The sequence below is a fragment of the Pseudomonas sp. Pseusp9 genome, assembly GCF_059491265.1.
This window is the reverse complement of record NZ_CP168500.1, coordinates 6,447,345-6,504,077: the sequence shown is the minus strand read 5'-3', so window position 1 is coordinate 6,504,077 and position 56,733 is coordinate 6,447,345. Positions and strand designations below refer to the sequence as shown.

Below are 56,733 nucleotides of genomic sequence, written 5' to 3'. Positions count from 1 at the left end.
TTGAAGGCTATAAGCGACCTTAATCAGACTACCTCCTTAGTGCGCCATCGATTAATGAAAGTGCAAGCCCCCCATACCGGCCCTCAGTACAATCAATCCAGCCTGGAAAAAATACTCAAGGCATTCATTAGACTCCAATTGTTAACATGCACAACTGGAGTATGTGTGGGTCCCTACTGTTTTGTCGTTCAATCCAGGTAGCATCATTTCACGTTTCATTGACACCCCTCTCACAGGGCTTTGACCGTTCAGGACTGAAGCTGTACGCCAACATCTGCCTATTCCTGGACGGTCAACCAAGCATGTCCCTACCGCGCATTTTCCCTGCCATGTGCCTCTCACTGGTCGCACTTCTCAACCTGACACCCGTCTTCGCCGACGATGCGGCTTCGTCACGTCCGGCAGATTGGGCTCAACCGGTGGAGACGCAGTACAACCTTTTTCAAATGTCTCCCACTCTCTATCGCAGTGCATTACCCGACAAGGGGGCGCTGCCGCTTCTGGAAAAGCTCAAGGTCGGCACGGTGATCAACTTTCTGCCGGAGCCGGACTCGCGCTGGTTGTCTTCTCCTGGTATCGAACAGATACAACTGCCCTATCGCACCAACCATGTGGATGACGCAGACATAATCAAAGCCCTGCGCACCATTCAGACCGCCGAAGCCAAGGGTCCGGTGCTGATGCACTGCAAGCACGGTTCTGACCGGACCGGTTTGATCGCGGCAATGTATCGGGTAGTCGTGCAAGGCTGGAGCAAGGAAGATGCGCTGAACGAAATGACCAGGGGCGGCTTTGGCGATAGCTCCCACTTCAAGGACGGTATCCGCTACATGATGCAGGCCGATATCGACAAACTGCGCACGGCACTGGCCAACGGCGATTGCAGCACCAGCCCGTTCGCCGCGTGCTCGATGAAAAGCTGGTTCAAGTCCGCTCATATCGAATAAAAAGAGCCCCCGTTGTTTGGCGCAACGGGGGCTTTTTCACTCAGTGCTGTTCGTCGGGCTTTTTCTTCAGCTTTGGATTCGGGAAGAACTGAACTGCCTGCACCTTGGTGTCCGGGGCTTTGGGCACGGTGGTATTGACCCGCGTCCCCAGCTCCTTGGGCACCGACAGCCCCTGCTCATTGAGTGTGTCGGAGTAGCCGCAGGCCACGCACTCACGGTGCGGGACCTGGTCTTCATTCCACATCATCAACTTGTCCGGCTCGCTGCATGCCGGGCAGACCGCCCCGGCGATAAAGCGTTTTTTCGTAATCACAGGTCCCTCGCTCATGCTGCTGCGTCCTCACTCAGGCCGCTGTGGCGCAAGAGTGCGTCAATCGATGGCTCACGGCCACGGAAGTCGACGAACAGCACCATCGGCTCCTGGGAACCGCCGCGCGCCAGGATCGCTTCACGGAAGGCGCGACCGGTGTCGGCGTTGAGCACGCCTTCTTCTTCAAATTTCGAGAAGGCATCGGCCGACAGCACTTCTGCCCATTTGTAGCTGTAGTAACCCGCGGCATAACCGCCGGCGAAGATGTGCGCAAAGCTGTTGGGGAAGCGGTTGTAGGCCGGCGGACGCATCACCGAGACCTCGTCGCGCACGCCTTCGAGTACTTGCAGCACGCCGCGGCCATCACCGTGAGTGGCGTGCAGTTCAAAGTCGAACAGCGAGAACTCCAGTTGGCGAACCATCATCAGGCCGGACTGGAAATTTTTCGCCGCGAGCATTTTCCCGAGCAGGTCCTGAGGCAGCGGCTCGCCGGTTTCGTAATGACCGGAAATCAACGCCAGGCCTTCAGGCTCCCAGCACCAGTTTTCCATGAACTGACTTGGCAGTTCGACGGCATCCCAGGCCACGCCGTTGATGCCGGACACGCCAGCATGCTCAACGCGGGTCAGCAGGTGATGCAGGCCGTGACCGAACTCATGGAACAGGGTAGTGACTTCATCGTGGGTCAGCAGCGCCGGTTTACCGCTGTCAGCCGGGGTGAAGTTGCACACCAGGTTCGCCACCGGGCTTTGCAGCACGCCGCCAGCCGTGCGGCGACGGTCGCGGGCGCCATCCATCCAGGCCCCGCCACGCTTGTTGGCACGAGCGTAGAGATCGAAGAAGAAGCGGCCGATGTGCTGGCCGTTTTCCTTGATTTCAAACAGGCGGACATCCGGGTGCCAGCTGTCGAAGCCTTTGAGCTCGGCAATCTCGATGCCGTACAGACGCTGCACGATGGCGAACAGGCCGCCGAGCACCTTGTCGATAGGGAAGTAGGCGCGCAGGGCTTCCTGGGCCACGCTGTAACGTTGCTCACGAAGTTTTTCGCCGTAGAAACCGCTGTCCCAGCTTTGCAGGTCCGGGCAACCTTGCTCGGCAGCATAGGCCTTGAGCTGTTCCAAATCCTGGGCGGCGAACGGTTTGCTGCGCTTGGCCAGGTCACGCAGGAAGCCCAGCACCTGATCGCTGGATTCGGCCATTTTGGTCGCCAGGCTAAGTTCCGAGAAACTGCTGAAACCCAACAGTTTGGCCAGCTCCTGACGCAGGTCGAGGATTTCTTCCATGACCGGGCCGTTGTCGTTCTGGCCGGCATTCGGCCCCTGGTCCGACGCACGGGTGCAGTAAGCCGCGTAGACTTCTTCACGCAGTGCGCGGTCCTGGGCGTAGGTCATCACCGCGTAATAGCTCGGGAATTCCAGGGTGATCAGCCAGCCGTCCAGGCCCTTGGCCTCTGCCGCGGCGGCCATTTGCGCCTTGGCCGAATCGGTCAGGCCGGCGAGGGCGGCTTCATCGGTGATGTGCTTGGTCCACGCCTGGGTGGCATCGAGCAACTGGTTGGAGAAACGGCTGCCCAGTTCGGACAGCTTGCTCTGCACTTCGGCGTAACGCTTCTGTTCGGCTTCCGGCAGGTCGATACCCGACAGACGGAAGTCACGCAGGGAGTGTTCCAGGATAGTTTTCTGCGCCACGTCGAAACCGGCGGCCTCCGGGCTGCTGGCCAGGGCTTCGAAGGCCTGGAACAGTTCGCGGTTCTGGCCCAACTCGGTGGAGTAGGCGCTCAAGGCCGGCAGGCACGACTCGTAGGCTTCACGCAGTTCGGCGCTGTTGCACACGGCATTGAGGTGGCTGACCGGGCTCCAGGCGGCGCCCAGGCGGTCGTTGAGCTCGTCCATCGCCAGCACCAGGCCAGCCCACGTTGGCTGGGTGGCCTGGGACTTGAGGATCTCGACGATGGCAGCGCGGTTGTCAGCCAGGATCTTTTCAATGGCCGGTTGTACGTGTTCGGCGCGGATGGCGGAGAACGGTGGCAGGTCGTAGGACTGCAAAAGAGGGTTGTTCACGCTCACGGTTGATACCTTGGCTGGAGAAACATGCAGCCATCTTAATTACAATCGACACTCACCGCAGCTATCAGCGACAGAGAGAAACCCTATCGTGAACCTTCGCAAGTATCAGAACCACAAGCCGCGGCTCGGCAAAGGCGCTTTTGTCGACGGCTCGGCGGTGGTGATCGGCGATGTTGAAATCGGCGACGACAGCTCGGTCTGGCCGCTGACAGTGATCCGTGGCGACATGCACCGCATCCGCATCGGCGCGCGCACCAGTGTGCAGGATGGTTGTGTGTTGCACATCACCCACGCCGGGCCGTTCAATCCGGATGGCTTTCCATTGCTGATCGGCGATGACGTGACCATTGCCCACAAGGTCATGCTGCATGGCTGTTCGGTGGGCAGCCGGGTGTTGATCGGCATGGGCAGCATCGTCATGGACGGTGCGGTGGTCGACGATGAGGTGATCATCGGTGCCGGCAGCCTGGTGCCGCCGGGCAAGCATCTGCAAAGCGGCTTCCTGTATGTGGGCAGCCCGGTGAAGCAGATCCGCCCGCTGACTGACAAGGAGCGCGCCTTTTTCACCTACAGCGCGGCGAACTACGTGAAGCTCAAGGACCTGCATCTGGCCGAAGGCTACGACCAGCTTTGACCCGGCCCTCTTATTCAGGATTCAACATGCATTACCAAACCGTTTTATTCGACCTCGATGGCACCCTGACCGACCCGCGCGAAGGTATCACCCGTTCGATCCAGTTCGCCTTGGGCAAACTGGGTATCGACGAACCGGACCTGGCCAAACTCGAACATTTCATTGGTCCGCCACTGTTGCAGGCGTTCATGCAGTTCTATGACTTCGACGAAGCCAAGGCCTGGGAGGCGGTGAATTTCTACCGCGAGCGATTCAAGGTCACCGGCCTGTACGAAAACCGGGTGTTCGACGGCGTCACGCCGCTGCTGGAAACCCTTGGCGGGCAAGGTCGACAGCTGTACATCGCGACCTCGAAACCGTGGATGTACGCCCGGGAAATCGCCCGGCATTTCGATTTTGCCAAGCACTTCAAGGTGATCTACGGCAGCGAACTGGATGGCACCCGGACCAACAAGATCGAGCTGATCGCTCACCTGATGGCCGAAGAACACCTGGACCCGACGAACACCTTGATGATCGGCGACCGCAAGCACGACCTGATCGGCGCGCGCAGCAACGGCCTGGACGCGGCTGCCGTGGGTTACGGCTTCGGCAGCCACGAAGAACTGAGCGCTGAAGCACCGGCGTATCACTTTGAAACGCTGTCTGAGCTGCATCAGGCGTTTTTACAGCACTAATACGACTTACCCCTGTGGGAGCGAGCCTGCTCGCGAAAGCGGAGTGTCAGCTGAATCAACTTCGACTGAGGCGCCGTCTTCGCGAGCAGGCTCGCTCCCACAAGGGGTCACACAGACTTCAGGGTCTTGGCGGCGGGGCCAGCCGTTGCCCCTGCTCGACTGTCCAGTTCACCACCTGTGCGGTCAACTGATCGTTCGCCTGACCAAACCCCGCCACCACCGCCGGGACTTGCACGCTGTTCAACGGCTGACGCACTTCAAAACGGTGGCTGGCAAGGATGCGCTGGTCGTAACTGCGCACCAGCAATGCATCCAGACGCACCACCACGCCAGCATTCGTACCCTGGTATTCAGTCTGGAACGCCTGCAGGCTGCCGCCCAATTCAAGATCGGCCTGGAAAATACTGTCGTCGGTGCTCAACAACGGCACCCGCCCGTCATGCTGGAAACCTTCCAGCAAGCGATTGCGCACCAGCACCGGTACTGGGTCGCTCCAGCGCGAGCCCTTGTAGTGGCTGATCACATCGCCCTGAGGAATCACTGCAATGTTCGGACTGTTCAACGCTTCGCTGGACTGGAATTTGGTCAGGCGCAACGACCAGCGTTGCGGCGTGCCATGGCTGGCCGATGCATTCTGGGCCGAAGGTAATCGATAGACCTCGAAGGGCTCGGGCTTGGGCAGGATCGAGCACGAGCTGATCAGCGTGAAGCCAGCGAGGAGGGCGAACCGAAACAACTTCATGGCGTGAATTCCTTGGTCTTTTCACTGCCCAGCAGGTAACCGCTGGGGTTGGCCTCCAGACGTTTGGTAATAACGCGCAATGAAGACAGGGTTTCGCGCATCTCGCGCACGGCCGGGCCCAAGCCACTGAGGCCTTGCATGCCGCTGTTGAGCGAATCCTGATTAGCGCTGATCAGGGTATTGAGGGTAGCGCTGCTCTCCTGCAGCGACTTCATCGCCTGCTCGGCACTGCCGAGCACATCCTTGCCATGATCATTGAGCAACCCGTTGGCATTGCGCATCAGCACCGTGGTCTGCTCAAGCATGTTATTGGCCTGCTTGCCGACCGAGGCCAGTTGCTGCATGGCCTGGCGGATATCACCGCGTTGCTCGGCAATGGTTCCGGTGGTTTGCTCCAGGTGCTCCAGGGTTTTGCTGATGCGCTCGATGTTTTCCGTGGAGAACATCAGGTTGACGTTTTGCATCAGCGTGTTCACACCGGACATCAAGTCGTTGCTGTCATTGAGCAGGCGGGCGATGGGCGAGGGCGAGGCGACGATGGTCGGCAGGTTGCCATCCTTGCCCCTGAGCGTCGGGCTCTGTGGCGTACCGCCGCTGAGCTGGATGATCGAGGTCCCGGTGACGCCGGTCAGGGCCAGTTTGGCATTGGTGTCTTCCTTGACCGGGGTATCGCCGGCCAGGCGAATGCGCGCCAGCACTCGCCGCGGGTCTTTCGGGTCCAGCCGTAGCGAAATCACGTCGCCGACCTTGATCCCGCTGTACTGCACCGAACTGCCCTTGGACAAACCGCTGACCGCCTCGTTGAACACGACCTCGTAGTCCTTGAACTCGGTATCGACACTGGACTTGGCCAGCCACAGGCCGAACAGCAGCGCAGCCGTCACCACGATCACGGTGAACAGGCCGATCAATACATGATGGGCTCGGGTTTCCATGTCAGACCTCGTTGAGCTGTTGGGCGGCTGTCAATGCCGCGCGGCCGCGAGGGCCATGGAAGTATTCGTGAATCCACGCATCGTTGGTTTCCGACACCTTGTCGATGGCGTCCGCCACCAGCACCTTTTTCTGCGCCAGCACCGCCACCCGGTCGGTGATGGTGTAGAGCGTGTCGAGGTCGTGGGTCACCAGAAAGACACTCAGGCCCAGGGCATCGCGCAGGGTCAGGATCAATTGGTCGAACGCGGCGGCGCCAATCGGGTCGAGACCGGCGGTGGGCTCGTCGAGAAACAGGATGTCCGGGTCCAGTGCCAATGCGCGGGCCAGCGCGGCACGCTTGATCATGCCGCCGGACAGCGACGAGGGGTACTTCTCGGCCGCCGACAGCGGCAACCCGGCCAAGGCCATTTTCACCGCCGCCAGATGCTCGGCGTCGTTGCGGCTCAAGCCGGCGTGTTCGATCAGCGGCAGCGCGACGTTCTCGGTTACCGTCAGCGAAGAGAACAGCGCACCTTTCTGGAACAGCACGCCAAATCGCCGTTCCACCCGCGAGCGCTCGTCCTCGGACAAGGTTGGCAGGTTTTTCCCGAAGACTTTCACCACGCCTTCGCTGGGCTGGCGCAAACCGACAATGCTGCGCAGCAGCACCGATTTGCCGCTGCCGGAGCCACCGACCACGGCGAGGATCTCGCCCTTGTACAAATCCAGGTCGAGGTTCTCGTGCACGCTCTGGCGGCCAAAGCGGTTGCACAACCCACGCACTTCTATCACCGCCTCGGAGGGCGCTCGGGGGATACGACTCACCAGCCCATCTCCATGAAAAACATCGCGGCTATCGCATCGAACACGATCACCACGAAAATCGACTGCACCACACTCGACGTGGTGTGAGCGCCGACGGATTCGGCGCTGCCACTGACCTTGAAACCTTCGAGGCAGCCAATGGCAGCAATCAGGAAAGCGAACACCGGTGCTTTGACGATCCCCACCAGAAAGTGCTGAACACCGATGTCCGTTTGCAGTAGCGAGATGAACATCGCTGGCGAGATATCCAGCGCCACCGCGCAGACCACGCCACCGCCGATAATCCCCGACAGCATCGCCAGAAAGGTCAGCATCGGCAGGGCGATCAGCAGCGCCAGGACCCGCGGCACCACCAGCAACTCCACGGGATCGAGGCCCAGCGTGCGGATGGCGTCGATTTCTTCATTGGCCTTCATCGAACCGATTTGTGCCGTGAACGCACTGGCGGTGCGCCCGGCCATCAGAATCGCGGTCAGCAGCACACCGAATTCGCGCAGGAAGGCAAATCCCACCAGGTCCACGGTGAAGACAGTGGCGCCGAAAGTGGCCAGCACCGTCGACCCGAGAAACGCCACCACGGCGCCCACCAGGAAAGTCAGCAACGCAACGATGGGGGCGGCGTCGAGACCAGTCTGCTCGATATGGGCGATCATCGGCGTGACACGCCAGCGCTTGGGACGGAACAGGCCTCGGGCAATGGTTTCGATGATCAGGCCAACGAAACCCAGCAGTTGCAGGGTGTCCTGCCAGACGGTGTCCACCGCGCGGCCGATGCGGGTCAGTAACTGAACGCTAACGCTGACTTCCGGCTCCTTGAGCGGAACGCAGAAATCGGTCAGCGAGCAGTAGACCGTTTGCAGCAACGCGCGATCGGCGGAGGAGAGCGTGCAATCAGGATGTTCAGCGGAACGGCCGAGGCGTTCGGAGCCGAGCATTTCTACCAGCAGCGAGGCGCCAGCGGTGTCGAGGGCGCCGAGACCATTGAGGTCGATGGGGGTGTTGGCGTCGTACTGGCCGTGGAGCTTTTCGCACAACAGCTTCAGTTCAGCGTAATGGGCAAGCGTCCAGTCGCCCGTCACCCGCAACCGCGCAGGTGTGAGCGACGTGTCCAATCGGGCATTGCCGGCCATCGTGCTGCTGATCATAAGCTCCGTGCTTGTTCAGTGATTTCGCAGCTCTACGTAATAGCACGAACCGCGCTACTTTTCTTTGATCGCTGTGCTGTCCGTGACCACGAAACGCAGCACGCCGATGACCTGGCCATCTTCGGTCAGTACCCGAACCTGCCATTTGCCGGCCGCATTGCCCGGGAAGTTCTGCTTGTGGGTCCAGGCCCGGTAACCTTCCTTGCGCCCGCCGTGGATATCCAGTGGGATGCGGTCGACCTCTTTACCGTTGAACTGCCAGACGTGATAAATCCGCTCGTCCAGGCCACGCGGGGCGTTGATCGCGGTGTATGCGTAGAGCCCGCCATTGCGGATCTGCTCGGCGCTGACTTCGTCGAGGCTGGCGCCAGGTGTGCGGTCTTGCATTTGCGTGCTGATGGCCACGTCGGTCATCCACAGCGTCGCCGGCGGCACCCACGAGCGCAGTTCCCAACCGACGAAGCCAATGCCCAGGGTGATACTCAAAATCGCCAGCGCACTGCGCAGGGTACGAATCGGGAAGATCGATGCCAGGCTCGGGAACGACAGCAGCACCGAAATACCCAGTGCCCATTTGAAACTTTGCGCGGTGGTCAGGTGCATGATCACCGGCAATGCAGTGAGTAGCGCGGCGAACAGGGTCAGGGTGTGCAGGGCCAGAAACGCCCAGCGCCGTGGCGCCAGCCACTTGTAGTAGAGCGGGTCGACAATCGAAATCAGCGCCGCAACGCCCAGCAGTCCGGTAAAAACCAGCTGGCCGCTGTTCCACGTCGTGGTGATGAAGAAAAACGGCAGGACGAAAAACAGGCTTTCCTGGTGGATCATCTGCGTCGCGTAGCGCAGCAACGGTTCCGGGATTTCGCGCTTGAAAATGCGCGTGAACAGCTTGGTCAGGCTGTTTTCCAGCATCAGCCAGATCCAGCTGATCAGCATGATGGTGGTGATCCAACTCGCCAGGCCTTGCTGGCGGTCGACCAGAATGAAACTGCACACCCCGGAGATGAAACCACCGAGCGCAATGACCCCAGGGTAGCGCTTCATCAACTCGAGGATGCGCTGTACGAAAAGGGGCAGGTTTTGCATTCGGCGGGTTCACAGTCGTCGTAGGAAAAAACCTCGACAGGGTACCCGTGGGGGCGCCGCGTGGCGAGGGTAACCTGTAGGAGCAAGCCTGTTCGCGAAGCGGTGTAGCCGTCGACATCACTGCTGGATGGGCCAACCTCTTCGCGAGCAGGCTCGCTCCTACAGGGAATGTTTACTTTTCGCGATGAAAACGCCACGCCACAAGACTCAAGAGCAGCAAACCCGCCACTGCGACCACCAACCACATCACTTGGTCATAACTGAACAACGGTTTCTCGATCCGCAAATACCCCGGTTGCAACAGCAGTTCACGCACGGCCTTGTTCGCCTCCTCCAGCGTCACCCCTTGCAGCTCCCGGGCCGGGTCGGCGAAGCGGCCGTCCTCGTAATCACCGATGGCGCTCCAGTAGTAATCGGCCAACGCACTGTTGCCTTGCACGGCCCAGGCCTGGCGGGAAATCGCGGCCTGCTTCAGGCGATTGAAGGTGTCGACATTAAGGCCGTCCTTGAGCAATCCGGCCTTCAAGTCATTGAGCACTTGTTCGGCCTCTGGTACATCGTCGCGCTCAAGGTCGGCATTGAGGCTCATGAAACCCACGCCGCCGAACACCTCGCGTTCCGCCCACGGGCCGTAGGACAAGCCGTGAGCCAGGCGCAGCTGGCGATAAAGCGCCCAATCCAGATAATCCTTGAGCAAATCGAAGGTTTGGTCGTGCCCGTCTTCCAGCACCGGTTCCGGCACCAGCCAGTGCAACTTGGCGCCGTTGCCGACCAGGCCGTGGGTCAGGGTGCGCTCATGGGCGGCGCTGGCCTGGATTTGCGGCAGTGGCGGATGCTCGCCGGGAGTAATGGCCTCCAGCGCGCCATACGCCCGCTCCAGATAGGCCGGCAGCAACTTGTCGAGGTCACCGACTACGATCAGGGTCATGTTGTTCGGCGCATACCAGTCCTTGCGCACCCGCTCCAGCTGCTCACGGGTCAGGTCATCGACTTGCGCCCGTTCCGGGCATTTGAGGCCCAGTTCCACGGCCAGCTGGTTGCTGGCCGTGTGGCCCAGGTCCTGACGATCGAGCCAGCGTTGCAGGTGCGAGTAGTGACCACCGTCTTCGCGTTCGACCACTTGCTTGGCCGCGTTGATGGCGTTGTCGTCGAAGTGGGTCTGGGTCAGCAATGCCAGCAACAGATCGAGCACTTTGCGCTGGTTCTTCGCCGGGGCTTCAATGACGAAGGTCGTATCGGCATTGCTGGTGAACGCGTTCCAATCACCGCCCAGGGCCTGCATGCGTTCTTCCAGGCCGCCTTCGCCGCTGGCGTCGATGCCACTGAACAGCAGGTGTTCCAGCAGATGCGGCAATTCCTTTTCTTCGCACTTGAAATCGTCCAGGCCAACGCCGACCACCAGCCGGATCGCCACATGCCCACGGTCGGTACCGGGTTTGAGCAGCAACTGCAAACCGTTGCGCAGGGTGTAGCCCTCGACCTGGAAGCGATCCAGGGCGAATGACGGGAATGAACCCAGCAACAGGCAGGCGAACAACAGACAACGCATAACGGGCTTCCGTACGGCTAGCGCAAGTTCAACAGACTTCAGGCAACTGTGGACGTTCAGGGTGAATGCGTAATGTCAGTCAAATCGTCGACCACCAGTGCGCCAGTGTCGGATGTTTCCAGCACCACGTAGGCACTGCTGCAAAACAGCGAATTCAGACGTTTCATGTCGGCGATCAGCTCCAGGTGCAACGAACTGGTTTCGATACTTTGCACGATTTTACGTTGCAAGCGGCTGACATGAGCATGGGCCATACGCCGTTCCTGTGCACGGAATCGACGTTTCTCACGTACCAGCTGCCGGGCGCTTTCCGGGTCGGCGCTGAGAAACACTGACATCCCGAGCCGCAGGTTGGAAATCAACTGAGTATGCAGCCCGGTCAATTCGTCCAGCCCGACTTCGGAAAACGACCGGCGCTGCGAGGTTTTCTGCTGCTGGACCTTGCGCAGCATGCGTTCGATCAAGTCGCTGGCGAGTTTGAGGTTGATCGCCAGTTCGATGATTTCCGCCCAACGTCGGCTGTCCTGATCACTGAGGTCTTCCCGGGGCATTTGCGCCAGATACAGTTTTATCGCGCTGTACAGCGCTTCGACATCATCGGTCAGGCGCCGCATTTCCTGGGTGACGGCGGTTTGCTTGCCACGCAGAACGTCGAGCATGGCTTCGAGCATGCTGTCGATCAGGTCGCCCATGCGCAGGGTTTCCCGGGCCGCGTTGGCCAGCGCCAAACCGGGGGTGTCCAATGCCGTGGGGTCAAGGTGCCGGGGTTTGGCCATGCCGTTGGCCTGCGGGCGCTCTGGCAGCACCCAGGCACAAAACCTGGCCATCGGCCCGACGCTGGGCAACAGGATCAGGCAACGCACCGTGTTGTAGAGCAAGTGAAAGCCAATGACCATTTCCTGAGGGCTGAAATCGAGGCTATCGAGCCAGTGCACCAGCGGATCGAGCACCGGAATGATCAATAAAAGACCAATCAGTTTGTACAGCAGGCTGCCCAACGCCACTTGGCGCCCGGCGGCGTTCTGCATGCTGGTGCTGAGGAAAGCGAGTATGCCGCTGCCGATATTGGCGCCGATCACCAGCCCGATGGCCACCGGCAGGCTGATCACTTTGGCACCTGCCAGGGTCGCGGTCAGCAGAACAGCGGCCAGGCTGGAATAGGACATCATCGCGAACAGCGCACCAACCAGGGCGTCGAGCAGGATGTCACCGGTGAGCGAGGCGAAAATCACCTTCACCCCTTTGGCATGGGTAATCGGGTGCGCCGCTTCGACAATCAGTTGCAGCGCCAGAATGATCAAGCCCAGGCCAATGGCGACACGGCCCATCTGCCCGAGCCGGGTCTGCTTGCGTGACAGGAAGAAAATCACCCCGACAAAGATCAACAGCGGCGACAGCCACGACAGGTCGAACGTCAGCACCCGCGCCATCAGCGCCGTACCGACATCGGCACCGAGCATGGTGACCAGCGCTGGCGTCAGCGCCATCAGGCCCTGGCCAACAAAGGAAGTGACAAGCATGGCGGTGGCGTTGCTGCTCTGGACCATCGCCGTCACGGCGATCCCGGAGACGAAAGCCAGCCAGCGGTTGGACATGTTATGGCCGATGACATGGCGCAGATTGGTGCCGTAGACCCGCAGGATGCCGGTTCGGACGATGTGCGTGCCCCAGATCAGCAGGGCCACGGCGGAAAGCAGATTGAGCAGGGTGAGCATACCGGCCCCCTGTGGTGTAGCGCCCCAAAGGAGCAAGTTGACGGTGCCGCGTCGTTCTACGTTCTGTACATAAGCTGTAGTTGGCTAACGGCCTGCGCGCCAGCATCGCATAGCCAAAGAAGGGAATGAAACAAAACTGTCATGAAATCCGGTTCATGCAACCCGCCAAAAACAAAGTGGGAGCGAGCCTGCTCGCGATGAGGCCATCAGCTTCAACATCGATGTTGACTGACAGGCCGCCATCGCGAGCAGGCTCGCTCCCACAGGTTTAGCGTTTTCGGGTTACTGGCCTGGAATGTCCTTGCGCAGCTTTACCGGATCCTGCTGTGCCTTCTTTTTCGCAATGGCTGTGCGCATCCTGATGTTGATCGCTTCCACTGCCAGCGAGAACGCCATGGCGAAGTAGACGTAGCCTTTTGGCACGTGCACGTCGAAGGCCTCGGCAATCAGCACCGTACCGACGATCAACAGGAACGACAGGGCCAGCATCTTCAGCGACGGGTGCTTGTCGATGAACTCACTGATGGTGCCGGATGCCCACATCATCACCAGCACGGCCACGATGATTGCCGCGACCATGACCGGCACGTGGGAAACCATGCCGACCGCGGTGATCACCGAGTCCAGGGAGAACACGATGTCGATGATCGCGATCTGGATGATGGTGTAGAGGAAGTTGCCGCCCTTGCCCGAAGGTTCGTCGTTGCTTTCATCTTCACCCTCCAGCGCGTGGTACATCTCCTGGGAGCTTTTCCACAGCAGGAACAGACCACCGAAGAACAGGATCAGGTCGCGCCCGGAAATGCCCTGGCCGAACAGTTCGAACAGGTCCGCCGTCAGGCGCATGACCCAGGTGATCGACAGCAGCAACAGGATTCGCGTGACCATGGCCAGCGCCAGCCCGAAAATCCGGGTGCGCGCCTGCATGTGTTTGGGCATGCGGCTGACCAGGATCGAAATCATGATGATGTTATCGATGCCCAGAACAATTTCCAGAGCGGTCAGGGTAAAGAAGGCAACCCAGATTTCAGGGTTGGTCAGCCAATCCATGTGTATTCCTTTGAGCGAGTGTTAAACCACAAAGGGCCCGGGCTTCATGCAACGAAGCCTGGACCCGAAGTGGTGAGTCTTGGACTTATAGAGTGCTGAACACCGGGAAAGTCCCCAATAGCAATGCAGCAATCAGTATGCAGATACAAACCAGCACGGCCCATTTGAGCGTGAAGCGCTGGTGGTCACCGAAATCGATGCCGGCCAGGGCCACCAACAGATAAGTCGATGGTACCAGCGGGCTCAACAGGTGGACGGGCTGACCGACGATCGAGGCACGTGCCATTTCCACCGCGGTTATACCGTAATGGCTGGCGGCTTCGGCAAGTACCGGTAACACGCCGTAATAAAATGCATCGTTCGACATGAAAAAGGTGAACGGCATGCTCACCAGCGCCGTGATCACGGCCAGGTACGGGCCGAGGAAATCCGGAATCACCGCCAGCAGGCTTTTCGACATCGCGTCGACCATGCCGGTGCCGGTCAGGATACCGGTGAAGATACCGGCCGCAAAGATCAGCCCGACCACAGCCAGCACGCTACCGGCGTGAGCCGCGATGCGATCCTTCTGCTGTTGCAGGCAAGGATAGTTGACGATCATGGCGATACTGAACGCCACCATGAACAGCACTGGCAACGGCAACAGGCCGGCAATCAGGGTGCACATCAGGGCCAGGGTCAGGGCGCCGTTGAACCAGATCAGATTCGGACGACGGGCATCCGGGAACTGCGAAACGGTGATCTCACTGTGGTCGATTTCATCGCCCACCAGGTGCAGTTCACCCAGGCGTGCACGCTCACGTTTGCCGTAGAAGTAGGCAATGACCAGGATCGCCACCACACCGGCCAGCATCGCAGGAATCATCGGTACGAAGATGTCGGACGGGTCCACATGCAACGCACTGGCGGCACGAGCGGTCGGGCCGCCCCACGGGGTCATGTTCATCACGCCACCGGCGAGGATGATCAGGCCGGCCATGATCCGCGGGCTCATGCCGATACGGCTGTAAAGCGGCAGCATCGCGGCCACGCAGATCATATAAGTGGTCGCGCCGTCACCATCGAGGGAAACGACGAGCGCCAGAACGGCGGTGCCGACCGAAACTTTCAGCGGGTCGCCCTTGACCAGTTTGAGGATCTTGCGCACGGCCGGGTCGAACAGGCCGGAGTCGATCATCAGGGCGAAGTACAGGATTGCGAACATCAGCATCACGCCGGTCGGCGCAAGCTTGGTGATGCCTTCGAGCATCATCGGGCCAATTTTCGGCGAAAAACCGCCGAACAGGGCGAAAATGATCGGAATGATGATCAGGGCGATCAGCGCGGAAAGGCGCTTGGTCATGATCAGGAACATGAACGTGATGACCATGGCGAAGCCAAGGAAAGTCAGCATGGGAATACTCCAGGCGTAGCGCGACTAGGGAATGGGCGGATCGGGCGGGATCAGCGCAGTACGGGAAGCACGAGACGTACGAACGGAGTTACAGCGAAGCGGCGGGTAGAAGAGGACATCAGAATCACCATTGTTGTTGTTAAATGGGCCTGGCAAGCCATCGAACGCTTGCATTGGCCACCGGTCTTTTGCCGGTAGTGGCGGCGATCCTAATCGGGGAAGCTTTCAGCCAGCTTTCGCCAATGAAAGCAAGGACCGGATGTGCAACCGATCGTCGGATAGGTTTTCAAGTCCCTGAGCACAGGGCGGGAGGTCGTGACATGGGCGAACTTCACACCGGCGGCTGCCACTGCGGGCAACTGCGCTATCAATTCAGCGGGCCACTGCAGGATATCGTCCACTGCCATTGCTCGATTTGCCGACGGGTCAGCGGCGGCATCGTGACCACCTGGATCACCGTGCCGGTATCCGCCTTTCAATGGCTGGCCGGGACGCCGTCGCGGTACGACTCTTCATCCACCTGTGCACGATATTTCTGCAGCCACTGTGGGGCACAACTGGCAGTGGTGACGCACCTGAGCCCGGACAGCATCGACCTGACCATCGCGACCCTCGACCATCCAGAGCAGGCACCGGCCGAGCGGCACATCTGGACCGACAGCCGCCTGCCGTGGCTGCATCTGGACGAACACTTGCCCGGTGAGGCTGAAGAAACGCTCTGATCAAAAAATAGACAGGTCCAGTGGCCGGATCGCGCCCATCCAGATCGCGTGCTCGGTGTGGTCAAGCAAATCGTCGCCGGTGTCCGGGTGCAGGAACACCACCAGCCCTTTGCGGTTGAGCGCCAGCCACGGCAGCACGTCGCCCAGCACCTGCGGCTCGAACGCCAACTGGCAGCTCCAGTCCGGGTGCGGACCGACCGGGCGCTCGTGCACGCGACCCATTTTCAGCGGGAACAATTGCGCCGCCTGCTCACACAAGGTCCGCGCCTGATCAAGGGTGCTGGCGTCGAAATAGACATGGGCGTGGTAGCCCGTTATGCGTTGCATTGGAAATCCTCTAAATCCGGTCGGGCAGATCACACGGCACAGACTGCGATCTTTTCATGATTCATACCGCAATCGAAGGCAATGACAGCCCCGACAACGACTCCGCACTGCTGGCCTGCTCGGCCATCAACCAGTCCACGAACTGCTGGATCAACGCTCCGCGCCGCTTGCGCTGGGGCAGGACCACGTAATAACCCAGCCTGGACATCGCGGTTTCGGCAATCGGTCGACACAACAAGCCCTGTGCCAGCAAATTATCCACAAGGTGGCGCCAGCCGATGGCCACGCCCTGCCCGCCAATCGCCGCCTGAATCAACAAGGTGTAATTGTCGAAGCGCAACTGCCCGGGCGCCGGGGCCGAGGTGATGCCCAACTCGCGGAACACACCGCTCCAGTCAAACCAGTTACTGCTGTGTTCCCCACGCAGGTGCAGCAACGGAAACTCCAGCAATGCCTGGGCCGGCAAGGGCAGGGAACGTTCGCTCAACAGCTGCGGGCTGCACACCGGAAACACTTCCTCACTGAACAGCCAATGGCTTTCACCCTGCTTGAAGCGGCCATCACCGAACAGCACCGCCACATCGATATCGGTACGTAGCATGTTATGGCTGCGTTCACTGGTGACCAGGCTGACATCCACCTGCGGATTGGCCGCGTGAAAGCGGTGCAATCGCGGCATCAACCAATAGGCGGCGAAGGCAAAATCGGTGGCAACCTGCAGCACTTCATGCTGTTGCTGCGCGTTGATTGCACTCAAACCTGCGTCGATATTCTGCAAACCGAGCTGAACCTGCTCGAAAAGTATCTGCCCGGCCTCGGTCAGTTCGATGCCGCGATAAATGCGGTCGAACAGGCGCGTCGCCAGCTGTTCCTCCAGGCGCTTGATCTGCTGGCTGATGGCCGGTTGCGTGGTGCCCAGTTCAACCGCCGCAGCCGTGAAACTGTGCTGTCGGGCCGCCGCTTCGAAGGCACGCAGCAGGTCCAGTGACAGGTCACCAAGAGCGTCATACATAAGCTGTGCTTATCCTAGTCATTGCCGCGCATGGGCTTTACCGCAACGTGCGAGGGTTTCATTCTCGAAGCCAGCACTCTCGCATAAACATCCACTATGGAATGCCGCGATCACATGAAGCGCAAGAACATTCTTTTCATCATGGCCGATCAAATGGCCGCGCCAATGTTGCCGTTCTACGGCCAGTCGCCCATCAAACTCCCCCATCTCAGCCGCCTTGCCAAACAGGGCGTGGTGTTCGACTCCGCCTATTGCAACAGCCCGCTGTGCGCGCCGTCGCGCTTCACCCTGGTCAGCGGCCAGTTGCCGAGCAAGATCGGCGCCTACGACAACGCCGCCGATTTCCCCGCCGACGTACCCACATACGCCCACTACCTGCGCCGCCTGGGCTACCGCACCGCCCTGTCGGGCAAGATGCATTTCTGTGGGCCGGACCAGTTGCATGGCTACGAACAACGCCTGACCAGTGATATCTACCCCGCCGACTACGGCTGGGCGGTGAACTGGGATGAGCCGGACGTGCGCCCGACCTGGTATCACAACATGTCGTCGGTGCTGCAAGCCGGCCCGTGCGTGCGTACCAATCAGCTGGATTTCGACGAGGAGGTGGTGTTCAAGGCCCAGCAGTACCTGTTCGACCATATCCGCGAAGATGGCGACCAGCCGTTCTGCCTGACCGTTTCGATGACTCACCCACACGATCCGTACACGATTCCCAAAGCTTTCTGGGATCTGTACGACGACGCTGACATCCCGTTGCCTGCGACGCCGGAGCAGCACGATCTTGATCCGCACTCGCAACGACTGCTCAAGGTCTATGACTTGTGGGACAAACCTCTGCCCGTGGACAAGATACGTGACGCGCGACGTGCCTATTTCGGCGCGTGCAGCTACATCGACAGCAACGTCGGCAAACTCCTGCAAACCCTCGAAGATACCGGGCTGATCGATGACACCATCATCGTGTTTTCCGGTGACCACGGCGACATGCTCGGCGAGCGCGGGCTCTGGTACAAAATGCACTGGTATGAAATGGCCGCACGGGTGCCGCTGCTGATCAGCGCACCGGGGCAGTTCGGCACCGGCCGGGTCAGCGCCAGTGTTTCCACGGCGGACCTGTTACCGACCTTCGTCGAACTGGCCGGCGGCTCGCTGGAACCTGGATTGCCGCTGGATGGCCGTTCGCTGGTTCCGCATCTGCAAGGGCAGGGCGGTCATGACGAGGTGTTCGGCGAATACATGGCCGAAGGCACCATCAGCCCGCTGATGATGATCCGCCGAGGTGCCTACAAATTCATCTACAGCGAAGACGACCCTTGCCTGCTCTTCGACGTACACAATGACCCTCACGAACAGGAAGAACTCAGCCATTCGCCGCAATATCGCCAGCTGTTCGACGACTTTCTTGTCGAAGCGCGAGCCAAGTGGAATATTCCGGCGATACACCAGCAGGTGCTCGCCAGCCAGCGGCGCCGACGTTTCGTGGCCCAGGCGCTGACCCTCGGCAAGCTGAAGAGCTGGGATCACCAGCCGCTGGTGGACGCCAGCCAGCAATACATGCGCAACCACATCGACCTCGACGATCTGGAGCGTAAAGCACGTTATCCACAACCCTGCCAAAACCAATAATGTTAAGGGGAAGTCCATGCAAAAGTTATCCACAGTACTGACGATCGGGCTCCTGGCGCTGGGCAGTGCATCGGCGTTTGCCGATCAGAGTTGCGAAACGGTGAAGATGGCCGATCCGGGCTGGAGCGACATCGCCGCAACCAATGCCATCACCGGGTTTCTGCTGGACAGCTTGGGCTACAAGGCCAAGGTCGACACCCTCGCGGTGCCGATCACCTTTGGCGGGCTCAAGGATGGCCAGGTCGATGTATTCCTGGGTAACTGGATGCCGGCGCAGCAGGGCTTCTATGACAAATTCGTCGCCAGCGGCGATGTCACGCAATTGGCGAAGAACCTCGACGGCACCGAGTTCACCCTCGCCGTTCCGGACTACGTATGGGACGCGGGTGTGCATGACTTTGCCGACCTGAACAAATACGCCGACAAGTTCGACCACAAGATCTACGGCATCGGCTCTGGCGCACCGGCGAACATCTCGCTGCAAGAAATCATCAAGAAAAATGATTTCGACATGGGTCAGTGGAAACTTATCGAGTCGAGCGAGCAGGCAATGCTGGCGGAAGTGTCCCGCGCGGTGAAAAAACAGAAATTCGTGACCTTCCTCGGCTGGACCCCGCACCCGATGAACGTGCAACTGAAAATGCACTACCTCAAGGGCGGCGAGAAATACTTCGGCGACACCGGCAGCGTCCACACCCTGACCCGCAAAGGTTATGCACAGGCCTGCCCGAACGTAGGCAAGCTACTGACCAACCTGAGCTTCACCCAGGACATGGAGAACAGCATCATGGCCGAGGTGGTGAACAAGAAAGTCAGCAATGCCGACGCGGCGAAAGCGTGGATCAAGGCCAACCCGGCGGTGCTGGACAAGTGGCTCGATGGCGTGAAGACCGTGGATGGCAAGGATGCATTGCCGGCAGTCAAAGCCAGGCTTTAAGGTTCAAAGACGCCTTCGCGAGCAGGCTCGCTCCCACAGGTCCGCGCACTCCCTGTGGGAGCGAGCCTGCTCGCGAATGGATGTTTGCCCTTGCGCTGCTGCCTCTGAAATACCACCCTGACGCAATTAAATTCGTTCACCGAGAGGCCCCATGGCCCTGCCAAGCCGCCATTCACTCTTCCCCTTCCTCACCTGGCTACCCCGGCAAACCCGCGCCAGTGTCGGCCGAGACCTGATTGTCGGCCTCAGCGGTGCGATTCTCGCGTTGCCGCAATCCATCGCCTACGCCCTGATCGCCGGCCTCCCGCCAGAGTACGGCTTGTACGCGGCGATCATCCCGGTGTTGATCGCTTGCCTGTGGGGTTCGTCGTGGCATTTGATCTGCGGTCCTACGGCGGCCATCTCCATTGTCCTGTACGCCAGCGTCAGTCCCCTGGCCGTTCCGGCGTCGCAGGACTACGTCATGTTGATCCTGTTACTGACGCTGCTTGCCGGCATCTTTCAGTGGCTGCTGGGTTTGCTGCGGTTTGGCGCGCTGGTGAATTTCGTCTCTCACTCGGTGGTACTCGGCTTCACCCTTGGCGCTGCCGTGGTGATTGCCATTGGTCAACTACCTAACCTGCTGGGGCTGGACTTGCCCAGCCAGGCCACCGCGCTGGACAGTTTCATCACGTTGTTGCGCCATCTCGGCGAAATGGACAAACCTTCGCTGGCGCTGGGGCTGGCGACGGTCGTGGTGGGCGTGATCCTCAAACTGCTGCTGCCACGCTGGCCGACACTGCTGATCACCCTGATCCTTGGCGGGTTGCTCGTCTGGCTCTGGCCATCGATGTTCGGCCATGTGCAACTGGTCAGCGCCTTCACCGGCAAGCTGCCGCCATTCAGTCCGTTGCCGCTGGACCTTGACTTGATCCTGCGCTTGCTCCCCAGCGCCGTGGCCGTGGGCATGCTCGGGCTGGTGACCAGCCTGTCGATTGCCCGCTCGATTTCCGCACGCTCGCAGCAATTGCTTGATGCCAACCAGGAAGTTCGCGCCCAGGGCTTGTCGAACATCGTCGGTGCGTTTTTTTCCGGTTCCTTGTCTGCCGGTTCTTTTACCCGCTCCGGACTGAGCTATGAGGCCGGTGCCTGTTCGCCGCTGGCGGGAATTTTTTCCGCACTGTGGGTGGCGCTGTTCGCCATTTTTGGCGCGCGACTGATCGAACACATACCGATTCCGGCCATGGCAGGCAGTATTCTGTTGATCGCCTGGGGCCTGGTGGACCATCGCGGCATTCGTGCGTTGCTGCGGGTCAGCCGCGCCGAATTCGTGGTCATGGCACTGACCTGCGTCGCCACACTGCTGCTGGAGTTGCAGACAGCGATTTACGCCGGCGTGTTGGCCTCGCTTTTTTTCTACCTCAAACGCACATCGCAACCACGAGTGCAGCACGTGCGAGATGGCGAGGAAGACATTCTGCGGGTAGGGGGCTCGATCTTTTTCGGTGCCAGCCATTACCTGCAAGTACGCCTGCAACGCATGCACGGCACGCGCGTGGTGATCGAGGCGCAGCAGATCAACTTCATCGACTATTCAGGGGTGGAAATGCTGCATCAGGAAGCGCGGCGCCTGCTTCGCCAGGACCGCAGCCTGACCTTGCGCCGGGCCCGGCCACAGGTGGTGGAAGAGCTGAGGAAGCTGGAAGGGGCACAGAAGTGCCCGATCCGGTTTGAAGACTGAAACACCGCTCTCTGTAGGAGCGAGCTTGCTCGCGAAAAACCTGAGGGCGCTGCCGGGCACCTGGTTTTGCGCGTTATCGTTCACGACCTTCGCGAGCTCGCTCCTACAGTAGGTTACAAGGCCAACTGCCGGCGAAGTTCAGCCAACACCGGCGCCGTATCCGGGCGCACTCCGCGCCACAAGAAGAACGCTTCCGCCGCCTGCTCGGCCAGCATCCCCAGGCCATCCATCACCACCGCAGCCCCGTGTTCGCTGGCCCAGCGGCAGAACGAGGTCGGTTCCTTGCCGTACATCATGTCGTAGCACACCGTTTTGCCGGGTTCGATCAGGCTGGGTGCAATCGGCGGCACATCGCCCGTCAGGCTCGCGGAGGTCGCATTGATGATCAGGTCCACCGACTCCCGCAACCAGTCGTAGCCGCTGGCCGAGACCGGCCCCAGATCGCCGAACAGCTCCGCCAGCAGTTCGGCCTTGTCCAGCGTGCGGTTGGCGATGATCACCGATGCCGGTTGCTCGGCCAGTAGCGGCTCCAGCGCACCACGCACCGCGCCGCCAGCGCCGAGCAACAGGATGCGTTTGCCCTTGAGGCCGAACCCGGCGTTGACTGTCAGGTCCCGCACCAGCCCGGCACCGTCGGTGTTGTCGCCCAGCAGGCTGCCATCGGCCAGTTTGCTCAAGGTATTGACCGCACCGGCGCGCTGCGCCCGCGCCGTCAGGCTGTTCGCCAAACGAAAGGCCTCTTCCTTGAACGGCACCGTCACATTGGCACCGCGCCCTTCGAGGAAGAACTTCCGGGCACAAGTGGAAAAATCGTCGAGTGGCGCCAGCATCGTGCTGTAGTCCAGCTTCTGCGCGGTCTGCTCGGCGAACAGGCGATGGATCAGCGGAGATTTGCTGTGGCCAATCGGGTTACCGAATACGACATAACGGTCCATCAGGTTTCCTCGTTCAGGCTTCGGCCAACCAATCGCGGTCTTGCAGGAAATATTCGGTCAGGCGCGCTTCTTCGCTGCCTGGCTCGGCCTTCCAGTCGTAGCCCCAGCGCACTTGCGGCGGCAGGGACATCAAAATCGACTCGGTGCGACCACCCGACTGCAGGCCGAACAACGTGCCACGGTCATAGACCAGGTTGAATTCAACGTAGCGACCACGGCGGAATTCCTGGAACTCACGCTGTTTGGCGGTGAACGCATCGTTCTTGCGGCGCTGCACGATCGGCAGGTAGGCGTCGATGTACGCGTCACCGATAGCGCGCATGAAGGCGAAGCTGGTGTCGAAGTCCCATTCGTTCAGGTCGTCGAAAAACAACCCGCCGATGCCTCGTGGCTCGTGACGATGCTTGATGTGGAAGTAGCTGTCGCACCAGGCCTTGTAACGCGGGTAAACATCCGGGCCGAACGGCGCGCAGGCTTGCTCGGCGACGCGGTGCCAGTGGATGCAGTCTTCTTCGTTGCCGTAATACGGGGTCAGGTCAAAGCCGCCGCCAAACCACCATACCGCTTCTTCACCTTCTTTTTCAGCGATGAAAAAGCGCACGTTGGCGTGGGAAGTCGGCACATGCGGATTGTGCGGGTGAATCACCAGCGACACGCCGAGTGCTTCGAAACCACGGCCGGCCAGCTCCGGACGATGAGCGCTGGCGGAAGGAGGCAGACCACTGCCGAAGACGTGGGAAAAGTTGACGCCACCCTTTTCAATCACCGTGCCGTTTTCGATCACGCGGGTACGACCGCCACCGCCGGCCGGCCGGGTCCAGGCGTCTTCGACGAATTGCGTGCCACCGTCTTCGGCTTCCAGGGCGGCGCAAATACGGTCTTGCAGGTCGAGCAGGTAGGCTTTTACGGCCTCGGTGCGGGTCGTCATGTCATCACCTTGAATCGGGCAATACTACGCGGCGCTCCATGGGAGCTCAGCCTGCGCAAATGGGCCCGTAGCATACCATCGCAAGTCGACCCGCCGCAGTTGACGAAGATCAAGCTTAGGAGTCCGATAGGGAGCTTGGTAAAACGACCTATGGAGAGATCTGATGGCAAAGCGTATCCAGTTCCGCGCCCATGGCGGCCCCGAAGTGCTCGAGTATGTGGATTACCAACCCGCCGAGCCAGGTCCGAAGGAAGTGCGCGTGACCAACAAGGCCATCGGCCTGAACTTCATCGACACCTATTACCGCAGCGGTCTGTACCCGCCACCCTCCCTGCCGTCGGGTGTCGGTTCAGAAGGGGCGGGCGTGGTCGAGGCAGTGGGCAGCGATGTAACCCGCTTCAAGATCGGCGATCGCGTTGCCTATGGCAGCGGCCCTCTGGGCGCCTACAGCGAGGTTCACGTCTTGCCTGAGGCCAATCTGGTGAAACTGCCGGACGCCATCAGCTTCGAACAGGCAGCCGGGGTGATGCTCAAGGGCCTGACCGTGCAGTACCTGCTGCGTCAGACCTATGAACTCAAGGGTGGCGAAACCATTCTGTTCCACGCCGCGGCGGGTGGTGTCGGCTCTCTGGCCTGCCAATGGGCCAGGGCCTTGGGCGTGAAGCTGATCGGTACGGTCAGCTCGGCGGAGAAAGCCGCACTGGCCAAAGCCAATGGTGCCTGGGCGACCATCGACTACAGCCACGAAAACGTCGCCCAGCGCGTGCTGGAATTGACCGATGGCAAAAAAGTCCCGGTGGTGTACGACGGCGTCGGCAAGGACACCTGGCTGACTTCACTCGACAGCGTCGCACCGCGTGGGCTGGTAGTAAGTTTCGGCAATGCGTCCGGCGCGGTCGACGGCGTGAATCTGGGGATCCTGGCGGGGAAAGGCTCGCTGTACGTGACCCGGCCAACCCTCGGCACTTATGCGAACAACGCCGAGAACCTGCAACGCATGGCCGACGAGTTGTTCGAGATGATCATCAGCGGCAAGTTGACCGTGGACATCAGCCAGCGTTATCCACTGGCCGACGCGGCGAAGGCGCAGACCGAGTTGTCGGCGCGACGCACGACGGGCTCGGTTGTCCTGTTGCCCTGAATGATTAGGTGAATGATCAGGCCCCTTCGCGAGCAAGCCCGCGATTGGGGTCGCCTCGGTATCAGTCCGGGCGCACAACCCTGCCAGTCGCCAGATCGCGAATCACGCTCGGGTTCTTGCGCCCGCCAAGGTTTCCGCCCAGCACCAGATCCACCTGGCCACGGAAATACTGCTCGACGCGAATCCGCGTACGTGCCGCCGGACGCCCCTGCGGGTTGGCCGACGTCGACACCAGCGGCCCGACCAGCGCGCACAAATCCCGCACCAGCGGGTGATCGCTGACCCGCAGCGCCACGGTTTCATGCACGCCGGTAATCCACTCCGGCAGCAGGTTCTGGTGCGGCACCAGCCAGGTGTTCGGCCCCGGCCAGGTGCTGGCCATGCGGTCCATCCACAATTCGGGGAAGTCTTCGAAGAGGAAGTCGAACTGACGGATATTGTCGGCGACCAGAATCAGCCCCTTATCCACAGACCGGCCCTTGATCATTAGCAGACGTTCCACCGCTTCCTCGTCCCACGGGTCGCAACCCAGACCCCAGACTGCTTCGGTTGGGTAGGCAATCACCGCCCCTGCGCGAATTGCTTGCGCGGCTTGTTGCACACGCCAACTGTTGACCATGAAAAACACTCCAGAATAAGGCTCTGCGCAGTTTACCGATCTTGTTTATAAAACCTAGCTCACCCGTGCAAACCAGCGCCCGCTTTCGCAAACGGCGCGACCGTCCATTTCCAGTTCCGTTAATGCCGCCAGCACTTTCGGCAAGGCCCAGCCGCTTGCGTCGGCCAGCGCTTCACTGGTGTGAGGCGCGGCATGCAGCAGCTTCAGCAATGGGTGAGTAGATACTGTGGTGCAGGTTTCTGTGGGTATCGAAAGTCGTTGCCACCCGCGCAAGGCTTCGAGGATATGTTCGATGGTTTCCACCAGCACCGCACCGTCACGGATCAACTGATGGCAGCCCCGTGCGCCGGGATGATGGATCGACCCCGGCATCGCAAACACCTCGCGCCCCTGTTCCGCCGCCAGCCTCGCGGTGATCAGCGATCCACTGGCAACACTGGCTTCGACCACCAGCACCCCAAGTGACAAACCACTGATGATCCGGTTGCGCCGAGGGAAGTTGCCGGCACTGGGGCCTGCATCCAGCGGAAACTCCGAAAGCACGGCGCTGCCCGAAGCGATCATGGCGTCCGCCAGGCGTCGATTTCGCTGTGGATAAAACTTCTCGAGCCCCGTACCGAGCACACCGACCGTTTGCCCTCCAACATCCAGCGCGGCCTGGTGCGCGGCGGCGTCAATGCCCAGGGCCAGGCCGCTGGTGATGACAAAACCGGCACCGGCCAGGCTGCGGGAAAACGCGGCAGCGGTGTCCATCCCGGGCCTGGACGCGCGACGGCTGCCGACCATCGCCAGTTGTGGTTTTTCCAGAATGCCCGGATTGCCCGCGACAAATAACAGCGGTGGAGCATCGCAGATTTGTGCCAGCAGTGCCGGGTAGTCCGGTTGGTCCCACATCAGTAAATGCTGGGCCGGACGCTCTAACCAGGCCAATGCATGGCTGGCGCCGTCACGAATCTCGGTGCTTCGCCTGGCCTCGGAACAGGCCAGTGGCAAACCCAGCGCGCGCCAGGCACTGGCGGGCGCGCTGATGGCTTTGGATGCCGAGCCGAAGGCTTCGAGCAATTTCTTGAATCGCGCAGCCCCGAGCTCCGGCAAACGGTGCAGACGTAATCGAGCTTCCAGTTCCGCAGGGGAAACCGGTGTAACAGTAGGCATCGACATGGATCATCCTTGATCGTTATGAGCACCCGTACAAACGGGAATAAGCTGTGGATAACTCTGTTGGTAACTTGTGAGGCAAACTTACGGATTTCGCACCTTGTCCATCACCGACAGCGAGCGCGAAGCGCTGAGCACCAGCCCATAACTGAGTTTGTCGTAGGTTCGGAAAACCATCAGCAGGCCCGCGCGCTCATCGGGAATCTTCAACGGCTGGCCGGTGATCCGGTCCCGCACGGTTTCGCCGGTTTTCATCACCGCCAGGACATTGCCTTCGGCCAGTCCATCGCGCTGCCCCTTGTTCAGCGTGACCACGTCCATTGCACCGATCTGCGTCACCCCACGCGGCACATCGATGATCAAGCCGTTGATCTCGGCACCCGGCGCGCTGGGTATGAACGTCGAATTGATCGAGCGCTCTTCACCACTGAAGAGACGGTCGCCGACACGGACTTCCTGGGTCGTGCGTTGCAACATCAGGGTGGCGACGTCGCCTTCGGTAGCCACGACCTCACCGCCGCCGATGCCGTCGGCGTTGATCCCCAGGACCTCCTTGCTCTGCGGATCGGTGTAGACCTTGCCCTGGCGGAAGATGCCGTACACCGGTTGCGCCGGGTCGAAATGGCCGCGGGCAAAGATCCGGTCACCGGCGCCGCTGAGCACGCGCTCGGCATCGCCGGCGACAATGTAGGGCGCCGTTTCGAAATCCTCGGCCTTGTCGACAATGCGGTTGCTCAGCAGAAAACTGTTGATCGATTTCAGCGCAATGCCGGGGATAGCCTCGGTCACCGGGCTGCTGCGCACCTGAGGCGACAGCTTTATGGTGGGATTATCATCCCTGAGTTGCACTTGCCCATGTGCCCAACCTGCCGAAGCCAGGAGCAGCAGGGCGAGTAGTGATTTCCTCATGCGGTGAATCCCTTTATTATGTGCGTTCGCGTGAAACGCCAGAGCCCTCGGTGGCTCGCTCCCGGCTAGCTTGTCAAAACTTGCTTGTCAAAAGAACGGAGCTACGTTTTACAACGGTAGCCTGCATGTCTTCGGACCCGCCAGGCCATCGACCCGACCTTACTTCACACGTGCGCTAATCAAGCTTATGGCCATTTTAAACATCCTCGAATTCCCTGATCCGCGTCTGCGCACTATCGCCAAGCCAGTGGCCGTAGTGGACGACGAAGTGCGTCAGTTGGTCGACGACATGTTTGAAACAATGTATGAAGCGCCTGGCATCGGCCTCGCCGCGACCCAGGTCAACGTGCACAAACGTATCGTCGTGATGGACCTCTCCGAAGACCGCACCGAGCCTCGAGTGTTCATCAACCCCGAGCTCGAACCGCTGACCGACGAGATGGGCCAGTATCAGGAAGGCTGCCTGTCGGTGCCGGGCTTCTACGAAAACGTCGATCGCCCGCAGCGGGTCAAGGTCAAGGCACTGGATCGCGACGGCCAGCCTTACGAACTGATCGCCGAAGATTTGCTCGCCGTGTGCATCCAGCACGAATGCGACCACCTCAACGGCAAATTGTTCGTCGATTACCTGTCCACGCTCAAACGCGACCGCATCAAGAAGAAACTGGAAAAGCTTCATCGCCAGAACGCCTGATGCCCATCTTCAAAGGCTTGCTGCGGCAAGCCTTTTTCTTTTCAAGAGACGTCACCCATGACTGAGCCACTGCGCATTGTCTTTGCCGGCACCCCGGAATTCGCCGCCGAACACCTCAAGGCCCTGTTGAGCAGCCCTTACGAGATCGTCGCGGTCTACACCCAACCGGATCGTCCGGCCGGTCGCGGGCAAAAACTGATGCCGAGCCCGGTCAAGCAGCTGGCGCTGGAAAACAATATCCCGGTGTTGCAACCGCCGACCCTGCGCAACGAAGACGCACAAGCGGAACTGGCTGCGCTGAAACCGGACTTGATGGTGGTGGTTGCCTACGGCCTGATCCTGCCGCAAGTGGTGCTGGATATTCCGCGCCTGGGTTGCATCAACAGCCACGCCTCGCTGCTGCCACGCTGGCGTGGTGCGGCGCCGATCCAGCGCGCCGTGGAAGCGGGCGATGCCGAAAGCGGCGTGACCGTGATGCGCATGGAAGCCGGCCTCGACACCGGGCCGATGCTGCTCAAGGTCACCACCCCGATCAGCGCCGAAGATACAGGCGGCAGCCTGCACGATCGGCTCGCCGAAATGGGCCCGCCGGCCGTGGTCCAGGCCATTGCCGGCCTCGCCGCCGGAACCCTGGAGGGCGAAGTCCAGGACGACAGCCTGGCCACCTACGCGCACAAATTGAACAAGGACGAAGCACGCATCGACTGGGCTCGCCCGGCAGTTGAGCTGGAGCGCCTGGTCCGTGCCTTCAACCCGTGGCCGATCACCCACAGCACCTTGAATGGCGAAGCCCTGAAAGTGCTGGCTGCGAACCTCGCCGAAGGCAAAGGCGCCCCGGGTGAAATCCTCGGCGCCAGCAAGGACGGTCTGATCGTCGCGTGCGGCGAACAGGCCTTGTGCCTGACCCGCCTGCAATTGCCTGGCGGCAAGGCGCTGAACTTCAGCGACCTGTTCAACAGCCGTCGTGAGAAATTCGCCATCGGTACTGCCCTCGGTCAAGCGGCGGACGCTCAATGAATCCGCGTCTGGCCGCCGCCAAGGCACTCGCCGCCGTCCTGAACGGAAAAGCATCGCTCAACAGTTCGCTGCCGACGCAGATGGACAAGGTCGAGGACCGTGATCGCGGCTTCACCCAGGACCTGGCGTTTGGCACCGCTCGCTGGCAACCACGCTTGTCGGCGCTGGCGGCCAAACTGTTGCAGAAGCCGTTCAAGGCCGCCGACGCCGATGTCGAGGCGCTGTTACTAGTGGGGCTCTATCAGTTGCTCTACACCCGCGTCCCGGCCCACGCCGCCATCGGTGAAACCGTCGGTTGCGCCGACAAGCTGAAAAAGCCTTGGGCCAAGGCGCTGCTCAACGCTGTGCTGCGCAATGCCCAGCGCGAAAGCGAAACGATTTTCGCCGAGCTGGAACGTGATCCGGTGGTGCGCACCGCCCACCCGCGCTGGCTGCAAAAATCCCTGAAGGCGTTCTGGCCAGAGCAGTGGGAAGCCATCTGCGCCGCCAACAACGCGCATCCGCCGATGATCCTGCGGGTCAACCGTCGCCATCACACCCGGGATGCCTACCTCGGATTGCTGACGGATGCCGGTATCGCCGCCACGCCATGCACCTACAGCCGCGACGGCATTGTGCTCGAAGCGGCCACCGATGTGCGCAGCCTGCCGGGTTTCGCCGAAGGCTGGATCAGCGTGCAGGACGAAGCCGCACAACTGGCCGCTGATCTGCTGGATCTGGCACCGGGCCAACGGGTGCTCGACGCCTGCTGCGCACCGGGTGGCAAGACCTGCCATATTCTCGAAGCCGAACCAAAGCTGGCCGGCGTCGTGGCGGTAGACCTGGAAGCCAAGCGCCTGGTGCGGGTGCGGGAAAACCTCGAACGCCTGAAACTGAGCGCCGAACTGATTGCCGCCGACGGTCGCGACACTCAGGCGTGGTGGGACGGCAAGCCGTTCCAGCGCATCCTGCTCGACGCACCTTGTTCGGCCACCGGCGTGATTCGTCGTCACCCGGACATCAAGCTGACCCGCCAACCCGACGACATCGCCGCACTGGCGCTGCTGCAAGGCGAACTGCTCGACGCCATGTGGAGCACGCTGGAGGTCGGCGGCATTCTGTTGTACGCCACCTGTTCCACGCTGCCGACCGAGAACACCGAAGTCATCGAAGCCTTCCTCGCCCGCACACCGGGTGCCCGGGAACTGGACCTTGCCACGGCGGCCGGCATCAAGCAGCCCCATGGTCGCCAGTTGCTGGCCCAGGAAGGTGGCCACGACGGCTTCTACTACGCCAAGCTGATCAAGATCGCCGCTGCACGCGGTTAAATGGATTCAATGGAGTGAGTGGATGAAAATCATCATCCTGGGTGCAGGGCAGGTCGGCGGTTCGCTGGCGGAACACCTGGCCAGCGAAGCCAACGACATTACTGTGGTCGATACCGATGGCGAACGCCTGCGCGACCTTGGCGACCGCCTGGACATCCGCACCGTACAGGGTCGCGGCTCATTCCCGACGGTGTTGCGCCAGGCCGGGGCCGATGACGCGGACATGCTGGTCGCCGTGACCAACAGCGATGAAACCAACATGGTCGCCTGCCAGGTCGCCCACACCCTGTTCCACACTCCGACCAAGATCGCCCGGGTGCGCGAAGCCGCTTACCTGACCCGCGAAGAGCAGCTGTTCCAGAACGAAGCGATTCCGGTGGACGTGCTGATCAGCCCGGAACAAGTGGTTACCAACTACATCAAGCGCCTGATCGAGCATCCGGGCGCCTTGCAGGTGATCGACTTCGCCGAAGGCAAGGCGCAACTGGTGGCGGTGCGGGCGTACTACGGCGGGCCACTGGTGGGTCAGCAACTGCGACAGTTGCGCGAACACATGCCGAACGTGGAGACCCGCGTCGCGGCGATTTTCCGTCGTGACCGGCCGATCCTGCCGCAAGGCGACACAGTGATCGAGGCCGACGACGAAGTATTCTTCATCGCGGCCAAAGCCAACATTCGCGCGGTCATGAGTGAAATGCGCCGTCTCGACGAAACCTATAAACGCATCGTGATCGCCGGTGGCGGGCAGATCGGCGAGCGTTTGGCCGAGGCCATCGAAAGCCGTTATCAGGTAAAAGTCATCGAGATGAACCCGGCACGCTGCCGTCATCTCTCGGACCACCTCGACAGCACCGTGGTGTTGCAGGGCAGCGCCTCGGACCGCGACCTGCTGCTGGAAGAGAACATCGCCGACGCGGATCTGTTCCTCGCCCTGACCAACGACGACGAAGCCAACATCATGTCGTCGCTGCTGGCCAAGCGCCTGGGTGCGAAGAAGGTGATGAGCATCATCAACAACCCGGCCTACGTCGATCTGATCCAGGGCGGCGACATCGACATCGCCATCAGCCCGCAACTGGCGACCATCGGCACCTTGCTGGCCCACGTGCGCCGGGGCGACATCGTCAGCGTGCACTCACTGCGCCGGGGCGCGGCGGAGGCCATCGAGGCGATTGCCCACGGCGATGCGAAATCGAGCAAGGTGATCGGCAAGGCCATCGAGAACATCGGCCTGCCGCCGGGCACCACCATCGGTGCGATTATCCGCGACGAAGAAGTGATCATCGCCCACGATGACACCGTGATCGAAACGGGCGACCATGTGATTCTGTTCCTTGTGGATAAAAAGCATATTCGCGATGTGGAGAAGCTGTTCCATGTGGGGTTGAGCTTCTTCTGATGCGGATTTAGCGCCGGCCTGCCTTTGTATGTAGGAGCGAGCCTGCTCGCGATGAGCTCGAGAGCGACGCGGGGTGTCTGGTTTCCTGCGTTATCGTTGACGACCATCGCGAGCAAGCTCGCTCCTACATTAAACCAACCCCTGACATGCCTCAGGCAAGGAATCCACCCATGATCGAATCCCTGGAAAAAATGCTCGCCAAGGGTGTGGATAACGCTTTGCTGCGCTTCGGCCTGGGCAAGGGTTATCTGGATCTGGGGGAGAACGCCAAGGCTGCAGAGCATTTTCAACGCTGCGTCGAGTTCGATCCGAAGTATTCGGCGGCATGGAAACTTCTGGGCAAGGCCCATCTGGCGCTAGCGGACTTTGCAGCGGCGCGGCAGGCCTGGGAACAAGGCCTGCAAGCTGCTCGCGGCCATGGCGACAAGCAGGCAGAGAAGGAAATGACGGTGTTCCTGAAGAAGCTCGAGCGTCAGGCGCACTGATCAGAGGTAACGCAAACCAATACCCTCGGCATCGACCTGCACCACTTCCATGCGTACCCGCGGCGCGCCTGTGGGTAAGTCCTGCACCTGTCCGTAGACCACCGCACCCCGGGGCAGCGCCGAAAGTTTCGGATGCTTGACGTAAACGCCGGTGGCCGACAGGTTGCGCGTCTGGCCCAGGCAATCGCCGAAGCTTTCGTGACTGATTCTGATGCGGAATGACTTGCGGTGTTCGGACATCTTCTGCGCCCTTTGATAAACGGTTGTGGATAACCCCCGAATCCAGGGTTATCCACAGATCATGCCAATTGAATCAATACCAACGCTCTTCACCCGGTGGACGCTTCTTGAAGCGCTTCATGCTCCACATGTACTGGCTCGGGTAGGCCCCGACATAACGCTCGACCACCTTACTCATGGCCGCACAGGACTCCGCCGTATCGGTGCTGTACATGGCCTCTGGCGCGGCTTCGAGGATCACTTTGTAGCCTGAACCGTCCGGCAGGCGCAGGGCGTGCAGGAACACGCCGACCGCTTTGCCACCGGCCAGCATGTTCGGCACGAACTTGCTGGTCAGCGCCTGAGTGGCGAAGAACGGCACGAAGATCCCGGCGGATTCGGCCGGTTCCGGGTCAGCGGGAATGCCTACTGCACCACCTTTGCGCACCTCTTTGATGACACTGAGGATGCCTTCCTTGGTGGAAGCAGCGACCTTGTTACCCAACTGCACCCGCTGCTTTTGCAGCAACTCATCCACTGCCTTCAATTTCGGCGGACGGTAGAAAATGATCGGTTTGCACTGGCTGCAATAGAAGTGATTGAGCACTTCCCAGTTACCCAGGTGGCTGGTGATGCCGACCACGCCTTTTCCGGAGGCGAGGGCGTCCTTCAATACGTCGAGGCCTTCTACTTCACGCACCAGGTCGATGGAACGCTGGGCTGGCCAGATCCAGGCACAGGCGCTTTCGGTCAGGGACTTGCCGATGTCTTTCAGGCTCTGCCCGACCAGGCGCTCACGCTCGGCGGGGTCCATGTCCGGAAAGCACTTGGACAGATTGATCCGCACTACGTCGCGGGAGCGATTCGGGGTTTTCCACATGACCCAGCCAATCGCCGAGCCCACGGCTTGCACGGCCCACCACGGAAGCAAGGCAAACAGCCGCAGAGCGCCTACCAGCAAGGCGCCTTTAAACTTATCCACAGGTCACTCCTGATCTTGTGCTGTGCGCGAGGCGGCTATTCTAACCGCCGTTCGCCAGCTGCGCGTAGCGGTCGCAATCGCGGGTGTGATCCATGACCATGCCCGAGGCCTGCATCAGCGCGTAGCAAATGGTCGGCCCGACGAACGTGAAACCGGCTTTTTTCAGGCCTTTGCTCATTTCCACAGCAGTCGGCGTCACGGCCGGGACTTCGCTACGATCCTTGAAATGATTGATCACAGGCTTGCCTCCGACGAACGACCAGAGAAATTCCACCGGGTCCTCCAGCGCCAGCCAGGCCTGGGCATTGCGCCGGGCGGCATTGAGCTTGAGGCGATTGCGGATGATGCCCGGATCGAGCATCAACCCGTCGATTTCGGCATCGCTCATCTGCGCCACGCGCTGGACATCAAAACCGAACAGCACCTGACGATAATGCTCGCGTTTGCGCAGCACAGTGATCCAGGAAAGCCCGGCCTGGAACCCTTCGAGCAAAAGCAACTCGAACAATCCCTGCGCATCGCGTAGCGGCGTGCCCCACTCCTGATCGTGATAAGCCATGTACAGCGGATCTTCGGAACACCAAAAGCAGCGTGGCATAAGGCTCCAGGGGGCGTGCGCAGCCATGAATCGGGTATACTCCCGCTCTTTAAATCGCAGCCCAAGAAACAGGTGAATTTCGTGAGCCAGCCTACGCCAGCCGTGCGTACCTTCCAAGACTTGATCCTCGCCCTCCAGCAATACTGGGCCGAGCAAGGTTGCGTGGTACTTCAGCCCTACGATATGGAAGTAGGCGCCGGCACTTTCCACACTGCAACATTCCTGCGCGCCATTGGCCCGGAAACCTGGAACGCCGCCTACGTGCAGCCAAGCCGCCGTCCGACTGACGGCCGCTACGGCGAAAACCCGAACCGTCTGCAGCACTACTACCAGTTCCAGGTTGTCCTGAAGCCGAACCCGGACAACTTCCAGGAACTGTACCTGGGCTCCCTCAAGCACGTTGGCCTGGACCCGCTGGTCCACGACATCCGCTTCGTCGAAGACAACTGGGAATCGCCGACCCTCGGCGCCTGGGGTCTGGGCTGGGAAGTCTGGCTCAACGGCATGGAAGTGACCCAGTTCACCTACTTCCAGCAAGCAGGCGGCATCGAGTGCTACCCGGTGACCGGCGAGATCACCTACGGTCTCGAGCGTCTGGCCATGTACCTGCAAGGCGTGGACTCGGTCTACGACCTGGTCTGGGCTGATGGCCCGTTCGGCAAAGTGACCTACGGCGACGTGTTCCACCAGAACGAAGTGGAGCAGTCCACCTACAACTTCGAACACGCCAACGTCGACAAGCTGTTCGAACTGTTCGATTTCTACGAAAGCGAAGCCAAGCGCCTGATCGAACTCGACCAGCCGCTGCCGTTGCCGAGCTATGAAATGGTGTTGAAGGCTTCCCACACCTTCAACCTGCTGGATGCGCGCCGGGCGATCTCGGTGACCGCGCGTCAGCAATACATCCTGCGTGTACGCACCCTGGCGCGTTCCGTTGCGCAAGCCTACCTGCTGGCTCGCGCCAAGCTGGGCTTCCCGATGGCAACCCCGGACCTGCGTGATGAAGTACTGGCCAAGCTGGAGGCTGCACAATGAGTGCTCTGGATTTTCTGGTTGAACTGGGCACTGAAGAACTGCCACCCAAAGCCCTGAACACCCTGGCCGAGGCGTTCCTCGCCGGTATCGACAAGGGCCTGCAAGCTGCCGGCCTGAACTACGAAAGCAAAACCGTCTACGCCGCCCCGCGTCGCCTGGCCGTGCTGATCACCGCACTGGCCACCCAGCAGCCGGATCGCAGCATCAACCTCGACGGCCCGCCACTCCAGGCGGCCTTCGATGCCGAAGGCAACCCGACCCAGGCGGCCCTGGGTTTTGCCAAGAAATGCGGCGTCGAACTGAGCGAAATCGATCAGAGCGGCCCGAAACTGCGCTACAGCCAGAGCATCGCCGGCAAGCCGACCGCGAGCCTGCTGCCGACCATCGTCGAAGACTCCCTGAACGACCTGCCGATCCCGAAACGCATGCGTTGGGGCGCGCGCAAGGAAGAATTCGTGCGTCCGACCCAATGGCTGGTGATGCTGCTCGGTGACCAGGTCATCGACTGCACCATCCTCGCCCAGAAGGCCGGCCGCGATTCCCGTGGTCACCGTTTCCACCACCCGGAAAACGTGCGCATCGGTTCGCCGTCCAGCTACCTGGCCGACCTGCGTGCCGCTTATGTACTGGCCGACGCCAACGAGCGTCGCGAGATCATCAGCAAGCGCACCGAAGAGCTGGCCACCCGCCAGGAAGGCACTGCCATCGTGCCGCCCGAGCTGCTCGACGAAGTGACCGCGCTGGTCGAGTGGCCAGTGCCGCTGGTGTGCTCGTTCGAAGAACGCTTCCTCGATGTGCCGCAAGAAGCACTGATCACTACCATGCAGGACAACCAGAAGTACTTCTGCCTGCTGGATGCCGACGGCAAGTTGCTGCCACGTTTCATTACCGTGGCCAACATCGAAAGCAAAGACCCGCAGCAGATCATCGCCGGTAACGAGAAAGTGGTTCGCCCACGCCTGACCGACGCCGAGTTCTTCTTCAAGCAAGACAAGAAGCAGAAACTCGAAGACTTCAACCAGCGACTGCAAAACGTGGTGTTCCAGGAAAAACTCGGCAGCGTCTACGACAAGGCCGAGCGCGTATCCAGGCTGGCCGCGTTCATCGCTCAGCGCATCGGTGGCAACGCTGCATGGGCAGCCCGTGCGGGCCTGCTATCGAAGTGCGACCTGGCGACCGAGATGGTGGGCGAGTTCCCGGAGATGCAAGGTGTCGCCGGTTACTACTACGCCCTCAACGACGGCGAGCCGGAAGACGTCGCACTGGCCCTGAACGAGCAGTACATGCCGCGCGGTGCCGGCGCTGAACTGCCGGGCACCTTGACCGGTGCGGCCGTGGCCATCGCCGACAAGCTCGATACCCTCGTGGGTATCTTCGGCATCGGCATGCTGCCAACCGGCAGCAAAGACCCGTATGCCCTGCGCCGTGCCGCACTGGGCGTGTTGCGCATCCTGATCGAGAAACAGCTGGACCTGGACCTGACCGACGCCGTGGCCTTCGCCGTGGATGCGTTCGGTGCCAAGGTCAAGGCTACCGGCCTCAATGACTCGGTGCTGGAGTTCATCTTCGACCGTCTGCGTGCCCGTTACGAAGACGAAGGCGTCGACGTTGCCACCTACCTGTCGGTACGTGCACTCAAGCCTGGCTCGGCCCTGGACTTCGACCAACGCGTGCAAGCGGTAGAGGCCTTCCGCAAACTGCCGGAAGCCGCTGCCCTGGCCGCCGTGAACAAGCGAGTGTCGAACCTGCTGAGCAAGATCGAAGGCTCGGTGCCTACCGTCGTGGAAGCCAAGTACTTCGACAATGCCAACGAGTTCTCCCTGTACTCGGCGATCCAGCAGGCCGACCAGGCCGTGCAGCCAATGGCCGCCTCGCGTCAGTACAGCGAATCCCTGGCACGCCTGGCTGCACTGCGCGAGCCGGTGGATGCGTTCTTCGAAGCTGTGATGGTCAACGCGGAGGACGCAAAGGTCCGCGCCAACCGTTATGCATTGCTGGCGCGTCTGCGTGGGCTGTTCCTCGGTGTTGCCGACATTTCGCTGCTGGGCTGAGGAGTTGCTGTTGAAACTGCTGATTCTCGATCGGGACGGGGTGATCAATTACGACTCCGACGCTTACATCAAGTCGGTGGAGGAGTGGATTCCACTCCCCGGTTCGATCGAGGCCATCGCGCAGTTGAGCAAGGCCGGCTGGACGGTAGCGGTCGCTACCAACCAGTCGGGCATCGCTCGCGGCTATTACGACCTCGCCACCCTGGATGCCATGCACGAGCGCTTGCGCGCGCTGGTGGCGGAGCAGGGCGGTGAAGTCGGCCTGATCGTCTACTGCCCCCATGGGCCGGACGAAGGCTGCGATTGTCGCAAGCCGAAACCCGGGATGCTGAAAACCATCGCCGCTCATTACAACGTGTCGCTGACCGATCTCTGGTTCGTCGGCGACAGCCTTGGTGACCTGGAAGCCGCCAAAGCCGTCGATTCACAGCCAGTTTTGGTAAAGACCGGGAAAGGCGAAAAGACTTTGGGCAAGACCCTTCCGGTTGGCACATTGATTTTTGACGATCTGGCGGCGATTGCCGCAGAACTTATCCACAAATGCCCTTGAGTAAGTGTGCACTTCGATTGATCCTGACCAAGGATGAAAGGGAAGTGCGCTTTATATAGGACGGGCAATTCCCGCAACGGTAAACGTCACCATGTCGATATTGCAGGCCATCAGAACCTTCCTCTTTTACCTGCTGCTGGGCACCAGTTCATTGTTGTGGTGCAGCCTGAGCTTTTTTATCGCGCCGTTTCTGCCTTTCAAGGCACGTTATCGCTTCATTAACGTGTACTGGTGCCGCTGTGCCTTGTGGCTGAGCAAAGTGTTTCTGGGTATCAGCTACGAAGTGAAGGGTGCCGAGAACGTACCTGAACGGCCTTGTGTCATTCAGTCGAACCACCAAAGCACATGGGAGACGTTCTTTCTCTCTGCTTATTTCTCACCGCTGAGCCAGGTACTCAAACGTGAATTGCTCTATGTGCCGTTCTTCGGTTGGGCCATGGCCATGTTGCGACCGATTGCCATCGATCGCGACAACCCGAAAGCCGCGCTCAAGCATGTGGCGCAGAAAGGCGATGAGTTGCTCAAGGACAATGTCTGGGTACTGATCTTCCCCGAAGGCACCCGCGTTCCTTACGGCACCATCGGAAAATTCTCCCGCGGTGGCAGTGCACTGGCTGTCAACGCCGAATTGCCCGTGCTGCCGATTGCGCACAACGCAGGCAAGTTCTGGCCAAAAACCGGTTGGGCGAAGAAGCAGGGTGTCATCACTGTGATCATTGGCGCACCGATGTATGCCGAAGGCACAGGACCACGAGCCATTGCTGAATTGAACGACCGGGTCCAGGCGTGGAACGAGCAGATGCAACGGGAAATGGGCTCGCTGCCACCGGCTCCGCAAGCGCCGGTTTCAAACGATCAGGTGACTGTCTGAGATTCTGTGGATAACCTGTGTACCGTTTCATTGAAAACCGTCGTTATTTGTACGTAACCTTATGATTTTTTTACATATTTATTTGGATGATAAAAACCATAAAAACGTGCATAAGTTTTTTTGGGACGTAAAGAAACCGGCTGATATAGCCGGTTTTTTTATGCCCGGAGCAATTGCTGATTGCCGACATGATCAAGCAACCTGGATCGCTCGTTTTCACTCCGTAAACAGCGGAAATTGCAGCCTGAATGTCGTGCCCTGACCCACCTCGCTCCGACACTCGAATCGCCCGCTGTGCCGATCCACAACGGCTTTGACCATCGACAATCCTAACCCCACGCCATCGATGCCATGGGCGGAAGAAAAGCACCGGTATTGACTGAACAGTTCGGCTAGCTCCTCAGCCGCGATGCCATTGCCCTGATCGATGAGCTCACAGATCAGCCAGCTGTCGTGTTGACTGACGTGCAAACGGATACGAGTACCTGAAACACTGCACTTGATGGCATTTTCCAGCAGATTGAACAACGCTCGGATCAGCAGCGCCTGATCCGCAAGTATCAGACTTTCCAGTGCCTGTTCTTCCACTTGATGGACCAGTTAACTGCCCGACCTCACAGGTTTTTCATTGCCGTTATGGACCCGCGAATACATGGAAGCACCACCTGCGGTAATCATGCTCACTGTACGAACGGCTCTGGCCTCAAGAAGAAATGTCGTCGTCACGACCGCTGGATACCCACATCTATCGCCTGCGCAACAAGCTGGGGCTGACGGCGGATCGCGCTTGGCAGTATGGGTATCGATTGGAGAGTGTTGCGCTAGCAAGTGAGTGAAGCGCAGGCAATAAAAAAGGCCAATGCGGATGCATTGGCCTTTTCGCTGGCATCGACCGGGATCAGAAATCCAGGTTGGACACCGCCAGGGCGTTACTTTCGATGAAGTCACGACGAGGCTCGACCGCATCACCCATCAGGGTGTTGAAGATCTGGTCCGCGCCAATGGCGTCTTCGATGGTCACTTTCAGCATGCGGCGCACGCTTGGGTCCATGGTGGTTTCCCACAGCTGATCCGGGTTCATCTCGCCCAGACCTTTGTATCGCTGGATGGTGTGACGCTTGGTGCTTTCGGCCATCAGCCAGTCCAGGGCTTCCTTGAACTCGGTGACCGACTTACGACGTTCGCCACGCTGGATGTACGCGCCATCGTCGAGCAGGGTGCTCAGTTGAGCCCCCAGGGAAACAACGGTCTTGTAGTCGTTGCTGCCGAAGAAGTCGCGGTTGAAGGTGACGTAGTTGGACAGGCCGTGGGAGATCAGTTCGACCTCCGGCAGCCACACGCCACGTTCGCGGTCTTCACGCAGGCTGGCCTTGTAGACCAGGCCCGACTTCTCGACGGTGCGCAGACGCACTTCATACTGGGCCAGCCAATCCTGCATCGCTGCGTGATCGGACAGTTGCTCCATGCTGACAGCCGGCAGGTAGATGAAGTGCTCGGTCAGTTCCTGTGGATACAGGCGCGACAGGCGCTTGAGGGTCTTCATCACCAGGCGGAAGTCATTCACCAGACGCTCAAGGGCTTCGCCGGAGATACCCGGTGCTTCCTCGTTCAGGTGCAGGCTCGCATCTTCCAGGGCCGACTGCGTCATGTACTCTTCCATGGCGTCGTCGTCTTTGATGTATTGCTCTTGCTTGCCTTTCTTCACTTTGTACAGCGGCGGCTGAGCGATGTAGATGTAGCCACGCTCGATCAGCTCCGGCAACTGACGGAAGAAGAAGGTCAGCAGCAGGGTACGGATGTGCGAACCGTCGACGTCAGCATCGGTCATGATGATGATGTTGTGATAGCGCAACTTGTCGATGTTGTACTCTTCGCGACCGATGCCGCAACCCAGTGCGGTGATCAAGGTGCCCACTTCCTGGGAAGAGATCATCTTGTCGAAGCGCGCCTTCTCGACGTTCAGGATTTTACCCTTGAGGGGCAGAATCGCCTGGGTCTTGCGGTTACGTCCCTGCTTGGCAGAGCCGCCCGCGGAGTCACCTTCCACCAGGTACAGTTCGGACAGGGCAGGGTCCTTTTCCTGGCAGTCGGCCAGCTTGCCCGGCAGACCGGCGATGTCCAGCGCGCCTTTGCGACGAGTCATCTCGCGGGCTTTACGTGCCGCTTCACGGGCACGCGCCGCGTCGATCATCTTGCCGACGACCAGCTTGGCTTCGTTCGGGTTTTCCAGCAGGAAGTCGGAGAAGTACTTGCCCATTTCCTGTTCGACTGCGGTCTTCACTTCGGAAGACACCAGCTTGTCTTTGGTCTGGGAGCTGAACTTCGGATCCGGCACTTTCACCGAAATGATCGCGGTCAGACCTTCACGGGCATCGTCACCGGTGGTGGCGACCTTGTGCTTCTTCGCCAGACCTTCAGCTTCGATGTAGGTGTTCAGGTTACGCGTCAGTGCGGAACGGAAACCCACCAGGTGAGTACCGCCATCGCGCTGCGGAATGTTGTTGGTGAAGCACAACAGGTTCTCGTTGAAGCTGTCGTTCCACTGCAGGGCGATTTCCACGCCGATGCCGTCTTCACGCTGGATGTTGAAGTGGAACACCTGGTTGACCGGGGTCTTGTTGGTGTTCAGGTATTCAACGAATGCACGCAGGCCGCCTTCGTATTTGAACAGCTCTTCCTTGCCGCTGCGTTCGTCCTTGAGGACGATACCGACACCAGAGTTGAGGAAGGACAGTTCACGAATCCGCTTGGCCAGGATGTCCCAGCTGAAGTGGATGTTCTTGAAGGTTTCGCTGGAAGCCTTGAAGTGGATCTGCGTACCGGTGGTTTCGCTGTCGCCAACGATTTTCATCGGCTCTTGCGGAACACCGTGGACGTAAGTCTGTTCCCAGATCTTGCCGCTACGGCGAACGGTCAGGACCAGCTCTTCCGACAGGGCGTTAACTACCGACACACCCACTCCGTGCAGACCGCCGGAAACCTTGTAGGAGTTGTCGTCGAATTTGCCGCCGGCGTGCAGCACGGTCATGATGACCTCGGCTGCCGAAACGCCTTCTTCTTTGTGTACGTCTACCGGGATGCCACGGCCGTTGTCGCGAACGGTGATGGATTCATCCGGGTGGATGATGATGCTGATGTCGTCACAGTAGCCGGCGAGCGCTTCGTCGATCGAGTTGTCGACCACCTCGAACACCATGTGGTGCAGGCCGCTGCCATCATCGGTATCACCAATATACATACCGGGACGTTTGCGTACGGCATCCAGGCCTTTCAGCACTTTAATGCTCGTTGAGTCGTACGTATTTTCTTCGCTCAATGCCTTCACTCCCGATGGTCGTGGGTCTGGGTGATACGGCCCTGTTCCACGTGGAACAGAGCGACTGGCGTTTCCGTCTGCCAGCCTTCCCTCAATAATTCGTGATCTACACAGGTGATAAATACCTGGCAGCGTAAGTCTTCCAACAAGCGGCAAAGCGCGCGACGGTGGTGCTCGTCCAGTTCGGACGGCAAGTCATCCACCAGATAAATACACTGACCGCGTCGAGCCTGGCTGACCAGGTGCCCCTGGGCAATCCGTAATGCGCAAACCACCAACTTCTGCTGGCCACGGGACAAGATGTCCGCGGCGTTGTGCGCGCCCAGTCTGAGACGCAAATCAGCACGTTGTGGTCCGGCCTGGGTATGCCCCATTTGCTGGTCTCGCTGAAGAGACCCCGCGAGCACAGCACTCAGTTCACGGTCCTTGTCCCAGCCGCGGTAATAGCTGAGCGTCAGGCCTTCAAGCTCAACCAGATCGCTCAAGGTTTGTTCAAAGACTGGTTTCAAGGCTTTGATATAAGCGCGGCGGTATTCATCAATTTCAGCGCTGGCCTGACACAGTTCCCTGTCCCAAACCGCTTGCGAAACGGCGTCAAGTGTACCATGCCGCAGCCAAGAGTTTCTCTGGCGCAGGGCCTTCTGCAAGCGCTGCCAGGTTGACATGAAGCGCGGTTCCACGTGGAACACGCCCCAGTCCAAAAACTGTCGGCGAATCTTCGGCGCACCTTCCAGCAATCTGAAACTGTCCGGGTTGATCAGTTGCAGTGGCAGGATCTCTGCCAGTTGCGCGGCACTGCGCGCATTCTGCCCATCGATCCGGATCTGGAATTCGCCTTGGCGATCTCGGGAAATGCCCAGGGCGCTATGCCCGCCCTCCGCCAGCTCAACTTGGCCAAACACCGTACAGGCAAGCTGTTCGTATTGAATGACCGGCAACAGGCGGGTGCTGCGAAACGAACGGGCAAGCCCCAGCAGATGGATGGCTTCCAGAACACTGGTTTTGCCGCTGCCGTTGGCGCCGTAAAGAATATTGATGCGGGGGGAGGGGGAGAAGGTCACCGGGTGCAGATTGCGCACCGCGGTGACCGAGACGCGACTTAAGGACATCTAGCTTCTGCTGAGCATGATTACAGACGCATCGGCATGACAACGTAGGCCGAGTCGTCGTTATCCGATTCCTGCACCAGCGCGCTGCTGTTGGAGTCGGACAGGATCAGACGAACCTGCTCGGTGGTCATCACGCCCAGTACGTCGAGCAGGTAGCTCACGTTGAAGCCGATTTCCAGAGAGCCACCGTTGTATTCAACGCCCACTTCTTCTTCCGCTTCTTCCTGTTCCGGGTTGTTCGCCTGGATCTTCAGCTGACCGCTGGCCAGTTGCAGACGGATACCACGGTACTTCTCGTTGGACAGGATCGCGGTACGGCTGAACGCTTCGCGCAGCGCCTGGCGATCACCGAGAACCAGCTTGTCGCCACCTTTTGGCAGAACGCGCTCGTAGTCCGGGAATTTGCCGTCGACCAGCTTCGAGGTGAAAGTGAATTCACCGGTGGTGGCGCGGATGTGGTGCTGACCCAGCACGATGCTGACATTGCCGTCCGGCTCGGTGAGCAGGCGTGCCAGTTCGAGGATGCCTTTGCGCGGCACGATGACCTGGTGACGATCCGGCTGGCCGATATCGGCCTGCATCGAGCACATGGCCAGACGGTGACCGTCGGTGGCCACGGCGCGAATCACGCCGGCAGAGACTTCCAGCAGCATGCCGTTGAGGTAGTAGCGCACGTCCTGCTGGGCCATGGCGAAGCTGGTGCGTTCGATCAGGCGACGCAGCTTGCTTTGCTCCAGGCTGCAGGTCAGCGAACCCGGGCCTTCTTCCACGGTAGGGAAATCGTTGGCCGGCAGTGTCGACAGGGTGAAGCGGCTACGGCCGGCCTTCACCACCAGCTTCTGCTCATCGACCTTGATGTCGATCAGCGCATCGTTCGGCAGGCTTTTGCAGATATCCATCAGCTTGCGCGCCGGTACGGTGATGGAACCCGGATCCGCCGGCTCTTCGAGTTGAACACGACCGACCAGCTCGACTTCCAGGTCGGTACCGGTCAGCGACAATTGCTGGCCTTCGACAACCAGCAGCACGTTGGAGAGCACCGGCAAGGTCTGTCGGCGCTCAACGACGCCTGCGACCAGTTGCAGGGGTTTCAACAGGGCTTCGCGTTGAATGGTGAAATGCATGGTCTAGTCCCTTGCCTTAATTAGCTGCGCTGGTGTTCATCAAGTGGTCAGTGTACGCAGCAGGTTCTTGTAGTCCTCGCGGATGTCCGCGTCGGATTCCTTAAGTTCGTTGATCTTGCGGCATGCGTGCAAAACCGTCGTATGGTCGCGACCGCCAAACACATCGCCGATTTCCGGCAGGCTGTGGTTGGTCAGTTCCTTGGACAACGCCATGGCGACCTGTCGCGGACGAGCGACCGAACGCGAACGGCGTTTGGACAGCAAGTCGGAGATCTTGATCTTGTAGTACTCGGCGACGGTGCGCTGAATGTTATCCACAGAGACCAGTTTATCCTGCAACGCCAACAAGTCCTTCAGGGATTCGCGAATCAGCTCGATGGTGATATCGCGGCCCATGAAGTGCGAGTGGGCGATCACGCGTTTGAGCGCGCCTTCCAGCTCACGGACGTTGGAGCGAATGCGCTGGGCAATGAAGAACGCGGCATCGTGAGGCAGCTCGACTTTGGCCTGGTCGGCCTTTTTCATCAGGATCGCCACGCGGGTTTCCAGCTCAGGTGGCTCGACCGCTACGGTCAGGCCCCAGCCAAAACGGGATTTGAGGCGTTCTTCAAGGCCTTCGATTTCTTTCGGGTAGCGGTCACTGGTGAGAATGACCTGCTGGCCACCTTCGAGCAAGGCGTTGAAGGTGTGGAAAAACTCTTCCTGTGAACGCTCCTTGCGGGCGAAGAACTGAATGTCATCGATCAGCAAGGCATCCACCGAACGGTAGAAGCGTTTGAACTCGTTGATCGCGTTCAGTTGCAGGGCCTTGACCATGTCCGCCACGAAACGCTCGGAATGCAGGTACACGACCTTGGCATTCGGGTTCTTCTTTAACAGGTGGTTACCCACAGCGTGCATCAAGTGGGTTTTACCCAGGCCGACGCCTCCATAAAGGAAGAGCGGGTTGTAACCGTGCTTGGGGTTGTCTGCCACCTGCCAGGCGGCGGCGCGCGCCAACTGGTTGGATTTACCTTCAACGAAATTCTCGAAGGTAAAGGTGCGGTTCAGGTAACTGGTGTGCTTGAGCGCGCCTTCGACCTGCACGGTACGTTGCTCGGCGCGCACAGGTGCCTGTTGCGAACTGGCGCCGGCCATCGGGTCGAAGCTGTCACGGGAAGGTTCTTCCTCGGTGACCTCGGCGGCTTTTTGCGTGGCGCGCTTGGTCGAAGCTGCGGCAGGTGCTGGCGGCGGCGGATTGGCAGGCGCTTGAGCAGCCTGGGCCTGGGAAGCCGCGGCAGCCAGAGGAGCGTTTGGCGCCGCTCGGGGTGCCGAACTGCGCTTGCTGCCTATTAATAAGGAAAGCGCAGGCGCCATGCCGTTGCCGTGCTCATCGAGCAATTCGAGAACACGCCCCAGGTACTTTTCATTGACCCAGTCCAGAACAAAACGATTGGGTGCATACACACGCAACTCGTCGCCTTCAGCTTCGACCTGTAGTGGACGGATCCAAGTGTTGAATTGTTGGGCAGGCAGCTCATCGCGCAAAAGCTCCACGCACTGCTGCCAAAGTTCCACTGACACGGATATCCCCTAAGTTGAAAGCCGGTGAGGCAAAAACAAGCGGTCATTGTAACGACCAGACGCCGACTTATCCACACGAAGGTGGTTTGTCGACCAAGAAGAATCGCCCTTTTATACGCAAAAAAGACGACCAGTGGTCTGTGCATAAGCTCTGTGGATAACCGGGGTTAAGGTCATTGCACAAGTGGGGGCGAAACTCGGTGGATAACCGGCCTGTGGATAAACCGACCTTCCACACACAGGTTATCCGACAGCGCAGCACAGGCTGAACACCGTTTTCCACTGTAGTTGTCATTCTCTGTACAGCAGGTAGAACAAGGGCTGAATAGACTTATCCACAGATGGATGCGAGCCTAGCTTTTATAAGCTTTACAGAAAAGCTTTAAATACTTTCCTTTCTTATTTTTATATTTGCCGACGGTTCGTTCAGCGCAAAACCTCTGGAGATCTATTTATAAGGAAACGCTGGTTGGAAATTGACCTGAAGGCTTGCTTTCTCTAGAATCCCCGGTCTCTTAAAACGGGGGCCATTCCGGCCCGTTGTGGACGAACCAGGTAACACGACAATGAAACGTACTTTCCAACCAAGCACTATCAAACGCGCTCGTACCCACGGTTTCCGTGCTCGCATGGCTACCAAGAACGGTCGTGCCGTTCTGTCGCGTCGTCGCGCCAAAGGTCGTGCGCGTCTGGCAGTTTGATAAGCCGGCACTGGAGGTGAGTCAGGACTTCAGTCGGGAAAAGCGTCTGCTTACTCCCCGGCATTTCAAGGCAGTCTTTGACTCCCCTACCGGCAAGGTTCCGGGGAAAAATCTCCTGCTCCTTGCGCGCAACAACGATCTTGATCACCCCCGTCTCGGGTTGGTTATCGGGAAAAAGAGCGTAAAGCTCTCCGTCGAGCGCAATCGCCTCAAACGTCTGATGCGCGAATCGTTTCGCCTGAACCAGGATTCACTGGTCGGTTGGGACATTGTTATCGTCGCGCGCAAAGGTTTGGGTGACGTAGAAAACCCCGAATTGATTCAGCATTTCGGCAAGCTCTGGAAACGCCTGGCTCGCAGTTCGCCAGCACCAGCAGTCAAAACCGAAACTGTAGGGGTAGACAGTCCAGATGCGTAAACTGGCACTCGTTCCGATCCAGTTTTATCGCTATGCCATTAGTCCCCTGATGGCCGATCACTGTCGTTTCTACCCCAGTTGTTCCTGCTACGCGTTAGAAGCCATCGAAAATCATGGCTTTCTTCGCGGTGGCTGGCTGGCCTTTCGTCGTTTAGGTCGCTGTCATCCGTGGAATCCCGGTGGTTATGACCCGGTTCCACCTATCCCTACCTCCCGTTCTTCTTCGATGGCCGAGTAATCATGGATATCAAACGCACGATCCTGATCGTCGCCCTGGCAATCGTGTCCTACGTTATGGTTCTTAAATGGAACCAGGACTATGGCCAGGCTGCCCTGCCGACTCAGAATGTTGCCACCAACACGACTGCATCGGGCCTGCCGGATACGGCATCTGGCTCCAACGCTTCCGCCAGTGACGACATTCCACGTGCTGCAAGCGACACCAGCGCACCTGCCGAAACGCCGGTAGCTGTGAGCAAGGACCTCATCCAGATCAAAACGGATGTACTGGACCTGGCTATCGATCCACAAGGTGGCGATGTTGCCCAACTGACCCTGCCGCTGTATCCGCGTCGTCAGGATCACCCGGAAATTCCGTTCCAGCTGTTCGATAACGGCGGCGAACGTACTTATCTGGCGCAAAGCGGCCTGATCGGCACCAACGGTCCGGATGCCAATCCGGCCGGTCGTCCGGTTTACTCCGCAGAGAAGAAGGTTTATCAACTGGCTGACGGTCAGGACCAATTGGTCGTGGACCTGAAGCTCAGCAAGGACGGCGTCAACTACATCAAGCGTTTCACCCTGAAACGCGGCCTGTACGACGTAACCGTTTCCTACCTGATCGACAACCAGAGCGCCCAGCCCTGGACTGGTGCGATGTTTGCCCAGTTGAAGCGTGACGCCAGCGCCGATCCTTCGTCGACCACGGCTACCGGCACCGCGACTTACCTGGGCGCCGCCCTGTGGACAAGTTCCGAGCCGTACAAGAAAGTGTCCATGAAGGACATGGACAAGGCACCGCTCAAAGAAACCGTCTCTGGCGGTTGGGTTGCCTGGTTGCAGCACTACTTCGTGACCGCATGGATTCCGGCCAAGGGTGATAACAACGTCGTCCAGACCCGTAAAGACAGCAAAGGCAACTACATCATTGGCTACACCGGCCCCTCGATGAGTGTTGCGCCAGGTGCCAAGGCTGAAACCAGCGCTGTTCTGTACGCAGGTCCGAAAAGCCAGGCCGTGCTGAAGCAGTTATCCCCAGGTCTGGAACTGACGGTCGACTACGGCATTCTGTGGTTTATCGCCCAACCGATCTTCTGGTTGCTGCAACACATCCACGCCATTGTGGGTAACTGGGGCTGGTCGATCATCTTCCTGACCATGCTGATCAAAGGGATTTTCTTCCCGCTGTCGGCTGCCAGCTACAAATCCATGGCGCGCATGCGTGCAGTGGCGCCGAAACTGGCCGCGCTGAAAGAGCAACATGGCGATGACCGGCAGAAAATGTCGCAAGCCATGATGGAGCTGTACAAGAAAGAGAAGATCAATCCGCTGGGTGGTTGCTTGCCAATCCTCGTGCAGATGCCGGTTTTCCTCTCGCTGTACTGGGTTCTGCTGGAAAGCGTCGAGATGCGTCAGGCGCCGTTCATGCTGTGGATTACCGACCTGTCGATCAAGGATCCGTTCTTCATTCTGCCGATCATCATGGGTGCAACCATGTTCATCCAGCAGCAGCTGAACCCGACTCCTCCGGATCCGATGCAGGCCAAGGTCATGAAGCTGATGCCAATCATCTTCACCTTCTTCTTCCTGTGGTTCCCGGCAGGTCTGGTGCTGTACTGGGTAGTGAACAACTGCCTGTCGATCGCCCAACAGTGGTACATCACTCGTAAGATCGAAGCGGCTACCAAAGCAGCTGCCTGATTTACACTGTGGATAACCACTCAAAACGCCCCCTAGTGGGGCGTTTTGCTATCTGTCACTTTTGTCTGGATACCGGTTTATGAGCGTTCCTCGTGAAACCATCGCCGCCGTCGCCACCGCTCAAGGTCGCGGTGGTGTAGGCATCGTGCGTATTTCCGGGCCGTTGGCCAGCGTTGCGGCCAAGGCCTTCAGTGGTCGCGAGCTCAAGCCGCGATTTGCCCACTATGGCCCGTTTCTTAGTGAAAACGACGAGGTGCTGGACCAGGGCATCGCGCTGTATTTTCCAGGACCAAACTCGTTCACCGGCGAAGATGTACTGGAACTCCAGGGCCATGGCGGCCCGATCGTTCTGGATATGTTGCTCAAGCGTTGCCTGGAACTGGGTTGCCGTCTCGCCCGACCGGGGGAATTCAGTGAGCGCGCCTTCCTCAACGACAAACTGGACCTAGCTCAGGCCGAGGCGATTGCCGACCTGATTGAAGCCAGTTCCGCCCAGGCTGCGCGCAACGCGTTGCGCTCCCTGCAGGGTGCTTTCTCGTCACGTGTGCATAACCTCACCGAGCAACTGATCGGCCTGCGAATCTATGTCGAAGCGGCCATCGATTTCCCGGAAGAGGAAATCGACTTCCTCGCCGATGGCCACGTCCTGAGCATGCTCGACAAAGTGCGCGACGAGTTGTCCACTGTCATGCGTGAGGCTGGGCAGGGCGCCTTGCTGCGAGATGGTATGACCGTGGTCATTGCCGGTCGTCCGAATGCCGGCAAATCCAGCCTGCTCAATGCACTGGCCGGGCGTGAAGCGGCGATCGTGACCGAAATTGCCGGCACCACCCGTGACGTGCTTCGGGAACATATCCACATCGATGGCATGCCGCTGCATGTGGTGGATACCGCCGGTCTGCGCGATACCGATGACCATGTGGAAAAGATTGGCGTCGAGCGAGCCTTGAAAGCCATCGGTGAAGCGGATCGGGTGCTGCTGGTGGTCGACGCCACGGCACCGGAGGCCCTCGATCCATTCGCGCTGTGGCCGGAGTTTCTCGAAATTCGTCCCGATCCCGCGAAAGTTACCCTGATTCGCAATAAGGCCGACCTCACTGGCGAAGCCATTGCCATCGAGGTCAGCGACGATGGCCACGTCACCATCAGCCTGAGCGCCAAGTCCGGTGGTGTCGGCCTGGAGCTGCTGCGTGATCACCTGAAGGCTTGCATGGGCTACGAGCAGACGTCCGAAAGCAGCTTCAGTGCTCGCCGGCGACACCTGGAGGCGCTAGGTCATGCCAGTGCTGCTCTCGAACATGGTCGTGCCCAATTGACCCTGGCCGGTGCCGGCGAACTGTTGGCCGAAGATCTGCGCCAGGCTCAGCAATCGCTGGGAGAAATCACCGGCGCCTTCAGCTCTGATGATCTGTTGGGGCGAATATTCTCCAGCTTCTGTATCGGCAAGTAACCCTCCTGTTGTTCACAGACAGGCCATTCGCGCCTGTCTGCCCCCTCCTTTTCTGAATAAAACCTCCAGTGCCGAGCGGACCTAGTCTGCTTGAGCGGAATTCCTGCACCTGAATTTCGCGCAAACAGGGCTTTTCTGTGGATTAAGCCCTGTGAATAACCGTCGCTAAGGTCAGTTGATAACAGGGCCTGAAAACTGAACATAACCGCCTCTGTGGATAACCACCCCTTTCATCCACAGGCTTACACCGGTTATCCAAGGGCCTCATTGGCACATGAACACAGGGTTTTGAATCTCTGTACACATTGAAAACAAAGGGCTGTGTAGATCTATCCACAGAAAGGCATGTGCATAGAAATAAACATAAAAACAAAGATTTAATAAATTTCTCTCTTTTTAATTTCTATAACCCGGACTTTTCCACAGCTGGTTAAATTTTGTGCAAAGGGTTCTTTAGGAAGGGCGAAGTCCCTATACTTGTCGACCAGGTCCGAAAACCTGAGCTCAAACTATTCCTGAATTACCTACTTAAGCAGGCACGAGGTGCGTGGTGGATTTCCCTTCCCGTTTTGAAGTGATCGTCATCGGCGGCGGTCATGCCGGTACCGAGGCAGCACTGGCCTCAGCACGTATGGGGGTTAAAACCCTGTTGCTGACGCATAACGTGGAAACCCTCGGTGCCATGAGTTGCAACCCGGCCATTGGCGGGATCGGCAAAAGCCACCTGGTCAAGGAAATCGACGCCCTCGGTGGCGCGATGGCCATGGCTACGGATAAAGGCGGCATCCAGTTTCGCGTGTTGAACAGCCGTAAAGGCCCCGCTGTGCGAGCAACCCGCGCACAGGCAGACCGGGTTCTGTACAAGGCGGCTGTCCGCGAAATCCTGGAAAACCAGCCGAACCTGTGGATATTTCAACAGGCTGCAGACGATCTGATCGTCGAGCAGGAACAAGTCCGTGGTGTTGTTACCCAGATGGGCCTGCGTTTCCTCGCAGACTCGGTGGTTTTGACCACAGGTACCTTCCTCGGTGGACTTATCCACATCGGTTTGCAGAACTTTTCCGGCGGTCGCGCCGGTGATCCGCCATCGATCGCGCTGGCTCACCGTCTGCGCGAACTGCCATTGCGTGTGGGTCGTTTGAAAACCGGTACTCCGCCGCGTATCGACGGTCGGTCTGTGGATTTCTCGGTGATGACCGAACAACCGGGCGATACGCCGATCCCGGTGATGTCGTTCATGGGCAACAAGGAACAGCATCCGCAGCAGGTCAGTTGCTGGATTACCCACACGAATGCGCGCACCCACGAAATCATTGCCGCGAACCTCGACCGTTCGCCGATGTATTCCGCTGCCGGTGAAATCGAAGGCATCGGCCCGCGTTACTGCCCGTCAATCGAAGACAAGATCCATCGCTTTGCCGACAAGGCAAGCCATCAGGTCTTCATCGAGCCGGAAGGCCTGACGACAAACGAGCTGTATCCGAACGGGATATCCACATCCCTGCCGTTCGACGTACAACTGCAGATCGTGCAATCGATCCGCGGCATGGAAAACGCACACATCGTGCGTCCGGGCTACGCCATCGAGTACGACTACTTCGACCCGCGTGACCTGAAGTACAGCCTGGAAACCAAAGTCATCGGCGGCCTGTTCTTCGCCGGGCAAATCAACGGCACCACCGGTTACGAAGAAGCCGGCGCCCAGGGTTTGCTGGCCGGAACCAACGCTGCACTGCGTGCACAGGGCAAAGAAGCCTGGTGCCCGCGTCGCGACGAGGCCTACATCGGCGTATTGGTCGACGACCTGATTACCCTCGGTACCCAAGAGCCGTACCGGATGTTCACGTCCCGCGCCGAATACCGTCTGATCCTGCGTGAAGACAACGCCGACCTGCGCCTGACCGAAAAAGGCCGCGAACTGGGCCTGGTGGATGACGCTCGTTGGGCGGCTTTCTGCAAAAAACGCGAAAGTATCGAACTGGAAGAGCAGCGCCTGAAAAGCACCTGGGTTCGCCCGGGCACCGAACAAGGCGATGCCATTGCCGAAAAATTCGGCACGCCGCTGACGCACGAATACAACCTGCTCAATCTCTTGAGCCGTCCGGAAATCGACTACGCTGGTCTGACCGAAGTGACCGGTGGCGGTGCAGAAGATCCACAGGTTGCCGAGCAGGTCGAGATCAAGACCAAATACGCCGGTTACATCGATCGTCAACAGGATGAAATCGCCCGCTTGCGAGCCAGCGAGGACACCAGACTGCCTGTGGATATCGATTACACGAATATTTCCGGTCTCTCCAAAGAGATCCAGAGCAAGCTCGGTGCGACCCGTCCAGAGACTTTGGGCCAGGCCTCGCGTATCCCGGGCGTTACGCCGGCAGCCATTTCGCTGTTGATGATTCATTTGAAAAAACGCGGCGCGGGCCGTCAGTTGGAGCAAAGCGCTTGAGTTCGTTGGTCACTTCGCAACATGCAGAAGAGTTATCCACAGGTGCCCGCCAGCTTGGCGTCACGCTGACAGAAACCCAGCACGCGCAACTGCTGGGTTATCTGGCCCTGTTGATCAAATGGAACAAGGCCTACAACCTCACCGCCGTGCGTGATCCGGACGAAATGGTGTCCCGTCACTTGCTCGACAGTCTGAGCGTGATGTCATTCATCGAAAACGGACGCTGGCTCGACGTCGGCAGCGGCGGCGGCATGCCTGGCATCCCGTTGGCCATCCTGTTTCCCGAGTCCCAGGTGACTTGCCTGGACAGCAACGGCAAGAAAACCCGCTTTCTGACTCAGGTCAAACTCGAACTCAAACTGGATAACCTGCAAGTTATCCACAGTCGCGTCGAAGCGTTCCAGCCTGCCCAGCCATTCAACGGGATCATTTCCCGTGCGTTCAGCAGCATGGAAAACTTCAGCAACTGGACTCGCCACCTCGGCGATAACGAAACACGCTGGCTGGCAATGAAGGGCGTTCATCCGGCCGATGAGCTGGTAGCATTGCCGGCAGACTTCCACCTCGATAGCGAACACGCCCTGGCCGTACCTGGTTGCCAAGGCCAACGCCATCTGCTGATACTGCGCCGCACGGCATGATTGGGAACACAAGCAAGAATGGCTAAGGTATTCGCGATAGCGAACCAAAAGGGTGGCGTGGGTAAAACCACCACCTGCATCAACCTCGCAGCATCCCTGGTTGCAACCAAGCGCCGGGTGCTGTTGATCGACCTCGATCCACAGGGCAACGCCACCATGGGTAGCGGTGTGGATAAACATGGCCTGGAAAACTCGGTCTACGACCTGCTGATCGGCGAATGTGATCTGGCCCAGGCCATGCACTTCTCCGAACACGGTGGTTACCAGTTGTTGCCGGCCAACCGCGACCTCACCGCTGCCGAAGTGGTGCTGCTGGAAATGCAGATGAAGGAAAGCCGTCTGCGCAGCGCGCTGGCGCCGATCCGGGAAAACTACGATTACATCCTGATCGACTGCCCACCGTCGCTGTCGATGCTGACCCTCAATGCACTGGTTGCCGCCGACGGGGTAATTATCCCCATGCAGTGCGAGTACTTCGCCCTGGAAGGCTTGAGCGACCTTGTGGATAACATCAAGCGTATCGCCGAACTGCTGAACCCGAACCTCAAGGTCGAAGGCCTGCTGCGTACGATGTACGACCCGCGCCTGAGCCTGATGAACGATGTCTCTGCGCAGCTCAAGGAACACTTCGGCGAGCAGCTCTACGACACCGTCATTCCGCGCAACATCCGTCTGGCCGAAGCACCAAGCTACGGCATGCCGGCGCTGGCGTACGACAAAGCATCGCGAGGCGCCGTTGCCTATCTGGCATTGGCGGGCGAAATGGTTCGTCGTCAACGCAAAAACTCACGCATCGCCGCTGCTCAGGCAACTTAAGGAATCCCCATGGCCGTCAAGAAACGAGGTCTCGGACGTGGACTGGATGCTCTGTTGAGTGGTCCGACTGTCAGTTCGCTGGAAGAACAAGCGGCGCAAGCCGATCAGCGTGAGCTGCAACACCTTCCCCTGGATCTGCTGCAGCGCGGCAAATACCAACCGCGACGTGACATGGATCCGCAAGCGCTCGAAGAGCTGGCGCAGTCGATCAAGGCCCAGGGCGTCATGCAACCCATCGTGGTTCGCCCGATCGGCAGCGGCCGTTTTGAAATCATTGCCGGCGAACGCCGCTGGCGCGCCAGCCAGCAAGCCGGGCAGGAAACCATCCCGGCGATGGTTCGCGACGTACCCGATGAAACGGCGATCGCCATCGCCCTGATCGAGAACATCCAGCGCGAAGACCTGAACCCGATTGAAGAAGCGGTGGCCCTGCAGCGCTTGCAGCAGGAATTCCAGCTGACTCAGCAGCAGGTGGCCGAAGCCGTGGGCAAGTCCCGGGTGACCGTGGCTAACCTGCTGCGCCTGATTTCCTTGCCGGAAGTCATCAAGACCATGTTGTCCCACGGTGACCTGGAAATGGGTCATGCCCGTGCTTTGCTCGGTTTGCCGGACAATCAACAGGTTGAAGGGGCGCGACATGTTGTCGCACGCGGGCTGACCGTGCGCCAAACCGAGGCACTCGTTCGCCAGTGGTTGAGTGGTAAACCTGAGCCTGTGGAACCGGCAAAACCGGACCCGGATATCGCCCGTCTCGAACAGCGCCTGGCCGAGCGCCTAGGCTCTGCGGTGCAGATTCGCCACGGTAAGAAGGGTAAAGGGCAGTTAGTGATTGGATATAACTCCCTGGATGAACTACAAGGTGTACTTGCACATATCCGCTGAAACATTTCCACATGTAGCGCGCAGTCGGAAATCACTACCTGATAGTTGAATAGGGGCTGAACCGCCCCTATACTCTGCGCGCATTTTGTCGGCACAAATTATGCCAAGTTATTGAATTTCGGCAGCCGGCCATTGGAGAGCAATAGTGATGGAAACCCGCACGCCAAACCGCCTGCCATTCCATCGCCTGGCAGTTTTTCCGGTGTTAATGGCTCAATTTGTCGTTCTGCTCATTGCCGCTTTGGCGCTCTGGCAACGGTATGGAGTCGTTGCCGGGTACTCGGGACTTTGCGGAGGCCTGATAGCCTTGCTTCCCAATGTTTATTTCGCTCACAGGGCATTTCGGTTTTCCGGTGCCCGGGCAGCTCAAGCCATCGTCCGGTCATTTTATGCCGGCGAGGCGGGCAAACTGATTTTGACGGCGGTGCTTTTTGCATTGACGTTCGCAGGTGTGAAGCCATTGGCGCCGCTGGCTGTATTCGGCGTCTTCGTGCTGACCCAACTGGTCAGCTGGTTCGCTCCCCTGCTAATGAGAACAAGACTTTCGAGACCTTAGGGCGTTTGAGGCAACCATGGCAGAAACAACCGCTTCGGGCTATATCCAGCACCACTTGCAGAACCTGACCTTCGGTCAGCACCCTACCGGCGGCTGGGGCTTTGCCCACACCGCAGCAGAAGCCAAGGAAATGGGCTTCTGGGCTTTCCACGTCGATACCCTCGGCTGGTCGATCGCATTGGGTCTGATCTTCGTTCTTCTTTTCCGCATGGCGGCAAAGAAAGCGACTTCCGGTCAGCCAGGTGCTTTGCAGAACTTCGTTGAAGTTTTGGTCGAATTCGTCGATGGCAGCGTGAAAGACAGCTTCCATGGCCGTAGCCCGGTGATTGCACCGCTGGCACTGACCATCTTCGTCTGGGTGTTCCTGATGAACGCCGTCGACCTGGTACCGGTCGACTGGATTCCTCAACTGGCCATCCTGATCTCCGGCGACCACCACATCCCGTTCCGTGCCGTGTCGACCACCGACCCGAACGCGACCCTGGGCATGGCGTTCTCGGTTTTCGCACTGATCATTTTCTACAGCATCAAGGTCAAGGGCCTCGGCGGCTTCATCGGCGAGCTGACCCTGCACCCGTTCGGCAGCAAGAACATCTTCGTTCAAGCCCTGCTGATCCCGGTGAACTTCCTGCTGGAGTTCGTGACCCTGATCGCCAAGCCGATCTCCCTGGCTCTGCGTCTGTTCGGCAACATGTACGCCGGCGAGCTGGTCTTCATTCTGATTGCTGTGATGTTCGGCAGCGGTCTGCTCTGGCTTAGCGGCCTGGGCGTTGTTCTGCAGTGGGCGTGGGCTGTGTTCCACATCCTGATCATCACCCTGCAGGCATTCATCTTCATGATGTTGACCATCGTCTACCTGTCGATGGCACACGAAGAAAACCATTAAGGCCAGTCTCGACTAGTCTGATGTCCCTCCCCGTTAAACGGGAGGGGGCTCTTAACCGGGCCTCTGAAACGATTTGTTTTACCGCTTTAAATTAAAAAAACCTAAACCATACGACGTAAAAGTCGGGAGGAAAGATGGAAACTGTAGTTGGTCTAACCGCTATCGCTGTTGCACTGTTGATCGGCCTGGGCGCACTGGGTACCGCAATTGGTTTCGGCCTGCTGGGCGGCAAGTTCCTGGAAGGCGCAGCGCGTCAGCCAGAAATGGTTCCAATGCTGCAAGTTAAAATGTTCATCGTTGCCGGTCTGCTCGACGCCGTAACCATGATCGGTGTTGGTATCGCTCTGTTCTTCACCTTTGCGAACCCGTTCGTTGGTCAAATCGCTGGCTAATTACTCGGATCTTCCGGGTAATTTGGTGTGATGGACAACGTAACTGCGAGGTGTTGGCGTGAACATTAATGCGACCCTGATTGGCCAGTCCGTTGCGTTCCTGATTTTTGTACTGTTCTGCATGAAGTTCGTATGGCCTCCGGTCATCACGGCACTGCACGAACGTCAAAAGAAGATCGCTGATGGTCTGGACGCTGCCAGCCGAGCAGCTCGC

General features: G+C 59.4%; 54 protein-coding genes and 3 pseudogenes (1 of these 57 cut by a window edge). 31 read left to right on the top strand and 26 right to left on the bottom strand.

Annotated elements, in window-relative coordinates; translation table 11 throughout:
- Nucleotides 1–302: 302 nt before the first annotated feature.
- Nucleotides 303–947, top strand: coding sequence for a dual specificity protein phosphatase family protein (locus ACEN8E_RS29755; RefSeq protein ID WP_495590882.1), 645 nt, complete (start codon nt 303–305; stop codon nt 945–947).
- Between the two features lie 40 nt (nt 948–987).
- Here the strand turns inward: ACEN8E_RS29755 and ACEN8E_RS29750 are convergent, their stop codons facing one another.
- Together ACEN8E_RS29750 and prlC are read right to left on the bottom strand one after the other, a co-directional pair.
- Nucleotides 988–1,275 carry a YheV family putative zinc ribbon protein gene (locus tag ACEN8E_RS29750; RefSeq protein ID WP_104450399.1) on the bottom strand — a complete coding sequence of 96 codons (288 nt, stop codon included), beginning with the start codon at nt 1,273–1,275 and terminating at the stop codon, nt 988–990.
- A complete protein-coding gene (gene prlC / locus ACEN8E_RS29745) occupies nt 1,272–3,323 on the bottom strand; it encodes an oligopeptidase A (RefSeq protein ID WP_495590881.1) in 2,052 nt (683 codons plus the stop codon). The genes ACEN8E_RS29750 and prlC overlap by 4 nt, the downstream gene beginning before the upstream one ends.
- 88 nt (nt 3,324–3,411) lie before the next feature.
- Between prlC and ACEN8E_RS29740 the strand changes: the two genes are divergently transcribed.
- Entirely contained in the window at nt 3,412–3,957 is a 546-nt protein-coding gene (locus ACEN8E_RS29740) for a gamma carbonic anhydrase family protein (RefSeq protein WP_495590880.1), read from the top strand.
- A gap of 26 nt (nt 3,958–3,983) precedes the next feature.
- Nucleotides 3,984–4,634, top strand: a complete 651-nt coding sequence (locus ACEN8E_RS29735; RefSeq protein WP_495590879.1) for an HAD family hydrolase — start codon at nt 3,984–3,986, stop codon at nt 4,632–4,634.
- Between the two features lie 118 nt (nt 4,635–4,752).
- Here the strand turns inward: ACEN8E_RS29735 and ACEN8E_RS29730 are convergent, their stop codons facing one another.
- From ACEN8E_RS29730 to ACEN8E_RS29690, 9 genes are all read right to left on the bottom strand, one after another.
- Nucleotides 4,753–5,376, bottom strand: a complete 624-nt coding sequence (locus ACEN8E_RS29730) for an ABC-type transport auxiliary lipoprotein family protein (RefSeq protein WP_495590878.1) — start codon at nt 5,374–5,376, stop codon at nt 4,753–4,755.
- Complete coding sequence (locus ACEN8E_RS29725) at nt 5,373–6,311, bottom strand: MlaD family protein (protein WP_495590877.1); 939 nt, start codon at nt 6,309–6,311, stop codon at nt 5,373–5,375. The genes ACEN8E_RS29730 and ACEN8E_RS29725 overlap by 4 nt, the downstream gene beginning before the upstream one ends.
- Nucleotide 6,312: 1 nt before the next feature.
- Complete coding sequence (locus ACEN8E_RS29720) at nt 6,313–7,116, bottom strand: ABC transporter ATP-binding protein (RefSeq protein ID WP_057397358.1); 804 nt, start codon at nt 7,114–7,116, stop codon at nt 6,313–6,315.
- Nucleotides 7,113–8,261: an ABC transporter permease gene (locus tag ACEN8E_RS29715; RefSeq protein WP_495590876.1), complete on the bottom strand. Its 1,149-nt coding sequence runs from the start codon at nt 8,259–8,261 to the stop codon at nt 7,113–7,115. Before ACEN8E_RS29715 ends, ACEN8E_RS29720 begins: the two co-directional genes overlap by 4 nt.
- 54 nt (nt 8,262–8,315) lie before the next feature.
- A complete protein-coding gene (locus ACEN8E_RS29710) occupies nt 8,316–9,344 on the bottom strand; it encodes a DUF5924 family protein (RefSeq protein WP_495590875.1) in 1,029 nt (342 codons plus the stop codon).
- A 172-nt stretch (nt 9,345–9,516) separates the two neighbouring features.
- On the bottom strand, nt 9,517–10,893 hold the full coding sequence (locus tag ACEN8E_RS29705; RefSeq protein ID WP_495590874.1) for a M16 family metallopeptidase: 1,377 nt from the start codon (nt 10,891–10,893) through the stop codon (nt 9,517–9,519).
- Between the two features lie 56 nt (nt 10,894–10,949).
- Nucleotides 10,950–12,608, bottom strand: a complete 1,659-nt coding sequence (locus ACEN8E_RS29700) for a Na/Pi cotransporter family protein (protein ID WP_495590873.1) — start codon at nt 12,606–12,608, stop codon at nt 10,950–10,952.
- A 282-nt stretch (nt 12,609–12,890) separates the two neighbouring features.
- Nucleotides 12,891–13,658 carry a TerC family protein gene (locus ACEN8E_RS29695; RefSeq protein WP_495590872.1) on the bottom strand — a complete coding sequence of 256 codons (768 nt, stop codon included), beginning with the start codon at nt 13,656–13,658 and terminating at the stop codon, nt 12,891–12,893.
- Nucleotides 13,659–13,743: 85 nt separating this feature from the next.
- Nucleotides 13,744–15,051, bottom strand: a complete 1,308-nt coding sequence (locus ACEN8E_RS29690; protein WP_495590871.1) for a CitMHS family transporter — start codon at nt 15,049–15,051, stop codon at nt 13,744–13,746.
- A gap of 320 nt (nt 15,052–15,371) precedes the next feature.
- Here ACEN8E_RS29690 and ACEN8E_RS29685 point away from each other — a divergent pair, with 320 nt between their 5' ends.
- Nucleotides 15,372–15,773 carry a GFA family protein gene (locus tag ACEN8E_RS29685; protein ID WP_495590870.1) on the top strand — a complete coding sequence of 134 codons (402 nt, stop codon included), beginning with the start codon at nt 15,372–15,374 and terminating at the stop codon, nt 15,771–15,773.
- On the opposite strand, the gene ACEN8E_RS29680 is transcribed toward ACEN8E_RS29685, so the two are convergent.
- Nucleotides 15,774–16,100 (bottom strand): DOPA 4,5-dioxygenase family protein, encoded by a 327-nt coding sequence (locus tag ACEN8E_RS29680; RefSeq protein WP_495590869.1) that lies wholly within the window; start codon nt 16,098–16,100, stop codon nt 15,774–15,776.
- 61 nt (nt 16,101–16,161) lie between these two features.
- Nucleotides 16,162–17,112, bottom strand: coding sequence for a choline sulfate utilization transcriptional regulator (locus tag ACEN8E_RS29675; protein WP_495590868.1), 951 nt, complete (start codon nt 17,110–17,112; stop codon nt 16,162–16,164).
- A 114-nt stretch (nt 17,113–17,226) separates the two neighbouring features.
- On the opposite strand from ACEN8E_RS29675, the gene betC reads away from it, so the two are divergent.
- The 3 genes from betC to ACEN8E_RS29660 all read left to right on the top strand — a co-directional run bounded on the left by betC (nt 17,227) and on the right by ACEN8E_RS29660 (nt 21,398).
- Nucleotides 17,227–18,741, top strand: a complete 1,515-nt coding sequence (gene betC / locus ACEN8E_RS29670) for a choline-sulfatase (protein ID WP_495590867.1) — start codon at nt 17,227–17,229, stop codon at nt 18,739–18,741.
- A gap of 16 nt (nt 18,742–18,757) precedes the next feature.
- Nucleotides 18,758–19,678 (top strand): choline ABC transporter substrate-binding protein, encoded by a 921-nt coding sequence (gene choX / locus ACEN8E_RS29665; protein WP_495590866.1) that lies wholly within the window; start codon nt 18,758–18,760, stop codon nt 19,676–19,678.
- Nucleotides 19,679–19,829: 151 nt separating this feature from the next.
- A complete protein-coding gene (locus tag ACEN8E_RS29660) occupies nt 19,830–21,398 on the top strand; it encodes a SulP family inorganic anion transporter (protein WP_495590865.1) in 1,569 nt (522 codons plus the stop codon).
- A 113-nt stretch (nt 21,399–21,511) separates the two neighbouring features.
- Here the strand turns inward: ACEN8E_RS29660 and aroE are convergent, their stop codons facing one another.
- Nucleotides 21,512–22,333 carry a shikimate dehydrogenase gene (gene aroE, locus ACEN8E_RS29655; RefSeq protein WP_495590864.1) on the bottom strand — a complete coding sequence of 274 codons (822 nt, stop codon included), beginning with the start codon at nt 22,331–22,333 and terminating at the stop codon, nt 21,512–21,514.
- Nucleotides 22,334–22,346: 13 nt separating this feature from the next.
- Nucleotides 22,347–23,261: an oxygen-dependent coproporphyrinogen oxidase gene (hemF, locus tag ACEN8E_RS29650; protein WP_495590863.1), complete on the bottom strand. Its 915-nt coding sequence runs from the start codon at nt 23,259–23,261 to the stop codon at nt 22,347–22,349.
- Nucleotides 23,262–23,424: 163 nt separating this feature from the next.
- Here hemF and ACEN8E_RS29645 point away from each other — a divergent pair, with 163 nt between their 5' ends.
- Nucleotides 23,425–24,402, top strand: coding sequence for an NADPH:quinone reductase (locus tag ACEN8E_RS29645; protein ID WP_223465162.1), 978 nt, complete (start codon nt 23,425–23,427; stop codon nt 24,400–24,402).
- Between the two features lie 61 nt (nt 24,403–24,463).
- On the opposite strand, the gene tsaC is transcribed toward ACEN8E_RS29645, so the two are convergent.
- The 3 genes and pseudogenes from tsaC to ACEN8E_RS29630 all read right to left on the bottom strand — a co-directional run.
- Nucleotides 24,464–25,021, bottom strand: coding sequence for an L-threonylcarbamoyladenylate synthase type 1 TsaC (tsaC, locus tag ACEN8E_RS29640; protein ID WP_495590862.1), 558 nt, complete (start codon nt 25,019–25,021; stop codon nt 24,464–24,466).
- Nucleotides 25,022–25,075: 54 nt separating this feature from the next.
- On the bottom strand, nt 25,076–26,182 hold the full coding sequence (dprA, locus tag ACEN8E_RS29635; RefSeq protein ID WP_495590861.1) for a DNA-processing protein DprA: 1,107 nt from the start codon (nt 26,180–26,182) through the stop codon (nt 25,076–25,078).
- A gap of 81 nt (nt 26,183–26,263) precedes the next feature.
- Nucleotides 26,264–27,043: pseudogene (locus tag ACEN8E_RS29630) on the bottom strand (peptidoglycan-binding protein); the annotation flags it as partial.
- A gap of 232 nt (nt 27,044–27,275) precedes the next feature.
- Between ACEN8E_RS29630 and def the strand changes: the two are divergent.
- The 5 genes from def to ACEN8E_RS29605 all read left to right on the top strand — a co-directional run bounded on the left by def (nt 27,276) and on the right by ACEN8E_RS29605 (nt 31,990).
- Nucleotides 27,276–27,782 (top strand): peptide deformylase, encoded by a 507-nt coding sequence (gene def / locus ACEN8E_RS29625; RefSeq protein ID WP_007985097.1) that lies wholly within the window; start codon nt 27,276–27,278, stop codon nt 27,780–27,782.
- 57 nt (nt 27,783–27,839) lie between these two features.
- Nucleotides 27,840–28,799: a methionyl-tRNA formyltransferase gene (gene fmt / locus ACEN8E_RS29620; RefSeq protein WP_495590860.1), complete on the top strand. Its 960-nt coding sequence runs from the start codon at nt 27,840–27,842 to the stop codon at nt 28,797–28,799.
- Nucleotides 28,796–30,106 (top strand): 16S rRNA (cytosine(967)-C(5))-methyltransferase RsmB, encoded by a 1,311-nt coding sequence (gene rsmB, locus ACEN8E_RS29615; RefSeq protein WP_495590859.1) that lies wholly within the window; start codon nt 28,796–28,798, stop codon nt 30,104–30,106. The genes fmt and rsmB overlap by 4 nt, the downstream gene beginning before the upstream one ends.
- 22 nt (nt 30,107–30,128) lie before the next feature.
- Nucleotides 30,129–31,505, top strand: coding sequence for a Trk system potassium transporter TrkA (gene trkA, locus ACEN8E_RS29610; protein ID WP_413422972.1), 1,377 nt, complete (start codon nt 30,129–30,131; stop codon nt 31,503–31,505).
- A gap of 170 nt (nt 31,506–31,675) precedes the next feature.
- Nucleotides 31,676–31,990 (top strand): tetratricopeptide repeat protein, encoded by a 315-nt coding sequence (locus ACEN8E_RS29605; RefSeq protein ID WP_495590858.1) that lies wholly within the window; start codon nt 31,676–31,678, stop codon nt 31,988–31,990.
- On the opposite strand, the gene ACEN8E_RS29600 is transcribed toward ACEN8E_RS29605, so the two are convergent.
- From ACEN8E_RS29600 to tag, 3 genes are all read right to left on the bottom strand, one after another.
- Nucleotides 31,991–32,230, bottom strand: coding sequence for a PilZ domain-containing protein (locus ACEN8E_RS29600; RefSeq protein WP_495590857.1), 240 nt, complete (start codon nt 32,228–32,230; stop codon nt 31,991–31,993). It lies immediately after the preceding gene.
- Nucleotides 32,231–32,303: 73 nt separating this feature from the next.
- A complete protein-coding gene (locus ACEN8E_RS29595) occupies nt 32,304–33,191 on the bottom strand; it encodes a lysophospholipid acyltransferase (RefSeq protein ID WP_495590856.1) in 888 nt (295 codons plus the stop codon).
- A 40-nt stretch (nt 33,192–33,231) separates the two neighbouring features.
- Nucleotides 33,232–33,789, bottom strand: coding sequence for a DNA-3-methyladenine glycosylase I (gene tag / locus ACEN8E_RS29590; RefSeq protein ID WP_495590855.1), 558 nt, complete (start codon nt 33,787–33,789; stop codon nt 33,232–33,234).
- 81 nt (nt 33,790–33,870) lie between these two features.
- On the opposite strand from tag, the gene glyQ reads away from it, so the two are divergent.
- From glyQ to ACEN8E_RS29570, 4 genes are all read left to right on the top strand, one after another.
- Nucleotides 33,871–34,824, top strand: a complete 954-nt coding sequence (glyQ, locus tag ACEN8E_RS29585; protein ID WP_003187265.1) for a glycine--tRNA ligase subunit alpha — start codon at nt 33,871–33,873, stop codon at nt 34,822–34,824.
- The gene (gene glyS / locus ACEN8E_RS29580) at nt 34,821–36,875 is read left to right on the top strand and encodes a glycine--tRNA ligase subunit beta (RefSeq protein ID WP_495590854.1); all 2,055 of its coding nucleotides are present in this window, start codon (nt 34,821–34,823) and stop codon (nt 36,873–36,875) included. The genes glyQ and glyS overlap by 4 nt, the downstream gene beginning before the upstream one ends.
- A gap of 4 nt (nt 36,876–36,879) precedes the next feature.
- Entirely contained in the window at nt 36,880–37,425 is a 546-nt protein-coding gene (gene gmhB / locus ACEN8E_RS29575; RefSeq protein ID WP_177323565.1) for a D-glycero-beta-D-manno-heptose 1,7-bisphosphate 7-phosphatase, read from the top strand.
- Between the two features lie 91 nt (nt 37,426–37,516).
- Complete coding sequence (locus ACEN8E_RS29570; protein WP_495590853.1) at nt 37,517–38,296, top strand: lysophospholipid acyltransferase family protein; 780 nt, start codon at nt 37,517–37,519, stop codon at nt 38,294–38,296.
- Between the two features lie 216 nt (nt 38,297–38,512).
- On the opposite strand, the pseudogene ACEN8E_RS29565 reads toward ACEN8E_RS29570, so the two are convergent.
- Nucleotides 38,513–38,896 (bottom strand): annotated as a pseudogene (locus tag ACEN8E_RS29565) (sensor histidine kinase); the annotation flags it as partial.
- An 83-nt stretch (nt 38,897–38,979) separates the two neighbouring features.
- Between ACEN8E_RS29565 and ACEN8E_RS29560 the strand changes: the two are divergent.
- Nucleotides 38,980–39,132 (top strand): annotated as a pseudogene (locus ACEN8E_RS29560) (helix-turn-helix domain-containing protein); the annotation flags it as partial.
- 62 nt (nt 39,133–39,194) lie between these two features.
- On the opposite strand, the gene gyrB reads toward ACEN8E_RS29560, so the two are convergent.
- Genes gyrB through dnaA form a run of 4 tightly spaced genes read right to left on the bottom strand, consistent with a single transcriptional unit; the run spans nt 39,195 to nt 45,408 of the window.
- Nucleotides 39,195–41,612, bottom strand: a complete 2,418-nt coding sequence (gyrB, locus tag ACEN8E_RS29555; RefSeq protein ID WP_495590852.1) for a DNA topoisomerase (ATP-hydrolyzing) subunit B — start codon at nt 41,610–41,612, stop codon at nt 39,195–39,197.
- A gap of 5 nt (nt 41,613–41,617) precedes the next feature.
- The gene (gene recF / locus ACEN8E_RS29550; protein WP_007985068.1) at nt 41,618–42,721 is read right to left on the bottom strand and encodes a DNA replication/repair protein RecF; all 1,104 of its coding nucleotides are present in this window, start codon (nt 42,719–42,721) and stop codon (nt 41,618–41,620) included.
- 20 nt (nt 42,722–42,741) lie between these two features.
- Nucleotides 42,742–43,845, bottom strand: coding sequence for a DNA polymerase III subunit beta (gene dnaN, locus ACEN8E_RS29545; RefSeq protein WP_007969885.1), 1,104 nt, complete (start codon nt 43,843–43,845; stop codon nt 42,742–42,744).
- Nucleotides 43,846–43,884: 39 nt separating this feature from the next.
- Entirely contained in the window at nt 43,885–45,408 is a 1,524-nt protein-coding gene (gene dnaA / locus ACEN8E_RS29540; RefSeq protein ID WP_495590851.1) for a chromosomal replication initiator protein DnaA, read from the bottom strand.
- Between the two features lie 566 nt (nt 45,409–45,974).
- Here dnaA and rpmH point away from each other — a divergent pair.
- From rpmH to ACEN8E_RS29475, 13 genes are all read left to right on the top strand, one after another.
- The gene (gene rpmH / locus ACEN8E_RS29535; protein WP_003213577.1) at nt 45,975–46,109 is read left to right on the top strand and encodes a 50S ribosomal protein L34; all 135 of its coding nucleotides are present in this window, start codon (nt 45,975–45,977) and stop codon (nt 46,107–46,109) included.
- A 16-nt stretch (nt 46,110–46,125) separates the two neighbouring features.
- Complete coding sequence (gene rnpA, locus ACEN8E_RS29530) at nt 46,126–46,527, top strand: ribonuclease P protein component (protein WP_429367903.1); 402 nt, start codon at nt 46,126–46,128, stop codon at nt 46,525–46,527.
- Entirely contained in the window at nt 46,520–46,765 is a 246-nt protein-coding gene (gene yidD / locus ACEN8E_RS29525; RefSeq protein WP_429367722.1) for a membrane protein insertion efficiency factor YidD, read from the top strand. Before rnpA ends, yidD begins: the two co-directional genes overlap by 8 nt.
- Before the next feature lie 2 nt (nt 46,766–46,767).
- Nucleotides 46,768–48,447: a membrane protein insertase YidC gene (gene yidC, locus ACEN8E_RS29520; RefSeq protein WP_495590850.1), complete on the top strand. Its 1,680-nt coding sequence runs from the start codon at nt 46,768–46,770 to the stop codon at nt 48,445–48,447.
- 79 nt (nt 48,448–48,526) lie between these two features.
- Nucleotides 48,527–49,897, top strand: coding sequence for a tRNA uridine-5-carboxymethylaminomethyl(34) synthesis GTPase MnmE (gene mnmE / locus ACEN8E_RS29515; RefSeq protein ID WP_495590849.1), 1,371 nt, complete (start codon nt 48,527–48,529; stop codon nt 49,895–49,897).
- A 550-nt stretch (nt 49,898–50,447) separates the two neighbouring features.
- Nucleotides 50,448–52,346: a tRNA uridine-5-carboxymethylaminomethyl(34) synthesis enzyme MnmG gene (gene mnmG, locus ACEN8E_RS29510; RefSeq protein WP_495590848.1), complete on the top strand. Its 1,899-nt coding sequence runs from the start codon at nt 50,448–50,450 to the stop codon at nt 52,344–52,346.
- The gene (gene rsmG / locus ACEN8E_RS29505) at nt 52,343–52,987 is read left to right on the top strand and encodes a 16S rRNA (guanine(527)-N(7))-methyltransferase RsmG (RefSeq protein ID WP_477809903.1); all 645 of its coding nucleotides are present in this window, start codon (nt 52,343–52,345) and stop codon (nt 52,985–52,987) included. The genes mnmG and rsmG overlap by 4 nt, the downstream gene beginning before the upstream one ends.
- A gap of 18 nt (nt 52,988–53,005) precedes the next feature.
- A complete protein-coding gene (locus ACEN8E_RS29500) occupies nt 53,006–53,803 on the top strand; it encodes a ParA family protein (RefSeq protein ID WP_007969897.1) in 798 nt (265 codons plus the stop codon).
- A 9-nt stretch (nt 53,804–53,812) separates the two neighbouring features.
- Nucleotides 53,813–54,685, top strand: coding sequence for a ParB/RepB/Spo0J family partition protein (locus tag ACEN8E_RS29495; RefSeq protein WP_111283173.1), 873 nt, complete (start codon nt 53,813–53,815; stop codon nt 54,683–54,685).
- A 148-nt stretch (nt 54,686–54,833) separates the two neighbouring features.
- A complete protein-coding gene (locus ACEN8E_RS29490; RefSeq protein ID WP_007985054.1) occupies nt 54,834–55,241 on the top strand; it encodes a F0F1 ATP synthase subunit I in 408 nt (135 codons plus the stop codon).
- A 16-nt stretch (nt 55,242–55,257) separates the two neighbouring features.
- Entirely contained in the window at nt 55,258–56,127 is an 870-nt protein-coding gene (gene atpB / locus ACEN8E_RS29485; protein ID WP_429367710.1) for a F0F1 ATP synthase subunit A, read from the top strand.
- Nucleotides 56,128–56,261: 134 nt separating this feature from the next.
- Nucleotides 56,262–56,519, top strand: coding sequence for a F0F1 ATP synthase subunit C (atpE, locus tag ACEN8E_RS29480; RefSeq protein WP_003097235.1), 258 nt, complete (start codon nt 56,262–56,264; stop codon nt 56,517–56,519).
- A gap of 58 nt (nt 56,520–56,577) precedes the next feature.
- A protein-coding gene (locus tag ACEN8E_RS29475) for a F0F1 ATP synthase subunit B (protein WP_007969903.1) crosses the window boundary here: on the top strand, nt 56,578–56,733 show its 5' portion. It continues 315 nt past the right edge of the window; only the first 156 of its 471 coding nucleotides appear in the window; the start codon lies at nt 56,578–56,580; its stop codon lies beyond the right edge, outside the window.

Coding starts and splice junctions, on each gene's coding strand:
- hemF (WP_495590863.1), bottom strand. CDS start 23,261: ATGACGACCCGCACCGAGGCCGTAAAAGCCTACCTGCTCGACCTGCAA.
- ACEN8E_RS29730 (WP_495590878.1), bottom strand. CDS start 5,376: ATGAAGTTGTTTCGGTTCGCCCTCCTCGCTGGCTTCACGCTGATCAGC.
- ACEN8E_RS29500 (WP_007969897.1), top strand. CDS start 53,006: ATGGCTAAGGTATTCGCGATAGCGAACCAAAAGGGTGGCGTGGGTAAA.
- ACEN8E_RS29725 (WP_495590877.1), bottom strand. CDS start 6,311: ATGGAAACCCGAGCCCATCATGTATTGATCGGCCTGTTCACCGTGATC.
- ACEN8E_RS29660 (WP_495590865.1), top strand. CDS start 19,830: ATGGCCCTGCCAAGCCGCCATTCACTCTTCCCCTTCCTCACCTGGCTA.
- ACEN8E_RS29680 (WP_495590869.1), bottom strand. CDS start 16,100: ATGCAACGCATAACGGGCTACCACGCCCATGTCTATTTCGACGCCAGC.
- dprA (WP_495590861.1), bottom strand. CDS start 26,182: ATGTCGATGCCTACTGTTACACCGGTTTCCCCTGCGGAACTGGAAGCT.
- fmt (WP_495590860.1), top strand. CDS start 27,840: ATGACTGAGCCACTGCGCATTGTCTTTGCCGGCACCCCGGAATTCGCC.
- ACEN8E_RS29715 (WP_495590876.1), bottom strand. CDS start 8,261: ATGATCAGCAGCACGATGGCCGGCAATGCCCGATTGGACACGTCGCTC.
- atpE (WP_003097235.1), top strand. CDS start 56,262: ATGGAAACTGTAGTTGGTCTAACCGCTATCGCTGTTGCACTGTTGATC.
- ACEN8E_RS29600 (WP_495590857.1), bottom strand. CDS start 32,230: ATGTCCGAACACCGCAAGTCATTCCGCATCAGAATCAGTCACGAAAGC.
- ACEN8E_RS29735 (WP_495590879.1), top strand. CDS start 3,984: ATGCATTACCAAACCGTTTTATTCGACCTCGATGGCACCCTGACCGAC.
- atpB (WP_429367710.1), top strand. CDS start 55,258: ATGGCAGAAACAACCGCTTCGGGCTATATCCAGCACCACTTGCAGAAC.
- yidC (WP_495590850.1), top strand. CDS start 46,768: ATGGATATCAAACGCACGATCCTGATCGTCGCCCTGGCAATCGTGTCC.
- tsaC (WP_495590862.1), bottom strand. CDS start 25,021: ATGGTCAACAGTTGGCGTGTGCAACAAGCCGCGCAAGCAATTCGCGCA.
- recF (WP_007985068.1), bottom strand. CDS start 42,721: ATGTCCTTAAGTCGCGTCTCGGTCACCGCGGTGCGCAATCTGCACCCG.
- ACEN8E_RS29490 (WP_007985054.1), top strand. CDS start 54,834: ATGGAAACCCGCACGCCAAACCGCCTGCCATTCCATCGCCTGGCAGTT.
- ACEN8E_RS29605 (WP_495590858.1), top strand. CDS start 31,676: ATGATCGAATCCCTGGAAAAAATGCTCGCCAAGGGTGTGGATAACGCT.
- ACEN8E_RS29755 (WP_495590882.1), top strand. CDS start 303: ATGTCCCTACCGCGCATTTTCCCTGCCATGTGCCTCTCACTGGTCGCA.
- ACEN8E_RS29695 (WP_495590872.1), bottom strand. CDS start 13,658: ATGGATTGGCTGACCAACCCTGAAATCTGGGTTGCCTTCTTTACCCTG.
- ACEN8E_RS29685 (WP_495590870.1), top strand. CDS start 15,372: ATGGGCGAACTTCACACCGGCGGCTGCCACTGCGGGCAACTGCGCTAT.
- rpmH (WP_003213577.1), top strand. CDS start 45,975: ATGAAACGTACTTTCCAACCAAGCACTATCAAACGCGCTCGTACCCAC.
- glyS (WP_495590854.1), top strand. CDS start 34,821: ATGAGTGCTCTGGATTTTCTGGTTGAACTGGGCACTGAAGAACTGCCA.
- dnaN (WP_007969885.1), bottom strand. CDS start 43,845: ATGCATTTCACCATTCAACGCGAAGCCCTGTTGAAACCCCTGCAACTG.
- trkA (WP_413422972.1), top strand. CDS start 30,129: ATGAAAATCATCATCCTGGGTGCAGGGCAGGTCGGCGGTTCGCTGGCG.
- ACEN8E_RS29645 (WP_223465162.1), top strand. CDS start 23,425: ATGGCAAAGCGTATCCAGTTCCGCGCCCATGGCGGCCCCGAAGTGCTC.
- yidD (WP_429367722.1), top strand. CDS start 46,520: ATGCGTAAACTGGCACTCGTTCCGATCCAGTTTTATCGCTATGCCATT.
- ACEN8E_RS29675 (WP_495590868.1), bottom strand. CDS start 17,112: ATGTATGACGCTCTTGGTGACCTGTCACTGGACCTGCTGCGTGCCTTC.
- rsmB (WP_495590859.1), top strand. CDS start 28,796: ATGAATCCGCGTCTGGCCGCCGCCAAGGCACTCGCCGCCGTCCTGAAC.
- ACEN8E_RS29570 (WP_495590853.1), top strand. CDS start 37,517: ATGTCGATATTGCAGGCCATCAGAACCTTCCTCTTTTACCTGCTGCTG.
- ACEN8E_RS29690 (WP_495590871.1), bottom strand. CDS start 15,051: ATGCTGACTTTCCTTGGCTTCGCCATGGTCATCACGTTCATGTTCCTG.
- ACEN8E_RS29705 (WP_495590874.1), bottom strand. CDS start 10,893: ATGCGTTGTCTGTTGTTCGCCTGCCTGTTGCTGGGTTCATTCCCGTCA.
- ACEN8E_RS29700 (WP_495590873.1), bottom strand. CDS start 12,608: ATGCTCACCCTGCTCAATCTGCTTTCCGCCGTGGCCCTGCTGATCTGG.
- betC (WP_495590867.1), top strand. CDS start 17,227: ATGAAGCGCAAGAACATTCTTTTCATCATGGCCGATCAAATGGCCGCG.
- ACEN8E_RS29750 (WP_104450399.1), bottom strand. CDS start 1,275: ATGAGCGAGGGACCTGTGATTACGAAAAAACGCTTTATCGCCGGGGCG.
- ACEN8E_RS29710 (WP_495590875.1), bottom strand. CDS start 9,344: ATGCAAAACCTGCCCCTTTTCGTACAGCGCATCCTCGAGTTGATGAAG.
- aroE (WP_495590864.1), bottom strand. CDS start 22,333: ATGGACCGTTATGTCGTATTCGGTAACCCGATTGGCCACAGCAAATCT.
- mnmE (WP_495590849.1), top strand. CDS start 48,527: ATGAGCGTTCCTCGTGAAACCATCGCCGCCGTCGCCACCGCTCAAGGT.
- ACEN8E_RS29495 (WP_111283173.1), top strand. CDS start 53,813: ATGGCCGTCAAGAAACGAGGTCTCGGACGTGGACTGGATGCTCTGTTG.
- def (WP_007985097.1), top strand. CDS start 27,276: ATGGCCATTTTAAACATCCTCGAATTCCCTGATCCGCGTCTGCGCACT.
- choX (WP_495590866.1), top strand. CDS start 18,758: ATGCAAAAGTTATCCACAGTACTGACGATCGGGCTCCTGGCGCTGGGC.
- tag (WP_495590855.1), bottom strand. CDS start 33,789: ATGCCACGCTGCTTTTGGTGTTCCGAAGATCCGCTGTACATGGCTTAT.